Genomic DNA, 54,110 nt, shown 5'->3' on the forward strand with positions numbered 1-54,110 from the left:
TCTTCACCCACTCGTTCAGCGTATGGGCCGAACAACCGATCTTCGCCGAAATCGACACGATCGCCTGCCAGCGCGACCCATGCTGACCTTCGTTGTCGAAGACCAGCCGCACCGCCCGCTCGCGCACTTCAGGGGAAAACTTGTTCGTCGTCTTGCTCATGATGCTCCATCCTACTCAGGAGTTGGAGCCTCCGGCAAACCCGGCGCGGTTCAGGGCAGGTCAGTCGCGCGCCATTACGCGGTCTCCTTTAACGACGCGGCCCAAACGACTTCGTTTCCGCCCCGGCTGTCGCTACGACGATCATCTTCTGGCTATGACCCGAGAACGAGCAGCGACCATAGCGCTTCCGCCTCGGAGCGCGCGGCGGCGCTTGACAGGGGCGGGGGGATCGCGGATAAGCGCGCATCCCGGCGACTCCCCTGAGTCTGTCCGGGATTTTCTGTTGATCATCGTCCCGGCGACGGGGCGCGCTGTTCGAGGCGGGGCAACCCATGAACGCCGACCCGGCAACGGGAAGGGGCCGCAGGACGCGGAAAACCTGGAAGGAAAGACCCATGTTCGCGGTCCTCAAAACCGGCGGCAAGCAATACAAGGTGCAGGCAGGCGATATCCTGCGTGTCGAAAAGCTTGCGGCCAATGCTGGCGACAAAGTCCAGTTCAATGAAATCCTGATGGTGGGTGGCGACAGCGTCACCGTCGGCGCGCCCACCGTGGCCGGCGCCGCCGTGCAGGCCGAAGTGATCGCCCAGATCAAGGGCGAGAAGGTCATCCACTACGTCAAGCGCCGCCGCAAGCACAGCTCGCAGCGCACCAAGGGCCATCGCCAGCAGCTGACCCTGCTGCGCGTGACCGACGTGCTGGCCGCCGGCGCCGAGAAATCGGGTGTCATGGCTGCCACCGGCACCGCCGACGCCCGCCGCGCCGCGCATAACGCCCCGGCGAAATAAGGAGTAACACCCCATGGCACACAAGAAAGCAGGCGGTTCGTCGCGCAACGGTCGTGACTCGGCCGGTCGTCGTCTGGGCGTGAAGCTCTATGGCGGTCAGGCTGCCATCCCCGGCAATATCATCGTGCGTCAGCGCGGCACCACCTGGTTCCCGGGTGAAGGTGTCGGCATGGGCACCGATCATACGATCTTTGCCACCGTCGAAGGCAAGGTGAGCTTCCGGAAGGGCCTCAAGGGCCGGACCTTCATCTCGGTCCTGCCAGTCGCGGAAGCCGCGGAATAAGCCGAAGAACCCGCAGGGCAACCTGCCGCAGGGGGATCGGCTGAAAGGCCGGTCCCCCTCAGCGTTTCAGGGTCATCCGATGACCCGGACGCCACAAGGGGCCGGTGAAGGGGGCAAGTCCCCGGTTCATCAGGAAGACCCCATGTCCAGCCCCATCCTTACCGGAAAAGACCTGATCGCGCTTGGCTTTCCGCCCGGACCCGCCCTTGGGGCGGCGCTGAAAGAGGCGCGCGCGCGTGATCTGCAAGGCGCGGCGCTGGCCGATTTCGTGGCCGCGCGCAAACCCGCGCCGCAATTGCCGTTGCAGGCGGCGCCCGCGCCCTTTGCCCTGCATCTGGAGGCCGAAACTGCCGAGGAGGCCGCCAACCTGGCCGCCGTGACCGCCGCGATGGCGGCGCTGATGTGCACCCCTACGCTGCGGGCGGGGGCGGTGATGCCCGATGCCTGCCCCTCTGGCCCCGGTGCGACCATCCCGGTGGGCGGCGTGGCCGTGGCCGAAGGCGCGATCCATCCCGGCATGCATTCCGCCGATATCTGCTGTTCCGTCATGCTGTCGGGCTGGGACGGCGTCCCGCCCGCCTATGTGCTGGAGGCTGCGCATCGCGTCACCCATTTCGGGCCGGGCGGCCGGGCCGAGGGCGACCGTTTCGCGCTGCCCGCCGATCTGGCGGCCGCGTTCCGCGCCAACCCGTTCCTCAATGCACCCGCGATTCTGGCGGCGGCCGAGGCGCATCTGGGCACTCAGGGCGATGGCAACCACTTCGCCTTTGCCGGGCGTTCCCGTGCCACGGGGCAGGCGACGCTGGTCACGCATCACGGCTCGCGCGGGCCGGGGGCCTTGCTGTTCAAGGCCGGCATGAAGGTGGCGGAGCGGTTTCGCAAGACGCTGTCGCCGGCGACCGATCCGGTCAATGCCTGGATCCCGGCCGACTGCGACGAGGGGCGCGCCTATTGGCAGGCGCTGCTGGTGATCCGCGCCTGGACGCAACTGAACCACGAGCTGATCCATGCCGGTGTCGCGGCGCGTCTGTGCCGGCCGGTGGTGCGCCGCCTGTGGAACGAACACAACTTTGTCTTCCGCGACGGCGATCTGTTCTACCACGCCAAAGGCGCGACCCCGGTCGCCCCGGCTTTCGTGCCGGACGGGGTGCAGATCGTGCCGCTGAACATGGCCGGGCCGGTCCTCTTGATCCGCGCGCCCGAGGGTGGCCCGCCGCTGCCGCTGCCGGACGGGCGCCGCCTGGGTTTCGCGCCGCATGGCGCGGGGCGCAACCTGTCGCGCCGCGCCCATCTGCGCAAGCTGGGCGAGGTGACCGAGGCCGAGGTTCTGGCGCGCGAGGTGGCGGGGCTGGATGTGCGGTTCTTCTCGGGCCATCCCGACCTGTCGGAACTGCCCTCGGCCTATAAATCCGCGGCCACGCTGCGCGCGCAGATGCAGCGGCATGGCCTGGCCGAGGTGGTGGACGAGATCGCGCCGCATGGCTCCATCATGGCGGGCGACTGGGAGCGTGACGCCCCCTGGCGCCGACGTCTGGCGGCACGGGAAAGGCAGGCGGGCTGACCGCCCGCGTGCAATTTGGGGATGAATGTGCCATCCCTGTCATTCTTCTGCCGCAAGCGTCTGGCAGAAGGTCTGTTCAGGCCCCATCTTGGATGTTCGGGGCCAGTTGGGGGGGCAGGTGGCCTGACCGCCTGTGCCCCACGCTTCGAAGGAGGGAAGCGATGAAGTTGGATGTGATTGCGAAGGATCAGGATTTTTCCGGTGTGGCGGGCTTTGGCCAGATGGTCGATGGCGTCATCGCGGCGGGCCGTTTCGTGCTGCGCCCGGTCCGAAAATCCGATGCGGGGCTGTTTGCCATGTATGCGGGGGACCGCCGCGTGGCCGAGGCGACCCGCTCGATCCCGCATCCGCTTCCGCCCGGGGCGGCCGAGAATTTCGTGACCCGCGCCATGGCCCCCAAGGGGGCAAAGGATGTCTGGGTGCTGGATGGCAGCGCCACGGGCCTGGCCGAGGTGCTGGGCGTCATCAGTCTCAAGCGCATGGACGAGGAAAAGTTCAACCGCGACCAGAGCGAGATCGGCTATTGGGTCGCGCCGGCCTTCTGGAACACCGGCTTCGGTTCCGAGGCGGTGCGCGCGCTGGTCGCCGCCAACCCGCAGAAGAACCGCACCATCTTTGCCGAGGTGTTTCAGGACAATCCGGGTTCCGCCCGCGTCCTGACCAATGCGGGGTTTCAGTATCTGGGCGACGCCGAGACCTTTTCGGTGGCGCGCAATGCAAGGGTGCCGACCTGGACCTATATCCGCAAGCTGGACTGACCGCATGCCCTGCCGCAGGAACGGGCGGCAGGGCAGCCAATTTCGGGGCCGATGATGGTGATACGGGACGCCAGACCCGCCGATGCGGCGGGGATTGCCGCGATCTATAACGATGCCGTGCGCACCACCACCGCCATCCTGATGGAGGGCGAGGTGGATGCGGCGAACCGCGTGGCCTGGATGCAGGCGCGCGCCGCGGCGGGCTATCCGGTGCTGGTGGCCGAGGCGGCGGGCAGGGTTCTGGGCTATGCCAGTTTCGGCGACTGGCGCCCGTTCGACGGCTTTCGTGCGACGGTGGAAAACTCGGTCTATGTGGACCCGCAGGCGCGGGGGCGGGGGATCGCGGGCGCGCTGCTGGCGGCGCTGATCCCGCGCGCGCGGGCCTGCGGCAAGCATGTCATCGTCGCCGCCATCACCGCCGAAAACGACGCCTCGATCCGGCTGCATGCGAAGGCGGGCTTTGTCGAAACCGCCCGGATGCGCGAGGTCGGGCAGAAATTCGGCCGCTGGCTGGATGTCGTCTTCATGGAATTGCGGCTGGACGACCGACCGTCGCCGTAAAGTCGCGGGAAATAAGGGCCCAAAGGCCCGCCCCGCGCTTGCGCCCGGACCGTTCCGGGGCTATCGCCATGGATCAATCCGCTGCCGCCTGTCTGAAGGGATCACCCGATGAAATTCCTCGATCTTGCCAAGGTCTATATCCGCTCCGGGGGCGGCGGGTCGGGCTGCGTGTCGTTCCGGCGCGAAAAGTTCATCGAATTCGGCGGCCCCGATGGCGGCGACGGCGGCAATGGCGGTTCGGTCTATGCCGAGGCGGTGGAGGGGCTGAATACCCTGATCGACTATCGCTATCAGCAGCATTTCTTCGCCAAGTCGGGCCAGCCCGGCATGGGCAATCAACGCACCGGCCGCTCGGGCGAGGATATCGTGCTGAAAGTGCCGCTGGGCACCGAGATCATCGACGAGGATGAGGAAACCGTCATCGCCGACCTGACCGAACCGGGCCAGCGCGTGTTGCTCGCACAGGGCGGCAATGGCGGCTGGGGCAACCTGCGGTTCAAATCCTCGACCAACCGCGCGCCGGCCCGGGCCAATCCGGGACAAGAGGGGGTGGAGCGCACGATCTGGCTGCGGCTGAAGCTGATCGCGGATGCGGGGCTGCTGGGCCTGCCCAATGCCGGCAAATCCACCTTCCTGTCGGCGGTGTCGAATGCCCGGCCCAAGATTGCGGATTATCCTTTCACCACGCTGGTGCCCAATCTGGGCGTGGTCGGCATCGACGGGCATGAATTCGTCATGGCCGACATTCCCGGCCTGATCGAAGGCGCAAGCGAGGGGCGGGGCCTGGGGGACCAGTTCCTCGCCCATGTCGAACGCTGCTCGGTGCTGCTGCATCTGGTCGATGGCACTTCCAGCACCATCACCAAGGATTATCGCACCATCGTGGGCGAGCTGGAGGCCTATGCCGAGGATCTGGCGACCAAGCCGCGCATCCTGGCGCTGAACAAGATCGACGCGCTGGACAAGAAGACCCTGGGCACCCGCAAGCGGGCGCTGGAAAAGGCCAGCGGTGGCCCGGTCTATCTGATCTCCGGCGCCTCGGGCGAGGGGTTGAAGGACGTGCTGCGCGCGATCCATGCCGAGATCATGGCCGACCGCACCGCGCGCATGCCGGTAGAGGTGACGAAATGGCAACCCTGACCGCGGCGGCGACCGGCGCACCGGATGTGCGGGCGGCACGGCGGCTGGTGGTCAAGATCGGCTCGGCGCTGCTGGTGGACCGGCAAAAGGGGCTGAAACAGGGTTGGCTGTCGGCGCTGGCGATGGATGTGGCCGAGGCCAAGGTGCGCGGTTGTCAGGTGGTGCTGGTCTCCTCCGGCTCCATCGCGCTCGGGCGCATCATCCTGGGCCTGCCCGCCGGCGCGCTGACGCTGGAACAAGGCCAGGCGGCGGCGGCCGTGGGCCAGATCCGTCTGGCCCGTGCTTATGAGGAAGTGCTGGCGCCGCATGGCATCACCACCGGGCAGATCCTCGTCACGCTGGAAGATACCGAGGACCGGCGGCGTTACCTCAACAGCCGCGCCACGATGGAGACGCTGCTGGGGCTGGGCGTCGTGCCGATCGTCAATGAAAACGATACCGTCGCCACCGACGAGATCCGCTATGGCGACAATGACCGGCTGGCCGCGCAGATCGCGGTGACGGCGGGGGCGGATCAGCTGGTGCTGCTGTCGGATGTGGACGGCTTCTATACCGCCAATCCCAAGGAAGACCCGACCGCCACACGCTTCGACGTGGTGGAGACCATCACGCCCGAGATCGAGGCCATGGCCGGCGATCCGATTTCGGGCCTGTCGAAGGGCGGGATGAAGACCAAGCTGATGGCGGCCAAGACCGCCGTCGCCGGCGGCTGTGCCATGGCGATCATGGAAGGGTCGGTGCTGCGCCCGCTCAAGGCGCTGGCCGAAGGGGCGAGCCGCACCTGGTTTGTGCCCAAGGGCGACCCGCAACAGGCGCGCAAGCTGTGGATCAACGCCATGAAGGAAAAGGGCAGGATCCGGGTCGATCCGGGCGCGGTCACGGCGCTACAGTCGGGCAAGAGCCTGCTGCCCGCCGGGGTGACCGGTGTCGAGGGTCGCTTTGGCCGGGGCGAGCCGGTGGCCATTCTGGGCCCGGGCGGCGAGGTGCTGGGCAAGGGGCTGATCCGCTATACATCCGACGAGGCGCGGGCGATTGCCGGGCATCGGTCGGGCGATATCGCGGGGATCCTCGGCTATGCGGGCCGGGCGGCGCTGATCCATCGCGACGATATGTCGGTCTAGGCGGGAAGCCCCGGGGGTTTTGCACCCCCGGACCCCCGCAGAGTATTTCTGCAAGAAGCAAAGGGGCAGAGCATGGAAGACGTGGGCAAGCTGATGCAGGAGATCGGGGCCAAGGCCCGAGAGGCTGCGGCGGAGCTTGCCTTCGCGCCAGCCGAGACCAAACGCGCGGCGCTGCTGGCGGCGGCCGAGGCGGTGGAGGGCGCGGTGCCTGCTATTCTGGCCGCCAATGCGCAGGATCTGGAATTCGGTCGTGCCAAGGGGCTGTCGGCCGCGATGCTGGACCGGCTGGTGCTGGACGAAGGCCGGATCGGCGGCATCGTCGCGGGCCTGCGCGCCATTGCGGACCAGCCCGACCCGGTGGGGCGGGTGCTGGCGGAATGGGACCGGCCGACGGGGCTGCATATCCAACGGGTTGCGACGCCGCTGGGCGTGGTGGGGGTGATCTATGAAAGCCGGCCCAACGTGACCGCCGATGCCGGGGCGCTCTGTCTCAAGGCCGGGAATGCGGTGATCCTGCGCGGCGGGTCGGAGAGCTTTCATTCCTCGCAGGCCATTCACGCCTGCATGGTGGCGGGCCTGCGCGCCGCCGGCCTGCCCGAGACCGCGATCCAGCTGGTGCCGACGCGCGACCGCGCGGCGGTCAGCGCCATGTTGCAGGCGGTCGGCCTGATCGACGTGATCGTGCCGCGCGGGGGCAAGGGGCTGGTGGGCCTTGTGCAGACCGAGGCGCGGGTGCCGGTCTTTGCCCATCTGGAGGGCATCTGCCATGTCTATGCCGATGCCGATGCCGATCTGGAAAAGGCGCGCCGGGTGGTGTTGAACGCCAAGACCCGACGCACCGGCATCTGCGGTTCCGCGGAATGTCTGCTGATCGACCGGGGGTTTTACGCGCGTCATGGCGCGGTGCTGATCGAGGATCTGCTGAAGGCCGGGGTCGAGGTGCGGGCCGAGGGCGACCTTGCGCAGGTGCCGGGCACCGTGCCCGCCACGCCCGAGGATTTCGGGCGCGAATTTCTGGACATGATCATCGCGGCGAAGCTGGTCGATGGGGTGGACGGGGCGATTGCCCATATCCGCCGCTATGGCTCCAGCCATACCGAAAGCATCCTGACCGAGAATGACGCGACCGCCGCGCGGTTCTTCCAGCGGCTCGACAGTGCGATCCTGATGCGCAACGCCTCCACCCAGTTTGCCGATGGCGGCGAGTTCGGCATGGGAGCCGAGATCGGCATCGCCACCGGCAAGATGCATGCGCGCGGGCCGGTCGGGGCCGAGCAACTGACCAGTTTCAAATATCTGGTCACCGGCGACGGCACCTGCCGGGCCTGATCAGCGCGTCAGCGGCCCGAGGAGATCGCGCACCAGTCGCGGGATGTCTTCGGGCGCCGGCAGGTCGTCGGTCAGCAGGCGGAACCACAGCAGCGCGATGATGCGCTGTTCGGCATGGTGGGGCGACAGGCCGGCGGCCAGTTCGCCGCGCGCGGCGGCCCGCGCCACCATGTCGTCCAGATGATGCCAGCGGCTTTCGCGTTCCTGCCGCATCGCCCGGCGCACCGTCTCGTCCTGTTGCGCCTCGGCGATCAGCAGCCGCAGCAGCGGCCCCAGCCCGCCCCGCCATTGCACCAGCATGGCCGTCAGATAGCTTTCCAGATCGCCGCGCAGGCTGCCGGTATCGGGGGCGGGCAGACCCTGCTTGGCACGGGAATACAGTGCCAGCAGCAGATGCCCGCGCGAGGGCCACCAGCGATAGACCGTGGCCTTGCCGGCCCGCGCCCGGCGGGCCACCGCCTCCATCGTCAGGCGGGCGAAGCCGTCTTCGGCGATGATCGCGGCGGCGGCGTCCAGCACCGCGGTTTCGGTATCGGGGTTGCGCCGGGCGCCGGTCGAGGCACGCGGTTCTGAAAGCGGGTCGGCCATCACACTCCTCTTGCGATACGATACGTTCCGTTTTGCAGAAACGATACGTCTCGTTTCAACGGAGTCTGCCATGTCCGCCACGTCTGCACAAGCCACAGCGCCCGCGCGCAGCCCGTCCCGCCTGCGTTTCGCGATCTTTGTCTTTCTGGGGGTCTATCCGCTGGTCACGCTGGGCATGATGGTGGTGCAGCCGCTGACCGCGGACTGGCCGCTGCCGGCGCGCACGCTGCTGCTGGTGCCGGTGATCGTGGTCTGCATGGTCTGGGGCATCATCCCCTTCATCCAGACGCGGCTGCGGCGCTTTCTGTAAAAAGCGCCGCAGGGCAGGGGGTCAGAGCAGGAAGGCCCCGGCGCCCAGGCTTTGTGCGCTGGCCAGCATCAGCGCGAAATCCGCCGCGCCGTCGCCATCGGTATCGCCCTCGATCAGGGTGCGGCCGCCGGTCTGCACGCTGCGCAGCTGGCCGGCGATTTCGCTGAAGGCGCGGGTGCCGATGAAGGTCAAGGCCTGGTCACCGCCGACCGCCTCGCGCGCGTCGATGGCGCGCAGGTCGATCCGGTCGCCCTGGGCGCGCGAGAAATCCACGATCAGATCGGTCAGCCCGTCATCGCCGGTGCTGTGATCGACGTCCGAGAAGACGAACCTGTCAGCCGCCGCGCCGCCCACCAGCGTATCGGCGCCCGCGCGCCCCTCCAGCACGTCCCGGCCACCGCCGCCTTGCAGGCGGTTGTCCTCGCCGTCGCCGCGCAGGATGTCGCCTGCCGCGCCGCCGACCAGGTTCTCGATGTCGCGCAGGATGAAATGGCCCTGGCTGTTCTGCACGACCGTCGTCCGCTCACCAAGGTCGATGTTCAGCCGCACCGAAAAGGCGCGGAAGATCGCGGTGTCGCTGTCGCGGTCCTGATCGGTGGAGACATTGCCGCCGCCATTGATGGTGACGGGCGACTCGGCATCGGGCTGGCGTTGCAGGATCACCCGGTCGGCATCGCGGCCAAGCGCGAGGAAGCTGACGCCGCCGCGCCCGACCGTCACCAGATCCGCGCCGCGCCCGGCGTCGATCAGGCCCACCCATTCGCCCTGGGTGATGATGCGGTCATTGCCACGGCCCGAGCCGATATAGTCGATCTCACCGATGGCGGTGATCGTGTCATTGCCCTCGCCCGAGGTGACGGTGCCGGCGCTGCCCGCGCCGATGGTGACGGCATTGTTGCCATTGCCCAGTTCGATCGTGTTGACCCAGCCCCGGCCGGTCCTGACCACGTCATTGCCTTCATGGGTGCTGACCGCCTCGATCGAGATCCCGCCCAGCGTCACGCGGTCATTGCCGATGCCGGTCGAAATCAGGCTGGTGCCGGTATTGACCAGGGTCACCACGTTGTTGCCCGCGCTGTGCAGCAGGATCGCGTCGATGAAGCGGCTGCCGCCGGTCGTCGTGTCGCTCATGACGGTGGCGGTGTTGCCGGTATTGCGGATCACGCCGACGCCCCAGTTGCTGCCGGTCATGGTGATCGACACGGCGCGCATCGGATCATCTTCCGGTGCCCAGAGAAAAAGCCCCTCGATGAAGCGGACGCCGAACCAGCTTGTGTCAAAGCCGGCAAGTTTGAAATCGGTGACGCCGTTCAGGCGATAAGAAGTGTTACCCGTCAAGGTCGGCATGAAATATCTCCGGAAATCTGGTCCTGTCGCGCGCTGAATCCTTGCACTTCGGACGGGCTGGCGCAATAGCTGTGCGCCAATGCGCAGAATTTCTCAGAAGGTCAGCCGGATCTCGCCTTCCTGGATGCCCACGGCCAGCTTGCGGTTCAGTCTGGCGACCTCATCGGGGACAAGGGCGAAATGCACCTGGGCGGGGGTCAGATCAAAGGGCGCGCCGGGGTTCGACAGCACCTCCCACAGGGCAGGGTTGACGCGCAGCTTGGGGGCGCGGCCGATCAGCGTCCAGCGATTGTCGCCGCGTTCGACGGTGATCTGGCCGCCATAGGCCATTGCCGTTTCAAGACACATGAGCAGCAGGAAAGCGAGCTTCACCTCATGCCGGGGCAGGTCGGCAGGGCCTTCCCAGAGGATTTCCAGCCGCCCGCCGCGCGTCAGATCGGCCAGGATATTCGCGACCTCGGGGCGGCCGATCCGCTGATCGCCCCCCACGGCGCCAAAGGCGATGCGAAAGAACCGGATGCGCGCATTGGCGCTGGCCACACTTTCGGAAATCAGCGCCATTTCCGGGCCGCGCGCGGCGCCGTCCATGATCAGCAATTCCACCCCATTGCCGATGGCGCCGATGGGGCTGATAAGGTCATGGCAGATTCGCGAGCCCAGCAGGGCAGTGAGGTCGGGGCGGTCGGTCATGGATCTCTGCGGCAGGTTGACGGAAGGGACACAGCAATGAGCCTCGGGTTGAACGCCCTGCTGGAGCCGGGCATGATCGTGCGCCACCCGCAAGAGGCCGATTGGGGGCTGGGCCAGGTGCAGTCGAACATCGGCAATCGCATCACGGTGAATTTCGAACATCGCGGCAAGGTGGTGATCGACGGCAGCCAGATCGCCCTGCAACGGGTCTTCGATACCTGACCTAAGGTATTGTATTTTGCGGGATACGCAACCCCGGATTGCGCCCGCGCCGCGGCATGGCCGGTGAGGGCGGGCTTGTCACTGGCGGCGCGATCCGTCTATCTGCGTCAAGGCAAGGGGGCAGAGGGGATATGAGGGCCGATCCGACCGTGTTTGAAACCCGGCTGGCACGCGATGCGCGCGACCTGCGCGCGGCGCAACGTCTGCGCTATGCGGTCTTCGTGGGCGAGATGGGCTCGGACGGGCCGCTGGTCGATCACGCCGAGCGGCTGGAGCGGGACGATTTCGACGCGATCTGCGACCATCTGCTGCTGATCGACCGTCGCCGCGACCCCGACCTTCTGGAAGATGTGGTGGGCGTCTACCGCCTGTTGCCGGGCGACCGGCTGCCGCCGGGCGGGCGCTTCTATTCCGAAACCGAATTCGACCTGGCGCCGCTCCACGCCAGCGGCCGCCGTCTGCTGGAACTGGGCCGGTCCTGCGTGCATCCCGATCACCGGGGGGGCGCGGCGATGATGCTGATCTGGAACCGGCTGGCGGAATATGTGCTGGAACGCGGGATCGAACTGATGTTCGGCACCGCCTCGTTTCCCGGCACCGATCTGGCGGCGCTGGCCGGGCCGCTGGCGCATCTGTGGCAGAACCATCTGGCGCCGCCGGGCCTGTGCCCGCGCGCCATCGGGGCGGGGCGGGTCGGGCTGGCCGACCTGCCGGCGCAGCCTGCCGACCGACGCGCGGCCATGCAGGCGACGCCCGCGCTGATCAAGGCCTATCTGCGGCTGGGCGGCATGGTGGGCGAGGGCGCCTATCTTGATACCGCCTTTCGCACCACCGATGTTCTGATGCTGATGGACACGGTCGCCATGTCGCCGCGCCACCGCGATTATTACGTCCGCCGCCATGACGAGGGCACATGAGACAAGCGCCGTTCCCCCCCGTGGCCGACTGGCAGGCCGAACGCATGGCGCCCCTGCGCATCGGCCCCTTTGGCTATGCGCTGGCCGCCTTGCGCGGGGTGGCGCTGGCGGGGCTGACCTATGGCTGTCTGCTGGTCTTTCTGCTGCTGCGCCTGCCCGAACGTGCCTTCTTTGGCCTGCACCGGCCCTGGACGCCGTTTCTGACGCAATTCGTCTGCCGCAATGCGCTGCGGATCATGGGGTTCCGCTATCGCCGCAAGGGCAAGCCTATGGCGGGGCAGGGCGCCATCGTGGCCAATCATGCCGGCTGGATCGACATCTTTTCGCTCAATGCCGCGGACCGGGTCTATTTCGTGTCCAAGGATGATGTGGCGGGCTGGCCCGGCATCGGCATCCTCGCGCGGGCCACCGGCACCATGTTCATCGCCCGCAAGGGCACCGAGGCGAAACGCCAGCAAGAGATGATGGAGGAACGCCTGCGCGCCGGCCATCGTCTGCTGTTCTTTCCCGAAGGCACCTCGACTGACACGCTGCATGTGCTGCCCTTCAAGGCGCCGCTGTTTCAGGCATTCTTCACGCATGGCATGGACCGGGTCTTGCAGATCCAGCCGGTGACGGTGGTCTATCACGCGCCCCGGGGCCGCGATCCGCGCTATTACGGCTGGTGGGCCGATATGGGCTTTGCCGCGCATCTGATGCAGGTTCTGGCCACGCCGCGTCAGGGCCGGATCGAGGTGATCTTTCATCCGCCGGTGCCGGTCGATGCCTTTGAGGGGCGCAAGGCGCTGGCCGCCTATTGCGAGCGCGTGATCCGCACCGCGCATCCGCTGGCCGCCGCGCCCGAGAGCGCCGCCGCCCCGGTGCCCGAAGCCTGACTGCGGGATCTTGATCAAATCCCGCCGCTCTGCCTATTCTGCGCCAAAGGCGGAGGCAGGCATGGACGACACGGCGCAGCAGGCGGCGGAAACCCGGAAGGTTCCGACGCATGAGACTACCTATTTGCGCCTGCGCGACATGGTGCTTTTTGGCGTGCTGGCGCCGGGACAGCCCGTCACTATTCAGGGGCTGATCCGCGATCTGGATGCCGGCATGACCCCGGTGCGCGAGGCGATCCGCCGGCTGACCGCCGAAGGCGCGCTGGTGCTGCACGACAATCGCCGCGTCTCGGTGCCGAAAATGACGCCTGCCTTGCTGGATCAACTGGTTCATGTGCGCGAGGCGGTGGAGCCAAAGCTGGCCGAGCTGGCCTGCCCGCATGTCACGCCCGCGCTGATCGACCGGCTGGTCGCCATCGACGCCGGCATCGAACCCGCGATCCGCGCCGCCGATGTGACCACCTATCTGCGGCTCAACCACGCCTTTCACTTTGCGCTCTATGAGGCGGCGGGTGCGACCGTGCTGGAGGATATCGCGCGGTCGGTCTGGCTGCGCTTTGGCCCGTCATTGCGGGTGATCCTGTCGCGCTACATCGCGCTTGGCCTGCCCGACCGCCATCTAGAGGCGCTGGCGGCGCTACGCGCGGGCGATGCGGCGGCGCTGGCGACCGCGATCCGCGAGGATATCGCGCAAGGGGTCGATCAGGTCCGCGCCGCCCTGGCCGAAGAGGCGATCTGAGCGGCGCTCATCCGCCTTTCCGTAATTTGATCAAATCTTGCGCCCCGGCGCGGAACGCCGTAAGCTGGGCGGCAAGCGGGCGATTCCGATCCCGGAATCGCGCAAGGAATGTGAGGCCAGAATGAACAAGATCACCAACCACCTGCCCACGGCAGAGCTTCAGGCGCTCGATGCCGCGCATCACATGCACCCCTTCACCTCGGATGCGCAGCTGGCCAAGCGCGGCGTGCGGGTGATCACCGGCGGCGAAGGCGTCTGGCTGAAGGACAGCGAGGGCAACCGCATCATCGACGGCATGGCGGGGCTGTGGTGCGTCAATATCGGCTATGGCCGGGGCGAGCTGGCCGATGTGGCCGCGCGCCAGATCCGCGAGCTGAGCTATTACAACACCTTCTTCATGACCACCCATGTGCCTGCCATCGCGCTGGCGGCCAAGCTGGCGGAACTGGCGCCGGGCGATCTGAACCATGTGTTCTTCGCCTCCTCCGGCTCCGAGGCCAATGACACCAATATCCGCCTCGTGCGGCGCTATTGGGATATCAAGGGCCAGCCGGAACGCCGCGTGATCATCGCGCGCAAGAACGGCTATCACGGCTCCACCATGGGCGGCGGCAGCCTGGGCGGCATGCCCTATATCCATGCGGCGGGCGGCAAGATCGACGGGATCGAACATATCGGCCAGCCGAACTGGTGGGCCGAGGGCGGCGACATGACGCCCGAAGATTTCGGCCTGATGCGCGCGCGCGAACTGGAGGAAAAGATCCTCGAGATCGGCGCAGACAAGGTGGGCGCCTTCATCGGCGAGGCGGTGCAGGGCGCGGGCGGGGTGATCGTGCCCCCCAGCACCTACTGGCCGGAAATTCAGCGCATCTGCGACAAATACGGCATCCTGCTGATCGTGGACGAGGTCATCACCGGCTTTGGCCGCACCGGCAACTGGTTCGGCAGCCAGACCTTTGGCATCCGCCCGCATATCATGACCATCGCCAAGGGCCTGTCCTCGGGCTATCAGCCGATCGGCGGGTCGATCGTCTGCGACGAGATCGCGCATGTCATCGGCAGCGCGGATGATGATTTCAACCACGGCTATACCTATTCGGGCCATCCCGTCGCCTCGGCCGTGGCGTTGGAAAACCTGCGCATCCTGGAGGAGGAGGGCATCGTCGATCATGTGCGCGACGTGGCCCATCCCTATCTGGCCGAACGCTGGCACGCGCTGGCCGATCACCCGATGGTGGGCGAGACCAGCCTGGTGGGCCTGATGGGCAGCCTGCAACTGACGCCGAACAAGGCCACCCGCGCCAAATTCGCCGCCAAGCCGGGCCGCATCGGCTATATGACGCGCGAGCGCTGCTTTGCGAACAACCTGATCATGCGCCATGTCTATGAACGCATGATCATCTCGCCGCCGCTGGTCATCACGCCCGAGGAAATCGACGTGCTGATCGCCCGCGCCACGCAATCGCTGGATGAGGCCTACAAGCAGGTCAAGGCCGAGGGTCTGTGGCAGGAAGCGTGATTCGCGCTTGACCGAAGGTAAAGGAACCCAAAAACGGGCGCGCATTGTCGCGCCCGTTTTCGTTTTACGCGAAATCTCCCCGGAAACATCTGTTCTGCGGCGGTGTTCGTGAAGAAAATGTAACGGAACAGTGACAGACTCGTTGCGTGACCGATTTTTCCGCGCTTAGATCAGACCATAACGCGCATGGCACAAAACTGTCACACGACCAGCATAAGACGCGATTGTCACCAACGGGGCACAAGCCCAAGGGAGATGAGACATGATGAAGAAAACCACCGCAGCCGTCACGCTGGCGGCGCTGCTGGCCTCGACCGGCATGGTCTCGGCGCAGTCGCTGGCCGAGATCGAGGCCGCCGCCAAGGCCGAAGGCATGCTGACCACCATCGCCCTGCCGCATAGCTGGTGCGGCTATGGCGCCGTGATCGAAGGCTTCAAGGCCAAATACCCGGAAATCCAGGTGAACGAGCTGAACCCCGATGCCGGTTCCGCCGATGAGGTGGAGGCCGTGAAGGCCAACAAGGACAACAAGGGCCCGCAGGCGCCCGACGTGGTCGATGTGGGTCTGGCCTATGGCCCGTCGATGAAGGCCGAAGGCCTGCTGCAACCCTACAAGGTTTCGACCTGGGACGAGATCCCCGACAATATCAAGGATGCCGAAGGCTATTGGTATGGCGACTATTACGGCGTCATGTCCTTCATCGTGAACAAGGATCTGGTCGCCAATGCCCCGGCCGACTGGGCCGATCTGCTCAAGCCCGAATATGCGGGCCAGGTCGCGCTGGCGGGCGATCCGCGCGCCTCGAACCAGGCGATCCTGGGCGTTCTGGCGGCGGGCCTGTCGAAAGGCGCCAAGGCTGGCGAAGAGGCCGGCAAGGCCGGGCTCGACTATTTCGCCGAAATGAACAAGGCGGGCAATTTCGTGCCGGTCATCGGCAAGGCCGGCACCATCGCCCAGGGCGCGACTCCGATCGTCGTCGCCTGGGACTATAACGCGCTGGCCTGGAAGGACGAACTGGCCGGCAACCCGCCGGTGGAAATCGTCGTGCCCTCGACCGGCGTGCTGGCCGGCGTCTATGTGCAGGGCATCTCGGCCTATGCGCCGCATCCGAACGCCGCGAAACTGTGGATGGAATACATCTACAGCGACGAAGGCCAGAACCTCTGGCTCAAGGGCTACTGCCACCCGGCGCGCTTCAACGCCATGGTCAAGGCCGGCAAGGTGCCGCAAGAGCTGATCGACGCGCTGCCGCCCGCCGCCAGCTATGAGGCCGCCTATTTCCCGACGCTGGAAGAGGTGGACGGCAACAAGGCGGCCGTGACCGGCGGCTGGGATGCCGTCGTGGGCGCCAACGTCCAGTAACCCTGCGCTGAACCCGTCGGCCCCGGCCCGATCCTTCGGGCCGGGGTTCGCAATAAGACCAAGAACCGACAGGGGGCGAGCCGCGCCATGAGTTCCGTGCCGATCATCCGGCGCCTGCCGTTGACATGGGTCGGGCTGCTGCCCTTCCTGATCTTCATCACGCTGTTCCTGATCCTGCCCACGATGCATATCGTCATCGGTGCCTTTCAGGATCGCGACGGCGCCTTCACCTTCCAGAACCTTGCCAATCTCAACACTGGCACGATTCCGGCAAGCTACTGGATCTCCATCAAGATCTCGGCCGCCTCGGCGGCGCTTGGCTGCCTGATCGGCTTTGCCATGGCGGCGGCGGTTACCTTTGGCGCAGTGCCGCGCTGGATCAAGGCGCCCTTGATGACCTTTTCGGGCGTGGCGTCGAACTTTGCCGGCGTGCCGCTGGCCTTTGCCTTTCTGGCGACCTTTGGCCCGGTGGGGCTGGTCACGCTGTTCCTGCGCAACAATTTCGGCATCGTGTTGCAGCGCGATCTGGGCTTCAACATCCTCAGCTTCTGGGGGCTGACCGTCACCTATCTGTTCTTCCAGATCCCCCTGATGATCCTGATCATCGCCCCCGCGCTGGAGGGCCTGCGCCGCGAATGGCGTGAGGCGGCCGAGGTGCTGGGCGCCACGACCGCGCAATATTGGCGCATGGTCGCGCTGCCAATCCTGTTCCCCTCGCTGCTGGGCACCTTCGCGCTGCTGTTCGCCAATGCTTTCGGGGCGGTGGCTACGGCCATAGCGCTGACCGGATCGGCGCTGAACATCGTGCCGATCCAGTTGTTCGCGCAGATCCGGGGCGATGTGCTGGGCGACCCCAATCTGGGCTATGCCATGGCCTTTGGCATGATCCTGGTCACGGCGGTGGCCAATATCCTGTATATCTGGCTGCGCATCCGCGCGGAACGGTGGCTGAAATGAGCATCTGGGCACGCATCGCGGGCTGGGCCGCGCTGATCTTTGGCCTGCTCTATTTCTTCGTGCCGCTGGCCGGGCTGACCGAGTTTTCGCTCAAGGCCGAACGCGGGGTCTATGGCTTCAAGGCCTATCGCGATGTGCTGGGCGATCCGCAGTTTCAGGCGACCTTCGGCTTTTCGGTCATCATGGCGCTGGTCACCATCGTCATCGGTGTGCTGATCGTGGTGCCGACGGCCTTCTGGGTACGGCTCAAGATGCCCTGGGCACGGCCCTATGTGGAATTCATCACCCTGATGCCGCTGGTCATTCCGGCCATCGTCATCGTCTTTGGCTATATCCGGCTCTACAATACCTCAAGCTGGCTGCCGCTGACCGGCTCGATCATGGGCACCAACCTTCTGCTTGCCATGGGCTATACGGTGCTGGCGCTGCCTTACATGTATCGCGCCGTCGATACCGGGCTGCGCACCATCGACGTGGCGACCCTGACCGAGGCCGCGCAAAGCCTGGGCGCCGGCTGGGTCACCATTCTGGGCCGGGTGATCCTGCCCAATGTCATTCCGGCAGTGCTGTCGGGGGCGTTTCTCACCTTTGCCATCGTGATCGGTGAATTCACCCTGGCCGCGCTGCTCGACCGTCCGGCCTTCGGGCCCTATCTGCAACGCATCGGCGCCAACAAGGCCTATGCCCCCTTCGCCCTGTCGGTGATCGCCTTTGGCATCACCTGGGCCTGCATGGGGCTGATTCAGCTTGTGACCCGTTTCTCCAGACATACGAAGGCCGCGCAATGAGCTTCCTGAACATCACTCATCTGGAAAAGAGCTTTGGCGCGAACCGCGTGGTCAAGGATTTCTCGCTGGCGGTGGAAAAAGGCGAATTCATCTCGCTGCTTGGGCCGTCGGGCTGCGGCAAGACCACCGTGCTGCGCATGGTGGCGGGGTTTGAACAGCCCTCGTCCGGCGATATCACCATTGGCGGCACCAGCGTGGTGGGCAAGCGCCCGAACCAGCGCAATATCGGCATGGTGTTCCAGGCCTATGCGCTGTTTCCCAACCTGACGGTCGCCGGCAATGTGGGGTTCGGCCTGCGCATCAAGGGCACCCCCAAGGCCGAGATCGACGCCCGCGTGGCCGAGATGCTGGCCCTGATCGGCCTGCCCGATCTGGGCGCGCGCTATCCGTTCCAGCTTTCGGGCGGCCAGCAGCAGCGCGTGGCGCTGGCCCGCGCGCTGGCCCCCAAGCCCGAGGTTCTGTTGCTGGACGAACCGCTTTCGGCACTGGATGCCAAGGTGCGGGTCAGCTTGCGCAACGAGATCCGCGCCATTCAGCGCGAGTTGGGCATCACCACCATCTTCGTGACCCATGATCAGGAAGAGGCGTTGTCGATTTCCGACCGGATCGTCGTCATGAATGGCGGTATCGCCGATCAGGTCGGCACCCCGTTCGAGATCTATAATCGCCCCGCCACCCGCTTTGCCGCGAATTTCGTGGGGCAACTCAATGTATTCCGCGCCGATGCGGCGGGGCAGATCGGTGGTGTGCAGGTGGGGCAGGGCGATTTCGCCGCCCGCCCCGAGGCGCTGCGCCTGGGCCGGATCGAGGGGGCGGAGATCGTGATGCCCGCCACCGTGGCCGAGGTGCATTTCCTGGGCTCGGTCATCCGCCTGACGGCCGAGGTTGCGGGCAATCGCGTCTCGCTTGACACGTTCAACCGCGCCGACATGCCGCCCCCGGCCATCGGCGCGCCGATTGAACTGAGCCTCGCGCTGCGCGATCTGATCCCGCTGGCGGGCTGACCCGCCGGGTCAGTCCAGCAGCTCGACCGCCAGAGCGGTGGCCTCGCCGCCGCCCAGGCAGATGCCGGCCATGCCGCGCTTCAGCCCGTGATGGCGCAGGGCATGCAGCAGCGTGACCAGGATCCGCGCGCCCGAGGCGCCGATCGGATGGCCAAGCGCGCAGGCGCCGCCATGGATGTTCACCTTGTCGGCCGGCAGATCAAGATCGCGCATCGCGGCCATGGTCACCACGGCAAAGGCCTCGTTGATCTCGAACAGATCGACATCGGCCAGCCGCCAGCCGGTCTTGTCGGCCAGCTTGCGCAGCGCCCCCACAGGCGCGGTGGCAAAAAGCTGCGGCGCTTGGGCATGGGTCGCATGCCCCGCAATCCGCGCCAGCGGCGTCAGCCCGCGCGCCTCGGCCTCGGCCCGGGTCATCAGCGTCAGCGCCGCCGCCCCGTCGGAGATGGACGAGGAATTGGCCGGCGTCACCGTTCCCTCCTTGCGGAAGGCGGGTTTCAGGGTGGGTATTTTCGCCGGGTCGGCCTTGCCGGGCTGTTCGTCATCGCGCACCAGACGCGGCGCGCGGCCGCCGGTTTCCACCGGGGCGATTTCGGGCGCGAAACTGCCCGATTGCACCGCCTTCAGCGCCCGGCTGAGCGAGGTCAGCGCCCAGTCATCCTGCGCCGCGCGGGTGAATTGATAGGCTTCGGCGCAATCTTCGGCATAGGTGCCCATCAGGCGACCCTTTTCATAGGCGTCTTCCAGCCCGTCGAGGAACATGTGGTCCAGCACCTGCCCATGGCCCAACCGCATGCCGCCGCGCGCCTTGGGCAGCAGATAGGGGGCGTTCGACATGCTCTCCATCCCGCCCGCCACCATGACCCGGGCCGAGCCTGCGCGCAAAAGATCATGCGCCAGCATCACCGCCTTCATGCCTGAGCCGCACATCTTGTTCACCGTCACCGCGCCGGTGCTGTCGGCCAGCCCCGCGCCAAGTGCCGCCTGCCGCGCCGGGGCCTGCCCCTGGCCGGCGGGCAGCACGCAGCCCATGATGACCTCCTCTACCGCTTCGGGGGCAAGGCCCGCCCGCGCCACCGCTTCGCGAATGGCCGTGGCGCCCAGTTGCGCGGCGTTCAGCCCGGCGAAATCGCCCTGAAAGCCGCCCATCGGGCTGCGGCAGGCCGAGGTGATGACAATCTCGTCCATGATCTGCTCCTTTTCAGCGGGGGGCCATGCGCAGGGCGCCGTCGAGGCGGATCACCTCGCCGTTCAGCATCGGATTCTCCACGACATGACGCAAGAGCGCGGCATATTCGCCCGGTTGCCCCAGCCGCGAAGGGAAGGGGACGGTCGCGCCCAGGCTGTCCTGCACCGCCTGCGGCAGGCCCGCCATCATCGGCGTGGCAAAGATGCCCGGCGCGATGGTGACGCAGCGGATGCCCTGCCGCGCCATTTCGCGCGCGACCGGCAGGGTCAGCGCCGCCACCCCGCCCTTGGAGGCCGCATAGGCCGCCTGGCCGATCTGCCCGTCAAAGGCCGCGATGGAGGCGGTGTTGACGATCACGCCCCGTTCGCCGCCCGCATCGGCATCGTTCCGCGCCATGGCCTCGGCGCTCAGGCGCAGCATGTTGAAGGTGCCGATCAGGTTGATCTGGATCGCGCGCGCAAAGGTTTCAAGCGCATGGGGGCCTTCCTTGCCCAGCACCTTTTCGCCCGGCGCGATGCCGGCGCAACTGGCCAGCACATCAAGCCGGCCAAAGGCATCCACCGCCAGCGCCACCGCCGCGCGCGCCTCGGCGTCAGAGGTGACGTCGCAGCGGGCAAAGCGCGCCTGCGGGCCAAGCGCCGCGGCCGCCTCGGCGCCGGCGGGGTTCACATCGGCGATCACCACCCGCGCGCCATTGGCCACCGCCATGGCGGCCACCGCCGCCCCCAGGCCCGAGGCCCCCCCGGTCACCAGAAAAACCTTGCCCTCGATCTGCATCCGCGCGCGCCCTCCCATGCCGGTTTCGCGCGCAGTCTAGCGCGGGATACATGGCATGGAATGACCATATGGCTTGAATTTTCGGCCGGTTTTGCCATGTTTTGCGCAGGGAGGAGCCATGGACCGCCGGATGATCGCCCCCACCTTCACCGCCGAGGCGCTGGAGCCGCTGCGCGCGCGCGGCATCGACCCCGCCCCGCTGTTGCAGGCGGCAGGCATCCCGCGCCCCGAGGCGCCCGTGGGCGCCGAAGCCTTCGGTGCGCTCTGGCGGGGGGTGGCGGCGGCGATCGGCGACGAATTCTTTGGCCTGGGCGCACGGCCCATGCCGCCGGGCGGTTTCGCGCTGGTGGCCCATGCGGTGCGCGATGTGACGGTGCTGGATCAGGGGCTGCGCCGCGCGCTGCATTTTCTGGGGGTGCTGCTGGGCGCGCCGGTCGGGCATCTGGCCGTGGAGGGGGGCGTCGCCTCGATCCGGCTGAGCGGCGCGACCACGGCCTTTGCGCAGCGCAGCTACTGGATTCTGCTGCACGGTCTGGTCTGCTGGCTGGCGGGGCGGCGGCTGCCCCTGCGCGCGGTCGCCTTTGCCGGCGCCGCGCCGCACGGTCAGGCGGATTACCGACAGTTCTTTGGCACCCGCGTCGATTTCGGCGCCGAGATCGGGCGACTGGATTTGGACGCGGGCTTTCTGCGCCTGCCGGTGGCGCGCAGCCCGGCTCAGTTGCAGGCCTTTCTGCGCGGGGCGCCGGCCAATCTGCTGGTACGCTATCGCGCCGATGGCGGGATGGCGGCGGCGGTGCGGCGGCAGTTCGGCCCCGGCCATTGGCCCGATGGCCCCACGGTCGCGGCGCGGCTGGGCCTTGCGCCCTCGACCCTGCGGCACCGGCTGGGCGCCGAGGGGACGAGCCTGCATCTCTTGCGCGATGCGGTGCGGCGCGGGCTGGCGCTGGAGGCATTGGCGCGCGGGCAGGGCGTGGCCGATCTGGCCGCCGATCTGGGCTATACCGAGCCTTCGGCCTTTCACCGCGCCTTTCGCAAATGGACGGGCGAAAGCCCCGGCCAATGGGCGCGCGCCCGTCGGCTTGACCCCGGGGGCGGGTCGTCTAGTCTGGCGCGCGTCGGGCAAGGGGGGCAGGCGGGATGATGCGACAGGCGGGCATGGCGCTGGCCCTGACATTCGTTGCGGCGGCGCCCGCGCAGGCCCATCCGCATGTCTGGGTGGATACCGGGATCGAGGTCATCCTGGACGCCGAGGGACGCGCCGCGGCGCTGCGCATCCGCTGGGATTACGACGAATTCTATTCGCTGCTGATCGTGGAGGAACGCGGGCTGGATGCCGATCACGACGGCACGGCGACGCCCGCCGAAAAACGCGCGCTGAACGGCTTTGACATGAAATGGCAGGAAGGCTTCGCCGGCGATACCTATGCACTGTCGGGCGACATGCCCCTTGTGCTGTCGCCGCCGCAGGACTGGACGGCGGATTACCAGGGGGGGCGGCTGCAATCGACCCATCTGCGCCGCATCGACCCGCCCGTCGCGCTGGACAGGCCGCTGACCGTGCAGATCTACGATCCGGGCTTTTACACCGATTACGATATCAGCTTTGCGCCGGTCTTTACCCCGATTCTGCCCGAGGGCTGCCGGGCCGAGGTGCTGGCCCCCGATCCGGCAACGGTGGACCGGCAATTGCTGGACGCGCTGGCCGAATATGGCGCGGATCAGGATGTGGAGGCGGATTTCCCCGCCGTCGGCGCCCAGTTCGCCGAGGAGCTGCGCCTCACATGCGCCCGCTGATCCGCCCCCTTGTGCTGGCGGGGCTGGTGGTCGCGCTCGGGTTGGTGGTGCTCTGGGCGTCCGGCGGGCTGACGGCGCTGCGGCTTTGGGCCGAGGCGGGGGCGCGGTCGGTGCAGCGCGATCTGGCGGGCGCGGTGCGCGGCATCGCGGCGGGGCAGCCCGGGGCGGTGGCGGGCCTTCTGGGCATCGCCTTTGCCTACGGGTTTTTTCATGCGGTCGGGCCGGGCCATGGCAAGCTGCTGATCGGCGGCTACGGTCTGGCGCGGCGGGTGCCGATCCTGCGGCTGGCGGGGCTGGCACTGGCAGCAAGCCTTGCGCAGGCCACGGTCGCGGTGCTGATGGTCTATGGCCTTGTGCTGGGCCTGGGCTGGGCCCGCACGCGGGTTGAGGGGCTGGCGCAGGATCTGTTTCTGCCGCTGAGCCATGCGGCGATCCTCGCGCTGGCGCTCTGGCTGGTCTGGCGCGGGCTGCGCGGATTGCGCGCGGCAACGCTGGCGGCGCCCGCCGGGGGGCTTCTGGGCGGGCGACAGGTCGGCGGGGCGCGGCTCTTGGGCCATGGCGCGACCTGCGCCACCGATTGCGCCTGTGGCGCCGGCCATGGCGTGACGCTGGCCCAGGCCGCGACGGTGACCACCTGGCGCGAGGCGGCGGCACTGGTCGCGGGCGTGGCATTCCGGCCCTGTTCGGGCGCGCTGTTCCTGCTGATCGTCAGTTGGCAGATGGGCATTGCGGCCGCCGGTATCGCCGGGGTCTATGCCATGGGCCTGGGCACCGCGCTGGTCAGCATCGCGGTCGCCCTGCTGGCGGTCTGGTCACGCGAAGGCGCGCTGGCCGCGCTGCCCCCGGGTCTTGCCCGGGCGGTGCCGCTGCTGGAATTCACCGCCGGCCTGGTGATCGCCGCAGTGGCCGCGCCGCTGTTATGGCAAAGCCTCGGGTATTGAGCGGCCTTCGTCCGCGACATGTTCTGTCGCGGATCGACTTGCTGACCGTTTGGACAAAATATAGACAGGCGGGATGTCTGATCTCCTGTCCCGTTCCGCCCATCTGCGCGCGCTGCTCGCGCTTGGTCTGCCTTTGGTGGGCAGCCATGTGGCGCAAATGGCGCTGCATGTCGTCGATACGATCGTGCTGGGCTGGTATGGCGTGCCGGAACTGGCGGCGGTGGTGCTGGGCGGATCATGCTTTTTCGTGGTCTTCGTGCTGGGATCGGGCTTTGCCCATGCGGTGATGCCGATGGTCGCGCAGGCGCTGGGCCGGGGCGATGAAACCGAGGTGCGGCGCGCTACGCGGATGGGGATGTGGTGGTCGATCCTGTTCGGCATCCTCTGCTATCCGCTGTTCTGGTTTTCCGGGCCGCTACTGCTGGCGGCCGGGCAAAAGCCCGATGTCGCAGCGCTGGCCGCCGAGTTCCTGCGCATCGCCGGGCTGGGGGTCATTCCGGCATTGCTGGTCATGGCGCTGAAAAGCTATCTGGCGGCGCTGGAGCGCACGCAGGTCGTGCTGTGGGTCACGGTGGCGGCGGTGGGGGTGAACGCCGCGCTGTGCTATCCGCTGGTCTTTGGTCGCTGGGGCCTGCCAGAACTGGGCTTGGCCGGGTCGGCGCTGGCGACGCTGATCATCCAGATTCTCACGCTGGTGGTGATGGCACTTTATGCGGGCTATTTGCCGGCGCTGCGGCGGTTCCACCTGTTTCAGCGCTTCTGGCGGCCGGATTGGCCGGCGCTGGGCCGGGTGTTCCGGCTGGGCATGCCGATCGGGCTGACCGGGCTGGCCGAAAGCGGGCTGTTCCAGGCGGCGGCGCTGATGATGGGCTGGGTCGGCACGGTGGAACTGGCGGCGCATGGCATCGCGATGCAGGTCACCGCCATCGGCTTCATGGTGCATGTGGGCCTGTCGAATGCCGCCACCGTGCGCACCGGCCGCTTTGCCGGCCAGGGCGACTGGGCCAATCTGCGGCGCGGCGGCGTCATGGCAATCGCGGTTTCGGGCGGGGTCGGACTGATCCAGATCGCGCTCTATCTGACCTTTGCCCAACAGATCGTCGGCCTGTTCATCGACCGCAGCAGCCCGGATGCGGCGCAGATCCTGATGTTCGGCAGCCTGTTTCTGGCCTATGCGGCGGCGTTTCAGATGATGGATGCCGGGCAGGTTCTGGCGCTTGGCCTGTTGCGCGGGGTGCAGGATACGCGGGTGCCGATGATCATCGCCGCCGTGGCCTATTGGCTGATCGGCATCCCGGCCGCCTGGGCACTGGCCTTTCCGGCCGGCTGGGCGGGGGCGGGGCTCTGGATGGGGCTGGTGATCGGGCTGGCCTGCGCCGCGAGCGCGCTGATGTGGCGGTTCTGGACCCGGGTGCCGCGCGGCTGAGGCGGCGCGCGCGTTCCGGGCACAGGGGCGATTTTTCGACGAAAAATCGCGGCGCTCATTCCTCGTCTTCGTCGCCGGCGGCTTTCAGCAGCCGTTCGGCCTTTTTGCGCACCAGCACGCTGCGCAGGTCATGCATCGCCATCAGCAACGCATCCGTCACCTCTTCCAGCTGGTCGTCGCTGGCGCGGGCCTGCACCCATTGCGTCGTGGTATTGAGGTAATCGACCGCGCGGTGGATATCGTCGATATCGCGCCGCGCCAGCAAGGCGACCCGTGCCTGGGTCCAGTCGCGGATCAGCGCGATTTCCGCGCCGGTCAGCGCGCGATCGCCATGCGGCTTGATATTGCCGTTCTTCACATTGACGGTTGCGATTTCTTCCATGTCGATGCGGCGCTGCCGGTTCTCGGTATCGACCTTGAACACGACGGCGCCGTTCTCGCGGATGCGGAAATAATAATCCGGCAGATCGCCCGCCATGGTGCCCCTTACCTCAAACCGTCACAGAAGCCCTTGATCCGCGTGCAGGCGTCGCGCAGGCTTTCATCTGCGGTAGCGTAGCTGACGCGGAAGTTGGGCGAAAGCCCGAAGGCCGCGCCAAACACCACGGCCACGCCGGTTTCCTCCAGCAAAGCGGCGGCAAAAGCCTCGTCATCGGTGATTTTCGCGCCGCCCGCGCTGGTCTTGCCGATGCAGCCCGCAATGTCGGGATAGACGTAGAAGGCGCCTTCGGGCGTGGGGCAGGTGATGCCGGGACAGGTATTGAGCATCGACACGACCAGATCGCGCCGGCGCTGGAACAGCGCCTTGTTGGCGGTCAGGAATTCTTGCGGGCCGGTCAGCGCCTCCAGCGCGGCATATTGGCTGACCGAGCAGGGGTTGGAGGTCGATTGCGACTGGATGGTGCCCATGGCCTTGATCAGCGCGACCGGCCCCCCGGCATAGCCGATGCGCCAGCCGGTCATCGCATAGGATTTGCTGACGCCGTTGCTGGTCAGCGTGCGGTCGTAAAGCCGGGGCTCGACCTGGGCCGGGGTGCAGAAGGTGAAATCGTCGAAGACCAGATGTTCATACATGTCATCCGACAGGATCCAGACCTGCGGATGGCGCAGCAGCACATCGGTCAGCGCCTTCAGCTCGTCCCAGGTATAGCCCGCGCCGGTCGGGTTGGAGGGGCTATTGAAGATGAACCATTTGGTGCGCGGGGTGATCGCGGCCTCCAGCTGGTCGGCGGTGATCTTGAAGCGGTTTTCCAGCGTGCCCACCACCGGGACCGGCGTGCCGCCCGCCAGCAGGACCATATCGGGATAGCTGACCCAATAGGGCGCGGGGATGATCACCTCGTCGCCCGGATTGCAGGTGGCCATCAGCGCATTATAGAGGATCTGCTTGCCGCCGGTGCCCACCGTGATCTGGTTCGGCGCATAGGTCAGGCCGTTTTCGCGCAGGAACTTGGCGCAGATCGCCTGTTTCAGCTCGGGGATGCCATCGACCGCGGTGTATTTCGTGCGCCCCGCGTCGATCGCACGCTTGGCGGCATCCTTGATGTTCTGCGGCGTGTCGAAATCGGGTTCGCCCGCGCCCAGACCGATCACGTCACGCCCGGCGGCCTTCAGCTCCTGCGCCTTGGTGGTGACGGCGATGGTGGGCGAGGGTTTCACGCGGGCCAGCGTGTCGGAAAGGAAGGCCATGGCGGGGCTCCGGTCAGCGATTTGTCTTTTCGGCTTCGATCTCTTAGGGTGGCCCCCCCTGTCGATCAAGCGATATTCAGACAAAGGAGAGGCAAGATGACGGAGACGATGACCGAAGGCTGGTTCAGTGCCGCGACGGCGACCTTTGGCGACCGGCTGGCCGGCGCGCGCGAGGCCGCGGACTGGAGCCAGGAGGCACTGGCGCGGCGGCTGGGCGTGCGGCTGAGCACGCTGCAAGCCTGGGAGAATGACAGCGCCGAGCCGCGCGCCAACCGGTTGCAGATGCTGGCGGGCATGCTCAATGTCTCGCTCGTATGGCTGCTGACGGGCGAGGGCGAAGGCCCCGAAGGCCCGCCCCCCGAGGATGGCCGCGCCGCGGAATCGCGGCGTCTGGGCGCGGGGATGGCGCGGTTGCGCCAGCAGGCCCTTGCCATGTCGCGCGAGCTGGGCCAGATGGAGCAGCGTATGGCGGCGTTGGCGCGGGAGGGGACGGCATGACCGAAACGGCGGAGGCGCGGCTCAAACGGATGCGGATGCGCAGCTGGCGGCGTGGCACCAAGGAAATGGATCTGGTGCTGGGCCCCTATGCCGATGCCTGTCTGGCCGGGATGGATGAGGCGCGGCTGGCGCTTTACGACGCGCTCCTGAACGAGAATGACCAGGATCTGCTGCCCTGGGTGCTGGGGCAAACCCCGGCTCCCGACGCTCTGGCCGGGCTGATCGCCGAGATCGGCGCCTTTGCCCGCCGCCGGATGCAGCCCGGGGCCTGAGGCCAATTCGGGCAGCTATTTGTCTAAAGTTGCCCGAAAATTCCCCATCAGTTTACGGGATGTTTTCTATTTGTGCCGAATCTGCCGTGAACGGACCGAACGGTGGAGAAAGGTATGTCAGTTCATCAACCGCTGCTGGATGGCTCTCACAAGGCCTTCATGCTGGGCTATCTGGAAAATCTGTCGCTGATCGAACGATTGCACCGTCTGTTGCTGGATGTGGTGAAGGACGAGTTCGAGCGGCTGGCGATCCTGGAAATCAACCCGGTTCAGGCGCTCTTGCTGTTCAATATCGGCGAGAATGAGGTGACCGCGGGCGAATTGAAATCGCGCGGCTACTATCAGGGCTCGAATGTCAGCTATAACCTGAAAAAGCTGGTCGAACTGGGCTATATGCACCATCAGCGGTCCGAGATCGACCGCCGGTCGGTGCGGGTGCGGCTGACCGAAAAGGGGCGCCGCACGCGCGGCCAGATCCACGATCTGTTCTCGCGTCATGCCGAGGGGCTGGAGAAACGCGGCATCACCGGCCCGGCGGGGATGGAGGAGGTGAACCAGTTGCTCAAGCGGCTGGAGCGTTACTGGACCGAACAGATCCGCTATATCTACTGACGCCGCCAGATCCAGCTTTGGCTTGCCAGCGCGCCCTGCGCCTTGGCCAGCAGCCGGTTCGTCAGGCCGGGATGCGGTAGGCGGCCCTCGGCTAGACGCTCCACGATCACCTCGGGCGGGCAGGGGCGGCGGCTGATCGGGTCGTGATAGCGCGGATAGGCGATGAGCGCGGCATAGGCCAGCTGCGTCAGGGTGACGCGCGGCAGCGGATGGCCATCGGGCGCGCGCAGGCGGCGTTCCGGCATCGGGCCCAGATCGGTGGTCAGGCCCCAGCCGGCATAAAACGGCGCGCCGAGGCAGGTGACGGCTTTGCCTCGCAACAGCGCCTCAAAGCCCAGAAGCGAGGTCAGCGTCCAGATCTCGTCGGCCTGTTCGATCAGCGCGATCGGATCGGCATGACGGGCGACGAAATCGGCGCACCCCTCCAGATCGGTGGCGGCGACAGCACCGGGGCGGAGGCCCGCCTCGACATCGGGATGCGGCTTGTAGACGATCAGCGCGCCGGGATGGGCCGCGCGCGCCGCCTGCAACAGCGCGCGATTGCTGCGCGTGGCGCCACAGCCCAGCCGGATGGAGGCGTCATCCTCCACCTGTCCCGGCACCAGGATCACTTGGCGCCCGTCGCGGGGCAGTTCGGGCAGGGCGCCGCCCAGATTGTATTTGCTGATCCGCGCCCCGGTCAGCGAAGCGATCAGCCGTTCGGCCCTTGCGGCACCGCCGGCGGGCAGGGGCGCGCGGATCAGCCGTTCCAGCCGGCTTTCGCGGCTCGGGTCGTAATAGATGCCCAGATCGTCGGTCACCAGGCTGAGCGGCGGCACCAGTTCGGCCCCCAGCCCGCGCGACCGCAGAAAGCCATCCTCGACCCGTCTGAGCGGCACCGGGGGGGCAAATCCCTCGGGCTCTTGCCCCGCCCAGATCAGCAGCGGCCGGTCGCGCCGCGCGGCCAGCGCCGCAGCGCGGTCGGGCGGGTCGCGAAACCGCAGCGGCACGGACTGGCCAAAGAAGCCTTGCAGCGCGCCGCGCTTCCACAGCCGCATCCCGGTCGCGACATGGCCGCGCCGGTCCTCGCGCCAGGCGCGGGTCTCGGCCTCCAGCTGATCCAGCACCGTCTCGAAACGGCACAACCGGTCGCGGCAGGGGTCATACCAGACCGGCGCCAGGATCATCGCCGCGGCGAAAAGCTGCGCCGGCGTCAGCTTGCGCCGCCGCCGCACAAGCGGCTGGCGGTCGGCGGTCAGACCCCAGCCGGCATAGAAGGGCTGACCAAAGACCTGCGGCCGGTGCCCCGCCAGGATCGCCTCGAACCCGAGCTGCGAGCTGACGGTATAGACCGCGATCGCCCCATCCAGCAGATCATGCGGCGAGACCGGGTCATTGAACAGCCGCGTGCGCGCATCGCAATCCTGCGGCCCGAAATGCCCCGGCCGCAGCCCCAGCCGGGTCTCGGGATGGATCTTGATCAGGATCGGCGCCTGCGGGTGATCCAGTCGCGCGGCGGTCAGCATCTCGGCAAAGGTCGTGGCGCTGGCCCCGCCATGGCGGATCGAGGCATCGCCCTGCGTCTGGTCCACCACCAGCACATAGCCCGCCGGCGGGGGCGGCAGCTCTGGGTCGTGGATGTTGTATTTTGACAGGTGAGAGCCGCGAAGCCGGGCAATTCCATCCCGTGCGCGCATCAAAAGGTTCGAATCGTCCAGGCCATGCGTGGCCAGCAGATGCTCCAGCCGCGAGGGGGATCCGGCGTCGAAATGCACGCCCATATCGTCCAGCAGCAGCCCCAGCGGCGCATCGCCCGCCCGCCCGGGCCGCAGCGAGCGCAGAAAGGCATCCTCGACCCGCAGGATCGGCAACCCCTGCGCCGAAGCCGCCGCCTCGCCCCGCGCCGCATAGGGCGACCGGCCCCAGACCGCGACGGCGTCCGCCCCCGCCGCCCGCCCGGCCACCAGCTCATGCCCCGCCAGATGCAGGATGCGCCGCAGCCGCCGGTCGCACAGAAAGCCCGCGTTGAAATAACAAAGCCGCCGGGGAAGGCCCCCGGCGGTCTGATGGCTGTCTTGCGCCGCGTCCACTCAGTTGCTCGAGGACGATCCGCCCACGCTGGCCAGCGAATTGGCCGCGCCGGCGGTGCCGGTGATGGCGCTGATCGTCTTGCTCCACTGGGTGAAGGGCGCCTCGGTCACATAGAGCGTGTCGCCGTCGCGGATCAGGAAATCCCGCGCCTCGAACATGCCGGTGGGCTGGGTCAGGTCCAGCACATAGACCATGCGCTGATCGCCGCGCAGGTCGTTGCGGCCCAGAACGGCATTGGCAATCTCGCCCGGTTCGTTGCGGAAGACGAAGACCCCCTTGGGATCGGCGATGGAGGTGTTCAACCCGCCGACCTGGGCGATGGCCTCGATCGCCGACAGGGTCTGGCTTTCAAACGGCACGAGGTTCTGCGCCCCGGTCGCGCCAAGCGCGGTGAAGGCGCGCTGGTCGCGTTCCACCACGATGCGGTCGCCGCCGCGCAGGGCAATGTCGAGGCCCGGGTTTTCAAACAGATCCTGCATCCAGACCTGGCCGGTCTGGCTGCCGCGCGTGACGCGGATCACCGCGACGGCGGGTTCGATCGCCACGCCGCCCGCCTTGGCGATCATCGCCGAAAGGGTGCGCGTCGGCCGTTCGATCGGATAGACGCCCTGGCCGCCCACGGCGCCCGAGACCGAGACGGTCTGCCCGTCGCCGGCCACGCGCTGCACCGTCACCTGCGGGTCCGGGGTCTGGCTGTCAAGCTTGCGGGTGATGATCTGGCGCAGCCCGTCCGGCGTCTGGCCTGCGGCCTTGATCTTGCCGGCATAGGGCACGAAGATATAGCCGGAGCCATCGACCTGCACCTCGTCCAGCACCGAAACGCGCTGGCCGGTATTGCCCAGCAGCGGATCGTCCTTCACGTTCTCGAACACGGTCAGGCCCAGCACATCGCCCGGGTTGATCGTGTCGGAGCCGACCTTGCCGGCGCCGCGGAAACTGTCGGAAAAGCCGAGGGCCGGCGTGACCGAGGTCGCGCGCGTCACCCTGGGGTTCACGGTGACGATGAAGGCATCACCCTCGCGCAGCACGGAGCCGGCATAAATCTCACGCTTGTTGGGACCGGAGCGGGGCAAGCCGCAGGCGGCCACCGTGGCCGCAAGCGCCAAAAGGGCCAGAGTTCTGGCCCCGCGGGTCATGGTCATCGTCACTGCTCGGGCTCCTTTTATGGAACATGCCTCAAGTTTTTTGTGCAAGGCTACAGAATGACTGGCGAATTGGCCAGTCTGTCCTTGCATTGGGGGCAAAACACCTAGTTGACAAGCCGCAGATGTTGCCGTGGTGCCGCGTTGCCCGAGGTCAGCGCGTCATAGGGGTCTTCGGCGGCCAGCATCATGTCCACCACCTGCCGCAGCAGCGCGCGACGGCCGCGGGCGGAGTAGAACCCGCCGGGCACCTGGCTGGTTTCCAGCAGGTAATGGCGGTAATCGCGATAGGCGCGGCTGTCGGGCCGGCTGGGCTGGCGAAAGAAATCGGCCACCGACTGCATGGAGACGAATTCCGGCTTGGCATAGACCGCCGCGCCAAAGGTCTTGAGCGGCAGCCCGCGCCACAGCACCTGCTGCCCGGCGGTGGAATTCACCGTGACAGCCGAACGCGCATCGTTGAGCAGCCGCGCCAGCTTGCCGCCGCGCACGAAATGCACCCGGTCGGCCACGCCCAGATCGCGGGCAAGCCGCGCGATTTCCGGCGCCAGGGCCACGCGGCCATCCTCCAGCGGATGTGCCTTGAACACCAGATGGTGATGGGCGGGGGCGCCGCGGGCAAAGCCCTCCAGCACCACCGACAGGAATTCGGTCATCGTGGCAAAGGGCGAATGGGTGCGAAAGCTCGCGTCATGTTCCAGCTGCAACAGCGCCAGATGATAGGGAAAACCGCCATGACGGATGCGCCAGGTCGCGGCCATCCGCTCCAGCGCGTGCCAGGGCAATGCGGCGAGGCGCTTGAGATAAAGCCGGAATTCCTGCGTTACGCTGAGCGCGCGATGCGGGCGAAAGCGCGGAAAGCGCCGGCGCCCGGTCATGACGAACCAGTGATAGAGCGCGCCGTAGAACATGTGCTGGCGCATGTCCCCCCAACGGGCTGGGGCGTCGGGCAGATCCATGTCGAGATTGGCCAGCGCCGCCTGCATCTGCGCGACGCTGAGCGACATCAGCCGCGAATGCCCGTTGGCGCCGCCGCGTTCATAGGTCACCCAATGCGGCCGCAGATAACCCTCTTCGAAGACATGCACCGTCAGCCCGCGCGCCCGCGCCAGCGCCACCGCCTGCGCATGGATCGGGCGGGTATCGCCATAGAGCACGATGTCGGTGATCGCTTTTTCGTCGAAAAAGCGGGCGCAGGTCTCGGGCCATTGCTCGGGGGGGGCATCAAAGGGCAGAAAGCTGGCCCGGTCGCGCCAGAAGACTTCGTCCCCGCGATTGAACCCCACGCGCCAGACCGCGGCGCCGGTTGCGCGCAGCATCCGGCCCAGCTGATCGAACCAGGGGCCATGCGGCCCTTGCAGGAACAGGAAATTCCGCCCGCGTCCGGTGGCGCGGGGGGGGCTGGTCTCGGGGTCGCTGATACGCATCATACTGGTCTGCCGGTTTTACATCCGCTTAGCATGGAGTGGCGCGGCGTGAAGGGGGAAAAGTCAAGGCGCCCAGCCTGTCATGCGAAAGCGGCGGAACTGTGGCCGGTCCAACGGGGGGCTTGATGCGCCGGGGGGCTGGGCGTAGGTCTGGGGCAACAGCAAGGAGAAGGCGCATGTTCACCGGCATCGTGACGGATATGGGAGAGGTGCTGGCGCTGGAGCAGCGCGGCGATCTGCGGGCGCGCATCGGCACCGGCTATGACGTGGCAGGCATCGACATCGGGGCCTCCATCGCCTGTGACGGGGTGTGCCTGACCGTGATCGCCCTGGGCCGTGAGCCGCGCAACTGGTTCGATGTGGAAATCAGCGCCGAGAGCGTCGCCAAGACCAATATCGGCGCCTGGACGCCGGGCAAGCGGCTCAATCTGGAGCGCGCGCTGAAGGTCGGGGACGAGCTGGGCGGGCATATCGTTTCGGGCCATGTCGATGGCGTGGCCGAGGTGGTGGGCCTGCGCCCCGAGGGCGACAGCCTGCGCGTGACCTTCCGCGCGCCCGAGGCGCTGGCGCGTTTCATCGCGCCCAAGGGGTCGGTCGCGCTGAACGGCACCTCGCTGACCGTGAACGAGGTTGAGGGCCGCGATTTCGGCATCAACTTCATCCCGCATACCCGTCAGGTGACGACCTGGGGCGAGGTGGCCCTGGGCCAGCAGATCAATCTGGAGGTCGATACCATGGCGCGCTATGTGGCGCGGCTGCGGGAATTCGGCTGATGGCCGCGGGGATCGGCCATAATGGCGGGCCGGATCTGACCGGCACCGGCTGGCGCACCCATTGCTGGCGTGTCGCGCGCGAGGCGCTGTTGCCGCATCTGCCGATCGAGGTCTTGCGCGGCCGGGTCCGGCGGGCGCAGGAACTGGGCCTGGACTACCGGACCTATGCCGGGGTGCGGGCGGCCTCGGGGCATGATGTCGTGGCGTTTCTGTTTTCCTCCAATGCCTTGCGCGTGACTGTTCAGGCGCCGCTTGTGCCGGCCGAACGTCTGGCACGGCTGGAGGCCATGGCGCGCTGTGGCCGTCTTGCGCTGGCGGTGGCGCCGCTTCAGCCGGGGGCGGTGCTGTCGGCGGGCGTGGGCCTGATCGACGCCGCCCATGCCGCGCCGCGCCCCTATGGCAGCTTTGCCGAGGCTCGGGCCGCGATCCGGGCCGCGCATGGCGGTTTCAAGGCGGGTGGCGTGGTGCTGGTCGGCGATGCGCCCTTTGAGACGGAATGGTGCGCCGCCGGCAAGCTGGGCTATTACCTGCCGGCCGAGCGGATCTTCGGCTGAACTTGTTGCCCGGGCCTTGCGGGCCATATCTTCAGGGCAAGTGGCGGAGGGCGCGCGGATGGACTGGCATTTCGACAACAGCTATGTGCGCGATCTTCCGGGCACCTATGTGGCGCAGGCCCCGGCTCGGGTGCCGGCGCCAAAGCTCTTGATCCTGAACGAGGATCTGGCGCGCGAACTGCGGCTTGATCCGGTGGCGCTGCGCGAAAGCGCGGCCGAGGTGCTGTCGGGCAACCGCCCGCCGCCGGGTGCGGAGCCGGTGGCCCAGGCCTATGCCGGGCATCAGTTCGGCGGCTTTTCCCCGCAACTGGGCGACGGGCGCGCGCTGTTGCTGGGCGAGCTGATCGACCGCCACGGCCAGCGGCGCGACATTGCGCTGAAAGGGTCGGGCCCCACGCCGTTTTCGCGGCGGGGCGACGGGCTGGCGGCCATCGGGCCGGTCTTGCGCGAATATCTGATGGGCGAGGCGATGGCGGCGCTGCGGGTGCCGACCAGCCGCGCGCTGGCCGCCGTGGCGACGGGGCGGCAGGTCTTGCGCGATCGCGCAGTGCCCGGCGCGGTGCTGACCCGCGTCGCCGCCAGCCATCTGCGCATCGGCACCTTCGAATTCTTTGCCGCGCGCGGCCAGTCGGATCAGGTCAGGGCGCTGGCCGATTACGCCATTGCCCGCCATCACCCGCAGGCGGCAGGCGCGGAAAATCGCTATCTCGCGCTGTTTGACGCGGTGATCGCGGTGCAGGCGCGCCTGGTGGCGCAATGGATGGGGCTTGGCTTCATCCATGGCGTGATGAACACCGACAACATGACGATCTCGGGCGAGACCATCGACTATGGCCCCTGTGCTTTCATGGAAGGCTATAGCCCCGGCACGGTGTTTTCCTCGATCGACCATCAGGGCCGCTATGCCTATGGCAATCAGCCGCTGATCCTGGGCTGGAACCTTGCACGGCTGGCCGAGACGCTGGTGCCGCTGTTCGACACCTCGGAGGCGCGGGCGATCGAGCTGGCGAATGAACGGCTGGCCGGGATCGCAGGGTGCTATCGGGCGGAATGGCTGGCGGTGATGCGGGCCAAGCTCGGGCTGGCGGAGGCGGCCGAGGGGGATGCCGCGCTGGTCGAGGAGTTCCTGGCCGCGCTGACCGGCACGGACTGGACGCTGGGCTTTCGCAGGCTGGCGCGGGCCGAGGGGCCGGATAGCCTGCGCGGGCTGTGGGCCGAGCCGGAGGCGCTGGCGCGCTGGTGGCCGGGCTGGCTGGCCCGGCGCGCGCCGGATGCCGCGGCGCGGATGGAGACGGCGAACCCGATCTACATCCCGCGCAACCAGCGGGTCGAGGAGGCGCTGGCAGCGGCGGAGGCGGGCCAGATGGCGCCGTTCCTGCGGCTGCTGGAGGTGCTGGCCGACCCTTATGTGGAGCGTCCGGGGCTGGAGGCCTGGGCCCTGCCGGCGCCACAGGAATTCGCCGGCCAGTTCCGCACATTTTGCGGGACATAGGCAAATTTTCGACGAAAATTTGCAGCTTGCGGCGCGGCGGCGGGCGCGTGAGAATGGCGCATGAACCCGCGATCCGAAATCCATGACCGGCTGGCCACGCGGCTGCGCGATGCGCGGCGGGCGCGCGGGTTGAGCCTTGATGCGGTGGCCAAGCTGTCGGGCGTCTCGCGCTCGATGGTGAGCCAGATCGAGCGGGGGGAAAGTTCGCCCACCGTGGCGACGCTGTGGAACCTGACCCAGGCCTTGCAGGTGGATTTCGCGGGGCTGCTGGAGGGGCGGCCCCGGCCGGGGATCGAGGTGATCCGCGCCGAGGCGGCGCCGGTCATTGCGGGCCGCGGCGACGGCGTGCGGATCCGCATCCTCTCGGCCCCGGAAAGTGTGGGCGAGCATGAGGTCTATGAGCTGGATTTCGCGCCGGGCGGTGCCCTGGTCTCGGACCCGCATCGCCCGGGATGCCGCGAGCATCTGGCGGTGATCGAGGGGCGATTGACGGTGGAGAGCGGGGAGGAGGCGGAGCGCCTGGGCCCCGGGGATACCGCGCGCTATGCGGCGGATCGGGCACATGCGATCCGGGCGGAGGGGGCGGCGCGCGCCATTCTGATCGTGCAGGACAGCTGAGGGTGCGGGCCGGGGGTTTTGCCCGCCGGCCCCCGCAGGATATTTTTGAGAATAAAGACGGCATCCGTTTTTGCGGAGGTGATCCGCTATATTGACGGATCGGTTGGTTTCGGGCATGTATCCGTTATTGCGGAATGGAGGGTATCATGACGGAAGTCGGGCGGGCGGCGTTTCTGGCGCATCTGGGCGAGGTATTGGCGGGGATCGAGGCCGAAGGGCTGATGAAGCGCGAGCGGCTGATCCATGGGCCGCAGGGGGCGCATGTGGAGGTGGCGGGGCGGCTGCTCTTGAACCTTTGCGCCAATAATTACCTCGGGCTGGCGGATGATCCGCGCCTGGTCGCGGCGGCGGCGGCAGCGATGGAGGGGCAAGGCTATGGCATGGCCTCGGTCCGGTTCATCTGCGGCACGCAGGACATGCACCGGGCGCTTGAGACGCGGATCGCGGGTTTTCTGGGGATGGAGGACGCGATCCTCTTTGCGGCCTGTTTCGACGCCAATGGCGGCCTGTTCGAGCCGCTGCTGGGGCCGGAAGATGCGGTGATCTCGGACGCGCTGAACCATGCCAGCATCATTGACGGGATCCGTCTGTGCAAGGCCAAGCGCTATCGCTATGCCAATTCCGACATGGCGGATCTGGAGGCGCAATTGCAGGCGGCCCGGGCTGACGGCGCGCGGTTCATTCTGGTGGCCACCGATGGTGTCTTCTCGATGGATGGCTATCTGGCGAAGCTGGGCGAGATCCGCGCGCTGGCGGACCGTTACGGCGCGATGGTCATGGTGGATGACTGCCATGCCACGGGCTTCATGGGTCCGCAGGGGCGCGGCACGCCGGCGCATGCCGGGGTTGCGGCCGATATCCTGACCGGCACGCTGGGCAAGGCTTTGGGCGGCGCCCTGGGCGGCTATATCGCCGGGCCGCAGCCGGTGATTGATCTGCTGCGGCAGCGCGCGCGGCCCTATCTGTTTTCCAATGCCTTGCCGCCCGCCGTGGTGGCGGCGGGTCTTGCCGCGCTCGATATTGTCGAGGCGGCGGACGATCTGCGGGCGCAGCTTTTCGACAATGCCCGCTATTGGCGCGCGGGGCTGGAGGCGGCGGGGTTCCGGCTGTTGCCGGGCGAACATCCGATCGTGCCGGTCATGCTGGGCGAGGCGCGGCTGGCACAGGACATGGCCGCGGCGCTCTATGATCGCGGCGTCTATGTGGCGGGGTTCTTCTTTCCGGTGGTGCCGAAGGGGCAGGCGCGGATCCGCACGCAGATGAATGCGCGGCTGACGCGGGAGGATCTGGATTTCGCGCTGGAGGCCTTTCGCGCGGCGGGCAAGGCAGTGGGGGCATTGGCATGACGAACGAGATGAAAGCGCTGGTAAAGGCCAGACCCGAGGTCGGGCTTTGGGCCGAGACGCGGCCTGTGCCGGAAATCGGGCCGGATGACGTGTTGATCCGCATCCGCAAGACCGGCATTTGCGGCACTGATATCCATATCTGGAACTGGGATGAATGGGCGGCGCGCACCGTGCCGCTGGGGCTGGTCACCGGCCATGAATTCGCGGGCGAGATCGTGGAGATCGGGCGCAATGTGACCGATCTGGCGATTGGCCAGCGCTGTTCGGGCGAGGGGCATCTGATCGGCCGCCATTCGCGGCAATCGCGCGCCGGCAAGTTCCATCTCGACCCGGAGACGCGCGGCATCGGCGTGAATGAACACGGCGCCTTTGCCACCTATCTGCGCCTGCCGGCCTTTAATGTGGTGCCCCTGCCGGATGCGATTGATGACGAGATCGGCGCCATCCTCGATCCGCTGGGCAATGCGGTCCATACCGCGCTCAGCTTCGATCTGGTGGGCGAGGATGTGCTGATCACCGGCGCGGGGCCGATCGGCATCATGGCGGCGGCGGTGGCGCGGCATGTGGGCGCGCGCCATGTCGTCATTACCGATGTGAACCCCACGCGGCTGGAGCTGGCCGGGCAGGTGGCCGATGTGGTGCCGGTCAATGTGGCGACCGAGGATCTGAAATCCGTGCAGGCGCGGTTGAAGATGACCCAGGGCTTTGACGTGGGCATGGAGATGAGCGGCAATCAGGCCGCGCTGGACCAGATGGTCGAACAACTGGTCATGGGCGGGCGCATCGCCATGCTGGGCATCCCGCCGGGCAAATCGCCGGTGGACTGGTCGCGCATCGTCTTCAAGGCGATCACCATCAAGGGCGTCTACGGCCGCGAGATCTTTGAAACCTGGTACAAGATGATCGCCATGCTGGAAAACGGGCTCGATATCCGCCGGGTCATCACCCATCGTTTCAAGGTGGCGGATTTCGCCGAAGGGTTCGAGGTGATGCGGTCGGGCCTGTCGGGCAAGGTGGTGCTGGACTGGGGCTGATCGCCGCCGCACAGCGCCTGCGCGGCGGAAGGGCGCGCGGGCACTGGCCTTTGCCGCCCGCCCGCGCTATTGCACGACAAACAGCACATGAGAGACGCGCCAGATGTCGAGTGACTATTCGGACGCCATAGCCTCGGTCGAGGAGATCATCGAGGATGCCCGCGCCGGGCGGATGTTCATCCTGGTCGATCACGAGGATCGCGAGAATGAGGGGGATCTGGTGATCCCGGCCGAGAAATGCGACGCCGCCGCCGTGAATTTCATGGCGACGCATGGGCGGGGGCTGATCTGCCTCACCATGTCGGGCGCGCGGATCGACGCGCTTGGCCTGCCGCTGATGGCCTCCAAGAATTCTTCGCGCCATGAAACCGCCTTTACCGTCTCGATCGAGGCGCGCGAGGGGGTGGAGACCGGGATTTCCGCCCATGACCGCGCGCTGACCATCGCGGTGGCGATTGATGACGCCAAGGGGCCGCAGGATATCGCGACGCCGGGCCACATCTTTCCGCTGCGGGCGCGTGAGGGTGGCGTTCTGGTGCGCGCCGGCCATACCGAGGCCGCGACCGATATCGCGCGGCTGGCCGGGCTGAAACCGGCCGGCGTGATCTGCGAGATCATGAAGGATGATGGCAGCATGGCGCGCCTGCCCGATCTGGTGCAGTTCGCGCAAAAGCACGGGCTGAAGATCGGCACCATTTCCGACCTGATCGCCTATCGCCGGCGGCATGACAATCTGGTCAAGGAACGCGCGGTCAAGCGGGTCAGCTCCGCCCATGGCGGCGACTGGGTGATGCGCATCTTTTCGGATGCCGCGCAGGGCGGCGAACATGTCGTGCTGACCAAGGGCGATATCGCCACTGCCGACCCGGTTCTGGTGCGGATGCACGCGCTGGATCCGCTGGCGGATGTGCTGGGCATCGGCGATGCCGGCGCCGTGGGCGAGCTTTCGGGCGCGATGAAGCTGATCGCCGAGGCCGGGCGCGGCGTCGTCGTGCTGCTTCGCGATACCGCGACCCGTCTGGCCGATGGCAGCGAGGCCGCGCCGCAGACGCTGCGGCAATACGGGCTGGGCGCGCAGATCCTGGCGGCACTTGGCCTCAGCCAGATCACGCTGGTCACCAATCATCAGGCGCCCAAGGTCGTGGGCCTCGATGCCTATGGCCTGACCATTGCCGGCACCCGCGCGATTTCGGAGTAAGCCATGGCCGCGAATGAACAGCATTACACCCTGCCGCTGCCGGTTTTTGACAAGCCGGTGAAAATCCTGATCGTGGTGGCGCCCTATTACAAGGACATCACCGATCAGCTGGTCGCCGGGGCGCAGGCCCGCGTCGCCGCCGCGGGCGGCACGAGCGAGGTGATCGAGGTGCCCGGCGCGCTGGAAATCCCGACCGCCATCGCCATGGCCGAGCGGCTGTCGAATTATGACGGCCATGTCGCGCTTGGCTGCGTGATCCGGGGCGAGACGACGCATTACGACACGGTCTGCAACGATTCCAGCCGGGCGATCACCCTGCTGGGGCTGCAAGGCGCCTGTATCGGCAATGGCATCCTGACGGTGGAAAACCGCGCCCAGGCCGAGGTGCGTGCCGAAGTGGCGGGGCAGGACAAGGGCGGTGGCGCCGCCGCCGCCGCACTGCACCTGATCGCGCTGGCCCGTCGCTGGTCGGGCGCGCGCAAGGGCATCGGCTTTCGCGTCGAGGAAGGGGTGCGGGTATGAGCGGCGGCTCCGACAAGCGGCAGATGCGGTCCGCCGCGCGGTTCTTTGCCGTGCAGGCGCTGTTCCAGATGGAAAGCTCGGGCCAGACCGTCGAACGTATCGTGCGCGAATTTTCCGACCACCGCTTTGGCGAGGTCTTCGAGGATGGCGTGGCAATGGCCGAGGGCGATCAGCGTCATTTCCGCGCGCTGGTGGATGGCGCGGTGAACTGGCAGGCCAAGATCGACCAGATGACCGACCGCGCCCTGGTGGCGAAATGGCCGATCGACCGCATCGACCCGGTCCTGCGCGCGCTGTTCCGCGCCGCCGGGGCCGAACTGGTGACCATGGACACGCCGCCCAAGGTGGTGATCACCGAATTCGTCGATGTGGCCAAGGCGTTCTTTGAAGACGGCAAGGAGCCGAAATTCGTCAACGCCGTGCTCGATCACATGGCGCGCGAGGAAAAGCCCGCAGCCTTTGCCTGAAAAGATATCGCGGCGGGGCCAAGGAATGCACTTGCCCGCCGCGTCTTACTGCCGATGTGCCGGACCGAGGTCCGCTTGACGGAGGCGAAGATGAAAACCCTGACCATTTCCGCGCTGCTGGTGGCGGCTCTGACCGGCCTTGCGGCCTGCGATCGCGCGGCGGATGCCCCTGCCGACGCGCCTGCGGCGACCGACTGGCATCTGATCGGCGGCAGCCTGCGGCCACTGCCAGCGCCGGCGACGCTGCGCCTTGAGGGCGGCGGTCAGGTTGGCGGGCAGGGGCCCTGCAACCGCTGGTTCGCGCAACGTGAGGGACAGGGCCGCGCGTTCCGCCTGCCGCAGATCGGCGCCACCGAAATGGCCTGTCCCGCCCTGCCGCAAGAGGCCGCCTATTTCGCAGCACTTTCCGGTGTGACCGCGATCGAACAGCGGGACGACCGGCTGATCCTGACCGGGCCTGGCGGCATCGTGCTGGAATTTGCGGCAGAGACCCGCTGATCGGCCCGGCGCCGGCCCCTTGCGACGCTTTGGCACTGGCATGCAGGAAATGGAATGTTAGCATGGCCCCATGCCGTCATCCGGCCCAAGGGGGAATCGCCATGCCAAAGCTTGTCAGGCTCTATATCGTCAATGTCGCCATCGGCTATGTCCTCTCGGCGATCTTTGTCGCGGCTCTGGTCTGGCTGAATATCGGCGGGCTGGGCCATCTGGTGCTGGAAACCCGGCATGGCTGGATCGGCGGGCTGATGCTTTTCGTCTCGAACGGGGTGATCTTTGCCGGCGCGCAATTCGCCATCGCGGTGATGCGCCAGGCCGAGACCGAGGACCGGCCCGGCGGCGGCACCCGGGCGCCCGCCCTGACGCCGGCACCGGTGCGGGTGGCCGAAACCCGCCGCCCGGCGCAGTTGCGGCGCTGAGGCGCGCGACTCAGGACGCAAAGCCCGGGGTGACCCGGGCTTTTTCGTTTTTGGGCAATGTGTTGCCCGGCGCGCACGCGGTTTGCGTGACCTAGCGTAAGCCTGTGAAACGAAGGTGATTCTGGCTGTGAACCGCGGGTTCCGGTCGGGCAAATCCGCGGCCTTCCGCGGGTTTTTCGCCTGTGCAAACCGGTGGCTTGAATGGGGCCGGATCATGGTCAAGTCCTCGCCACAGCCCGGCGTCAGGACCGCCGGACGCATCCGCAACTGAAAGGATACGGGATCATGAAACAGACCCTCCGCCTTGCCGGCGCCTCGACCCTCGTGCTGCTGCTGGCCGCCCCCGCCTTCGCCCAGGGCGAACTGGTGGGCACCAATGCGCTGGATGACCGCATCGACGACGTGACCGATGCGGTCAATGACGATCTGGCCCGCGCCGAGGATGCCGCGCGCTTTGGCAACCCGGAATACCGCCAGGGCCTGTCGGGCTCGGCCTCGCTGGGCTATTCCGGCAAGACCGGCAACAATGAAAGCCAGGAATTCTCGGCCGGCGCGCGTCTGCGCTATGCCTCGGGCAACTGGGTGCAGAATGTCGGCATCGCGCTCGACTTTGCCGAGGACAACAACGCGAAGACCAAGGAAGATGTGCTGGGCGTCTATGACGCCAACTATTACTTCAACGACAATTTCTACGCCTTTGCCCTGGGCCGCGTGGAAACCGATGGCCTGGCCTCGACCGCGGCCGATACCCAGACCGACGCCTTCCTCGGCTTCGGCCCCGGCTACCGCGTGGTGAACACCCCCGACATGACCTGGCGTGTGCAGGCGGGTATCGGGGTGAGCTATCTCAAGGATGGCACCGGCGCCAGCGAGACGGAAACCGGCTACATCGCCTCGTCGCGGTTCTTCTACAAGTTCAACGACAACGTCTTTGCCACCAATGACACCGATGTCCTCTATTCCGACACGGCGCTGCGGGTGAACAACGATCTGGGCGTGAACTTCAAGATGTCCGACGCCTTTGCGACCCGGGTCAGCTATCTGACCGAATATAACGAGGCGCGCGCGATCCGCACCGACAACAAGCTGGGCGTGTCGCTGGTCATGGGGTTCTGACCCCCGGCGATCCCCGACTTTTTCATCGCACTTCGGGGCAGGGAAACCTGCCCCCTTTTTCGTCGAAAAAGGGGCATGTGGCGGGCCCGCAGCAACCGTGGGCGACGGTGTTTTCCCGAGAGCCAGAGGTCTCAGGTGGGAACCAGGTAGCAGGACCAGGATCCTGCCAGAGCCAGCCCCCGTTCGCTTGCTTATCGGCCACTGGAAAAGTGTCCCGCACGCGAGGAGCAGCACCCGCCACGCCCAGAGATAGGCGTGGCGCGGCCTCGGGGCAAGGGGGCATCGCCGCCGCGGTCAGTCGGCGGTCTTGCGCACGCGGTTGGTGACCGACCAGGTGCAGGGCCCGGCATCGTTCACCGCCTGCATGTCCCAATCCATGCGAAAGCTGCGCGGCGTCAGCAGCACCATGCGATAGCTGCTGGTCATGCCGGGCAGCCGGTCGGCCCCGGTCAGTTCCACCTCCGAGACACGGGTCCAGGTCGGGCGCGTCGCCTCCGGGTCGGGGTTGGCGGCCAGCCAGGCATCGCGCCAGCGGGCGCCGTCAAAGCGACCGCCCCAGGTCACCCGCACCGGCTTTTCGCGGTTCAGGTTGCCTTCGATCATCTGGCGCATCATCGCGGTGCCCGGCCCGCAGGACAGGGTGTTGAGCGTCGATTGCGTGGTCCAGACGCCGTCTTCGGGCACGAGGGGGCCGGCACAGCTGCCGTCGCCGCCGGCGGTGATGTCGATATCCTCTGCGCTCAGCGGCGACCAGATGCCGGTGCCATCCTGCACGACAAGGATCATCGCGGCGGCATTGGCGGGCGTGTCGATCCCCATCACGAGGCTCGCCTCCTCGGGCGAAAGCGGCGTCTCGGCGCAGGTGCAGCCCTGATGGGTGGTGCAATCGGCCACGGTCAGCGCGGCGGCGGGCAGGGCGGTCAGCACCGCAAAGGCGCAAAGCGGGGCCAGGGCGGCCCGGGTCAGGCAGGTCATGCAAATCTCTCCGTCTTGAACCGCGGCAGGGTCGTCGGCGCGGGCGGCGGCTGTCAAGGCCCGCCCCGCCGGCGGGGCTTGCCATGTGTTCATGCTTCGTTCATATTCGTGCCATGGACCAGACCGCCCCCCCGCCTGCCATGCCCATGCCCGGCCCGTCCCTGACGCCGGGCCAGCGGCTTGCGCGCGGGGTCTGCCGCCATCTGCTGCATCACGGCTTTGTCACGGTGGAGGAACTGGTGCCCGCGCCGGGGCTGCGGGTCGATGTGATGGCGCTTGGCCCCCGGGGCGAGGTCTGGGTGGTCGAATGTAAATCCGGCCGCGCCGATTTTGCCGCCGACCGCAAATGGCAGAATTATCTGGAATGGTGCGACCGCTTTTTCTGGGCGGTGGATGCCGATTTCCCGGTGGAGATCCTGCCGGCGGAAAGCGGTCTCATCATCGGCGACGATTACGATGCCGAGATCCTGCGCATGGCGCCGGAAACGCCGCTGGCGGGGGCGCGGCGCAAGGTCATGATGCAGAAATTCGCCCGCCATGCCGCGCTGCGCCTGCAAGCGCTGCGCGATCCGGCGGGGGTGGGGCGGCTCAGCGCTTTTTCCCCTTAGGGGCGGGGGCACCCATGGCGCGGGCGGCCTCGGCGGCGGCGCGCAGCTCCTCGGCGATTTCCTCGGCTTCGTCGGGATCGAAATCCAGCGGCAGGTCTACCCCGCCTTCGGCCTCGACATAGATTCGCACCATCCCCTGATCGGTCGGCCCGATTTGCAGATTGGCGGCAATCTCGCTTTGGTTGTTGATGCTCATGGTGGCCTCCGCTTGCTTCCTGCGGGGGTAGCGCCGAAAAAGCGCGAAAGCAAGCGCGAGGGGGGCTTGCAATCGCCGGCCCGGGGGGCTAAATCGCCGCCAGTGCCGACTTAGCTCAGTAGGTTAGAGCACCAGATTGTGGATCTGGGGGTCCCCCGTTCGAGCCGGGGAGTCGGTACCATCTTCCAAAGGCCCCGCGGCGACGCGGGGCCTTTTGGCTTTTGCAGCTTTCCATTGCTTTGTGACGCGCCTTGGACGACGAAGGATCAGGCGGCGCATGAGGTGTGCGGTGGCGATGATTGCGAGTCATGCAGGGTTGCGGGGGCTGGCCGCCTCGGCGGTGGCCATCGGTCATTTCACCGAGATTTTCGCCCCGGGCTGGTTTCTGCCCCATACCCATATCGCGGTGGATTTCTTCTTTCTGCTCAGCGGGTTCATCCTGACCCATGTCTATGCCGCCGATTTCGCGGGCGGTCTGAGCCTGCGCAATTGCGGCTGTTTCCTGCTGCGGCGGCTGGCGCGGATCTATCCGCTGCATCTGGCGACGCTGGTCGCGATTCTGGCGATCCTGCGGTTTCACCTGACACCGGAGGAGGCGGGCCAGCTGGGGCCGCAACTGGTGCTGGCCCATGCCTGGGGCCTGTCGGAGCGCTATGTGCTGAACGCGCCGAGCTGGTCGATCTCGGTGGAGTTCGGCGCCTATCTGGCCTTTCCGCTTCTGGTGCTGCTCCTGGGTCGGCGCGGCGGCTGGCTTGTGCTGGCGGGGCTGAGCCTGGCGGGGGTCGCGCTGCTCTGGCCGCTGGGGGCGGGCAGTCTCGATCTGCATGTGACCGGATCGCGCCATGTCTGGCTGCGCGGGCTGGTGGCCTTTCCGCTGGGCATGCTGCTGGCCGCACTGGCGGCGCGGCACCGTGCCGGTGCGGCGGCGGGCTGGTGGCAGGGTGGCGCGCTGGCGGCTTTCGTGGCGCTGATCGCGCTTTCCACCCCCGAGATGTGCTGGCTGGTGCCGATGGCGGTGATGGTCTGGGCCTGTGCCGGCGACCGCGGCCGGATCGCCCGCATCATGGCCAGCCGCCCGATGGTCTGGCTGGGTGAGGTGTCCTATGGCATCTACCTGATCCAGTGGGTCGTCATCCTGGCGCTTTACAATATCGTGCCGAAGCTGGGGTTCCTGCCGCCCGCCGCGCTGACCCTTGCGACGGGCGTGCTGTATTTCGGCGGGGTGCTGGGCCTCGCCGCCCTGTCGGCCCGCTGGTATGAGCCGACCTTTACCCGCCTGGCGCATCGCTGTCGTCTGGGGCGCGGCTAGGCCGCTTGCACCTGCCACCGGGCGGGCTATGGTCGCCCCCCGACCCGAGGAAGGACCATCATGATTCAGGACGCCGCCCGCCGCATTCCCCTTGTCATCGCCCGCGAGATCGGCGCCCAGCCCGCGCAGGTCGGGGCCGCGATCGAACTGCTGGACGGCGGCGCCACGGTGCCCTTCGTCGCGCGCTATCGCAAGGAGGTGACGGGGGGCCTGGATGACACGCAACTGCGGACCCTGGCCGACCGTCTGACCTACCTGCGCGAGATGGAGGCACGGCGCGCGGCGATCCTGGGCTCGATCACCGAACAGGGCAAGCTGACCGACGATCTGGCCGCCAGCATCGCCCGGGCCGAAACCAAGGCCGAACTGGAAGACATCTATCTGCCCTACAAGCCCAAGCGCCGCACCCGTGCCATGATCGCGCGCGAGAACGGCCTTGGCCCGCTGGCCGAGGCCATTCTGGCCGACCGCCGCGCCGATCCTGCGGCGCTGGCGGCGGGCTACATCTCCGAGGCGGTGCCCGATGTGAAGGCCGCGCTGGAAGGCGCGCGCGACATCGTGGCCGAGGGTCTGGCCGAAAACGCCGATCTGCTGGGCCGGCTGCGCGGGCATATGAAACAGGCGGCCGAGATCGCGGCCGGCGTCGTGGCGGGGAAAGAGGTCGAGGGCGCCAAATTCTCGGATTATTTCGCGCATCGCGAAAAATGGGACACCGCGCCGTCGCATCGCGTGCTGGCCATGCTGCGTGGCCGGAACGAGGGCGTGCTGTCGCTGGATCTGGAGGTGGACCCTGACGCCCCGCGCGGCCAGTCGCCCTGCGAACGCATCTGCGGCGCGGCGCTAGAGGCCGGCGGGCAGGGCGCCGGCGACCAATGGCTGCGCGAGGCGGCAAGCTGGGCCTGGCGGGTCAAGCTGAAAACCTCGCTCACGCTCGATCTGATGGGCGAATTGCGCGACCGCGCCGAGGAGGAGGCGATCCGCGTCTTTGCGCGCAATCTCAAGGATTTGCTGCTGGCGGCACCGGCGGGGGGCAAGGCGACGATGGGCCTTGATCCGGGCATCCGCACCGGGGTGAAGGTGGCGGTGGTCGATGCGACCGGCAAGCTGCTGGCGACGGATACCGTCTATCCGTTCCAGCCGAAAAACGACCTGCGCGGCGCGCAGGTGGCGATTGCGCAACTGATCGCGAAACACGGGGTCAAGCTGATTGCCATCGGCAATGGCACCGCCAGCCGCGAGACGGAAAAGATGGTGGCGGAGCTGCTGTCGCATCTGCCGGGCGAAAAGCCGGTCAAGGTGGTGGTCAGCGAGGCCGGCGCCTCGGTCTATTCCGCCTCTGAACTGGCGGCGAAGGAATTTCCGGGGCTGGACGTGTCGCTGCGCGGTGCGGTGTCCATCGCGCGGCGCCTGCAAGACCCGCTGGCCGAACTGGTGAAGATCGAGCCGAAATCCATCGGCGTCGGCCAGTATCAACATGATGTGGACCAGCACCGCCTGGCGCGGCAACTGGATGCGGTGGTGGAAGACGCGGTGAACGCGGTCGGGGTCGATCTCAACACCGCCTCCGCGCCCTTGCTGGCGCGGGTCTCCGGCGTGGGGCCGGGGCTGGCCGAAAGCATCGTGGCGCATCGCGACGCGAACGGGCCGTTTGCCACGCGGCGCGAATTGCTCAAGGTCGCGCGGCTGGGGCCGAAGGCCTTTGAACAGGCGGCGGGCTTTCTGCGCATCTCCGGCGGGAAGGAACCGCTTGACGCCTCCTCTGTCCACCCCGAGGCCTATGACGTGGCGCGCCGCATCGTCGCCGCCTGCGGGCGGGATATCCGCGCCCTGATGGGCGACAGCGCCGCCCTGAAACGCCTGAACCCGCGCGAATTCATCGACGCGAAATTCGGTCTGCCCACCGTGCAGGACATCCTGTCGGAACTGGAAAAGCCCGGCCGTGACCCGCGCCCCAGCTTCAAGACGGCGACCTTCACCGACGGGGTCGAGGATATCAAGGATCTGAAGCCCGGCATGATGCTGGAAGGCACGGTGACCAACGTGGCGGCCTTCGGGGCCTTTGTCGATATCGGCGTGCATCAGGACGGACTTGTCCATGTCAGCCAGCTGGCCGACCGTTTCGTGAAAGACCCGCATGAGGTGGTGAAGGCCGGCGATGTGGTGCAGGTCCGGGTGGTGGAGGTGGACGTGCCGCGCAAGCGTATCGGCCTGACCATGCGCAAGGACAGCGCCGATGCCCGCGAAAGCGCGCGCGACCGCGCCGCCGAACGCGGGCCACAGGGGCCGAAGGGCGGCAAGCCCGCGCCGCGCGGGCCGATGTCGTCGGGGCCGAAGGGCGGGGCGGGCAACGCCTTTGCCGACGCGCTCAAGGGCAAGTTCGGGCGCTGATCGGCGGGCGGGCGCTGATCGGGTGGCGGCGGCTGCGCCAAAGGGCGCCGACGCCGCCGGTGCCGCGCAATGGCGGCTGGCATGGGCGCGGCTTCCGCGCCACAAGGGACGATGATCCGGGGCTGCCCCCGGCGCCTGTCACGATTTTGCCGCTTTCGGCCGTTTGACTGCGCTTCACCCCTCCCGATCCCGTTTCCCGAGCAAGGGCCCGCCATGCCGCTTTCCGATATTCTCACCGCTGTCTCCAGCGATCCCGGCCTGCGCGCCGAAACCCCCGCCGGCCAGATCGACCGTGGCGTGGCCGCTGCGGGCAAGATGAACCGGATCCTGCTGTCGATGATCGAACAGACCGGCGTCAATGCCGACGGTCTGCTGACGGCGGCGGACATGCAGCGCATCTCCGACGCGCTCTGGCTGCCGCGCAACGCCGAGCCGTGGCGGCAGTTCTGGCTGGCCCATGGCAATGACAATGGTGATCTGGAAACCGGCTTTCACCTTGTGAAGGATGACGGCGGCACCCGGCAATTCCGCGGCCGCGATTTCATCGACACCGTGGCCGACGCCTTTTACCATTTCGGCTTTCGCATCGAGGACGGGCGCTATGCCAATGAGGATGGCAACCAGAACGAGCGCATCGCCGACGCGGCGGGCTGGCTCAACTATTTCCTGAACGGGCGCAGCGTGGTGCTGGGCGGGGGCGGCAATGACATGCTGGCCACCGGCACCTACAGCGCCTATTTCGCCAATGCCCGGCACGAGACCTTCTATGCCGGTGCCGGCAATGACAGCATCGCCGCAGGGTCGGGGCGCGACCGTATCCTGGGGGGCGCCGGGGCCGACGAGATCGGCGCGGGGGCGGGCAATGACCGCGCCTGGGGCCAGGCCGGGCGCGACCGCATCTGGGGCGAGACCGGCCATGACACGCTGGATGGCGGCGCGGGCAATGATGTGCTGGGCGGCGGCGCCGGGCGCGATCTGCTGCGCGGTGGCACCGGGGCCGACACGCTGTCGGGCGACGATCAGGCCGACCGGCTGGAGGGCGGGGCAGGGGCTGACCTGCTCTATGGCGGGGCGGCGAATGACCGGCTTCTGGGCGGTGCGGGCAATGACCGGCTGGTCGGCGGCGAGGGCGGCGATACCCTGCGCGGCGATGCCGGCGCCGACCTGATCCAGCTCTGGGAGGAACGCGCGGCGGCCGATGTCGTCGTGCTGCGCCCCGGCGACAGCGGACGCGACGCCAGCAGCATCGACCGCGTCGAGGGATTCGAAAGCGGATCGGACCGTATCGACCTGCGCGCCTTCGGGCCGATGCTGTTCGAGACGCTCGACTTCCGCGGCGGCGGCACGGCCTCGTGCTATTACGATGGCCATATGCTGCGGATCGACGCCGATGGCGACCGCGGCGCCGACATGCTGGTGGAATTCGCCTGGGTCGAAACCCTCGTCGCCCGCGATTTCATCTTCGCCTGAGCCGGCGGTTCATGGCAATCTGGTCCGGCCCCCAGCCGGAAAGGAAGCGCCATGACTCAGGCCAAGGCCACGATCTGCCTCTGGTATGACACCGAGGCCCAGGCCGCCGCGGAATTCTACGCGACGGTCTTTCCCGACAGCGCGGTGACCCATATCCATCGCGCGCCCGCCGATTACCCCTCGGGCAAGGCAGGGGATGTGCTGATGGTGGAATTCACCCTGTGCGGCCTGGCCTGTATCGGGCTGAACGGCGGCCCGGCCTTTCCGCAATCCGAGGCCTTCTCGATCCAGATCGCGACCGAGGATCAGGCCGAAACCGATCGTTACTGGCAGGCGATCACCGGCAATGGCGGACAGGAAAGCGCCTGCGGCTGGTGCAAGGACCGCTGGGGCGTGAACTGGCAGATCACCCCGCGCGTGTTGACCGAAGCGATGGCCGCCGGTGGCGACGAGGCTCGGCGCGCCTTCACCGCCATGCTGGAGATGCGCAAGATCGACATCGCCACGATCGAGGCCGCGCGGCGCGGCTGAGGCGGGGAAGGGGGCGCTCGCGCCCCCTCTTGAGCCTGCGGCTCAATTCACCCCCTGAGGATATTTAGAAACAGATGAAGGGCAAGGCGCGCTTCCGCCCCTTCATCTGTTCACAAATATCCTCGGGGGGAGGCCCGAAGGGCCGTGGGGGGCAGACAGCCCCCCCTGCGCCCCAGCCACGGTGACGTTTCAGGCCGCCGCGCCGCCAATGGTCAGCCCGCCGATCAGCAGGCTGGGCTGGCCCACCCCTACCGGCACCCATTGCCCGGCCTTGCCGCAATTGCCGATGCCGGGGTCCAGCGCCATGTCATTGCCGATCGCGCGGATATTACGCAGCGCCGTCGCGCCATCGCCGATCAGCGTGGCGCCCTTGACCGGGGCGATGACCTTGCCGTTCTTCACCCGATAGGCTTCGGTGCAGGAAAAGACGAATTTCCCGTTGGTGATATCGACCTGGCCCCCGCCAAAGCCCACGGCCCAGATCCCGTCCTTCAGATCCGCAAGGATCGCGGCGGGATCGGTGTCGCCGCCCAGCATGTAGGTATTGGTCATGCGCGGCATCGGGATATGGGCAAAGCTCTCGCGCCGGCCGTTGCCGGTGCTGTGCGTGCCCATCAGCCGGGCATTCTGGCGGTCCTGCATATAGCCCACCAGCACCCCGTCCTCGATCAGCGTGGTGCGGTTCGACGGCGTGCCCTCATCGTCGAAGCTGATGGAGCCGCGCCGGTCGGGCAGGGTGCCGTCATCCAGCACCGTGACCCCGGGCGCGGCGATGCGCTGGCCCATCAGCCCGGCAAAGGCCGAGGTCTTTTTCCGGTTGAAGTCGCCCTCCAGCCCGTGCCCGATCGCCTCGTGCAGCAGGATGCCGGGCCAGCCCGGCCCCAGCAGGATATCCATCACCCCCGCCGGCGCCGCTTCGGCATCGAGGTTGACCAGTGCGATGCGCAGGGCCTCGCGTGCGACGGGTTGCCAATGCGCGGGATCGAGCAGCGCCTTCAGGCCAAAGCGCCCGCCGCCGCCCATGCCGCCGCTTTCGCGCCGCCCGGACTGTTCCACGATGACCGAGATGTTCAGCCGCGCCATCGGCCGCACATCGCGCAGGCGCAGCCCCTCTGGGCGCAGGATCTCCACCTCTTGCAGGCCGGCGCTGATCGTGGCCGAGACCTGCACCACGCGGGGATCGAGGCCGCGGGTGAAGGCGTCGATTTCCTTCAGCACGTCGATCTTGCCGGCAAAGCTGGCATCCGCCATCGGATCGGCATCGCCATAAAGGTGGCGATTGGTGCCGATGGGCGCCGCGGCCAGGGTGCCGCCGCCATCGCCCACGGCCAGGCGCGCGGTCTCTACCGCGCGTTTCAGCGCGGCTTCGGAGATCTCGGTCGAATGGGCATAGCCCGCCACCTCGCCGCGCACGGCGCGCAGGCCAAAGCCCTCGGAGGCGTCGTAAGAGGCGGTGCGGATGCGGCCATCATCCAGCACCAGCGCCTCGGAGCGCTTGCGTTCGAGGAAGATCTCGCCATCTTCCGCCCCTGCGACAGCCTGTCGCAGCAGGGCCAGCGCCCGCCCCTCATCCAGCAGAGTGTCGAAGGGGCGGAAAGGGTTGTCGGTCATCGGGGCGTCCTTGATCCATGTCAAATGGCGGCGGATTGTCGCACGGTTTTGCTTGTCGTCCGTTGCCTAATATGGTTTCAAGGCAGCGAGAAACAACGGGATTCTGCCCGGCAAACGGGCATGGCCGAAAAGCGGACATAAAGCCGCACTGAACGGGATGAGACAGATGCGATTCATGAAGACCCTTTCCGGCGTCGCTCTGACCATGGCTGCGCTGCCGGCCATGGCGCAGGATTTGCCGGTGATCGGCAAGCCGGTCGATGGCCTGATGGGCTTTCAGCCCGCCGCGACCGAACTGGCACGCGACATTCACTGGCTGGACGGGGCGCTGAACTGGGTCATCGGGCTGATCGTGCTGTTCGTGCTGGCGCTGATGCTTTACAGCTTTGCCCGCTTCAATCAGCGCGCCAATCCCAAGCCCGCGACCTTTACCCATAACACGCCGCTGGAAATCACCTGGACCGCGATTCCGATCCTGATCCTGGTCGGCATCTTCACCTTCTCGCTGCCGGTGCTGTTCAAGCAGCAGGAAATCCCGGAAGGCGATATCGTGGTCAAGGTGACCGGCTACCAGTGGTATTGGGGCTATGAATACACCAAGGACGGCATCACCCCGGAAAATGACGGGTCGGAGCCGGTCGCCTTTGAAAGCTTCAAGCTGGAGCGTGATCAACTGGCGCAATATGGCTATCAGGACAGCGACTATCTGCTGGCCACCGATACCGCCATCGTGCTGCCGGTCGGCAAGACCGTCGTGATGCAGGTCACCGGCGCCGACGTGATCCACAGCTGGACCATCCCTGCCTTCGGCGTGAAGCAGGATGCGGTGCCGGGCCGTCTGGCGCAGCTCTGGTTCAAGCCCGAGATGGAAGGCATCTTCTTCGGCCAGTGTTCGGAGCTGTGCGGCAAGGACCACGCCTATATGCCGATCACCGTCAAGGTCGTGTCCGAGGCGAAATATGCCGAATGGCTGGCCAAGGCCAAGGCGGGCGACGTGCAACTGTCGTCGGTCGCGGTCGAGGCGCCGGTGCAACTGGCGGCCAGCAACTGATCAGCGGCCCTGGGGCCGGCACGGAAGGCAGGGGCGGCGCGTTCGGTTGAACGGGCCGCCTGACCCACCGGGAGGAACGGATGAGCGACATTCACGCCAATGGAAGCCTGGGCACAGGCACCGCCGCCGGAACCGGCGAGGCGGGCTTTGGCGATTACGTCGCGCTGCTCAAGCCGCGTGTCATGTCGCTGGTGGTGTTCACCGCGCTGGTGGGCCTGCTGGTCGCGCCGGTGCCGGTCCATCCCTTCATCACCTTCACCTGCATCCTGTTCATCGCCCTGGGCGGCGGCGCCTCGGGCGCGCTGAACATGTGGTGGGATGCCGATATCGACCAGGTGATGCGCCGCACCAAGGGCCGCCCCATCCCGGCGGGCCGCGTGCAGGCCGGCGAGGCGCTTGGCCTCGGCCTCGCGCTCTCGGGGCTGAGCGTGATGATGCTGGCGCTGGCGGCGAATGTCGCGGCGGGGCTGCTGCTGGGCTTTACCATCTTCTTCTACGTCGTGATCTATTCGATGTGGCTCAAGCGGTCCACGCCGCAGAACATCGTGATCGGCGGCGCGGCGGGGGCCTTTCCGCCCATGATCGGCTGGGTCTGCGCCACCGGGTCGGTCTCGGTCGAGGCGGTGCTGATGTTCCTCTTGATCTTCATGTGGACGCCGCCGCATTTCTGGGCGCTGGCGCTGTTCATGAACAGCGATTATGAGGCCGCGGGCGTGCCGATGCTGACCGTGACCCATGGCAAGCGCAGCACCCGCAATCACATTCTGGTCTACACGATCCTGCTGGCGCCGGTCGCGCTGGCGGCGGGGTTCACCTCGATCGGCGGGCCGGTCTATCTGGCGATTTCGGTCCTGCTGAATGCGGGCTTCCTCTGGGGCGCCTGGCGCATCTGGCGCCGCGATGAGGCGCAGGCCGAGGCGGACAAATACGCCACCGAGAAATCGGTGTTCAAATTCTCGCTGCTCTACCTGTTCCTGCATTTCAGCGCCTTCCTGCTGGAGGCGGTGCTGAAATCCTTTGGCATGGGGGGCTGGTAAGATGGCGCTGCGGACGGAACACGAAATCCATCAGCGCCGT

General features: G+C 67.3%; 59 protein-coding genes and 1 tRNA gene (1 of these 60 running past the window's edge). 46 read left to right on the forward strand and 14 right to left on the reverse strand.

All coding sequences use genetic code 11. The annotated features are described in order from the left end of the window. A partial coding sequence (locus FOA17_RS16830) for a transposase (RefSeq protein ID WP_238991876.1) occupies positions 1–160 on the reverse strand: 160 nt, incomplete at its 3' end. A gap of 395 nt (positions 161–555) precedes the next feature. Here FOA17_RS16830 and rplU point away from each other — a divergent pair. From rplU to FOA17_RS16870, 8 genes are all read left to right on the forward strand, one after another. Beyond that, the gene (gene rplU, locus FOA17_RS16835) at positions 556–948 is read left to right on the forward strand and encodes a 50S ribosomal protein L21 (protein ID WP_149142892.1); all 393 of its coding nucleotides are present in this window, start codon (positions 556–558) and stop codon (positions 946–948) included. A 13-nt stretch (positions 949–961) separates the two neighbouring features. Further along, on the forward strand, positions 962–1,231 hold the full coding sequence (gene rpmA, locus FOA17_RS16840) for a 50S ribosomal protein L27 (protein WP_149142676.1): 270 nt from the start codon (positions 962–964) through the stop codon (positions 1,229–1,231). Positions 1,232–1,373: 142 nt separating this feature from the next. Then, positions 1,374–2,792 (forward strand): RtcB family protein, encoded by a 1,419-nt coding sequence (locus FOA17_RS16845; protein ID WP_149142677.1) that lies wholly within the window; start codon positions 1,374–1,376, stop codon positions 2,790–2,792. A gap of 221 nt (positions 2,793–3,013) precedes the next feature. Continuing rightward, the gene (locus FOA17_RS16850; RefSeq protein ID WP_149142893.1) at positions 3,014–3,550 is read left to right on the forward strand and encodes a GNAT family N-acetyltransferase; all 537 of its coding nucleotides are present in this window, start codon (positions 3,014–3,016) and stop codon (positions 3,548–3,550) included. Between the two features lie 54 nt (positions 3,551–3,604). After that, positions 3,605–4,111, forward strand: a complete 507-nt coding sequence (locus tag FOA17_RS16855) for a GNAT family N-acetyltransferase (RefSeq protein WP_149142678.1) — start codon at positions 3,605–3,607, stop codon at positions 4,109–4,111. A 108-nt stretch (positions 4,112–4,219) separates the two neighbouring features. After that, positions 4,220–5,251: a GTPase ObgE gene (obgE, locus tag FOA17_RS16860; protein WP_149142679.1), complete on the forward strand. Its 1,032-nt coding sequence runs from the start codon at positions 4,220–4,222 to the stop codon at positions 5,249–5,251. Further along, a complete protein-coding gene (gene proB, locus FOA17_RS16865; protein WP_149142680.1) occupies positions 5,239–6,372 on the forward strand; it encodes a glutamate 5-kinase in 1,134 nt (377 codons plus the stop codon). The genes obgE and proB overlap by 13 nt, the downstream gene beginning before the upstream one ends. A gap of 72 nt (positions 6,373–6,444) precedes the next feature. Continuing rightward, the gene (locus FOA17_RS16870; protein WP_149142681.1) at positions 6,445–7,701 is read left to right on the forward strand and encodes a glutamate-5-semialdehyde dehydrogenase; all 1,257 of its coding nucleotides are present in this window, start codon (positions 6,445–6,447) and stop codon (positions 7,699–7,701) included. On the opposite strand, the gene FOA17_RS16875 is transcribed toward FOA17_RS16870, so the two are convergent. Further along, the gene (locus FOA17_RS16875; protein WP_162528295.1) at positions 7,702–8,289 is read right to left on the reverse strand and encodes a TetR/AcrR family transcriptional regulator; all 588 of its coding nucleotides are present in this window, start codon (positions 8,287–8,289) and stop codon (positions 7,702–7,704) included. A 70-nt stretch (positions 8,290–8,359) separates the two neighbouring features. Here FOA17_RS16875 and FOA17_RS16880 point away from each other — a divergent pair, with 70 nt between their 5' ends. Continuing rightward, entirely contained in the window at positions 8,360–8,599 is a 240-nt protein-coding gene (locus tag FOA17_RS16880; protein ID WP_149142683.1) for a putative antibiotic biosynthesis monooxygenase, read from the forward strand. A 21-nt stretch (positions 8,600–8,620) separates the two neighbouring features. Here FOA17_RS16880 and FOA17_RS16885 read toward each other — a convergent pair whose 3' ends face one another. Both FOA17_RS16885 and FOA17_RS16890 read right to left on the reverse strand, forming a co-directional pair. Continuing rightward, on the reverse strand, positions 8,621–9,946 hold the full coding sequence (locus tag FOA17_RS16885; RefSeq protein WP_149142684.1) for a calcium-binding protein: 1,326 nt from the start codon (positions 9,944–9,946) through the stop codon (positions 8,621–8,623). 93 nt (positions 9,947–10,039) lie between these two features. Then, complete coding sequence (locus FOA17_RS16890; RefSeq protein ID WP_149142685.1) at positions 10,040–10,636, reverse strand: histidine phosphotransferase family protein; 597 nt, start codon at positions 10,634–10,636, stop codon at positions 10,040–10,042. Positions 10,637–10,672: 36 nt separating this feature from the next. On the opposite strand from FOA17_RS16890, the gene FOA17_RS16895 reads away from it, so the two are divergent. From FOA17_RS16895 to FOA17_RS16935, 9 genes are all read left to right on the forward strand, one after another. Beyond that, on the forward strand, positions 10,673–10,858 hold the full coding sequence (locus FOA17_RS16895) for a DUF3553 domain-containing protein (protein WP_149142686.1): 186 nt from the start codon (positions 10,673–10,675) through the stop codon (positions 10,856–10,858). A gap of 131 nt (positions 10,859–10,989) precedes the next feature. Continuing rightward, positions 10,990–11,775 carry an L-ornithine N(alpha)-acyltransferase gene (gene olsB / locus FOA17_RS16900; RefSeq protein ID WP_149142687.1) on the forward strand — a complete coding sequence of 262 codons (786 nt, stop codon included), beginning with the start codon at positions 10,990–10,992 and terminating at the stop codon, positions 11,773–11,775. Between the two features lie 20 nt (positions 11,776–11,795). Beyond that, positions 11,796–12,650: a lyso-ornithine lipid O-acyltransferase gene (olsA, locus tag FOA17_RS16905; protein WP_149142894.1), complete on the forward strand. Its 855-nt coding sequence runs from the start codon at positions 11,796–11,798 to the stop codon at positions 12,648–12,650. 61 nt (positions 12,651–12,711) lie between these two features. After that, positions 12,712–13,389 (forward strand): GntR family transcriptional regulator, encoded by a 678-nt coding sequence (locus FOA17_RS16910; protein WP_149142688.1) that lies wholly within the window; start codon positions 12,712–12,714, stop codon positions 13,387–13,389. Between the two features lie 121 nt (positions 13,390–13,510). Continuing rightward, positions 13,511–14,908 (forward strand): aspartate aminotransferase family protein, encoded by a 1,398-nt coding sequence (locus FOA17_RS16915; protein WP_149142689.1) that lies wholly within the window; start codon positions 13,511–13,513, stop codon positions 14,906–14,908. Between the two features lie 262 nt (positions 14,909–15,170). Next, entirely contained in the window at positions 15,171–16,271 is a 1,101-nt protein-coding gene (locus tag FOA17_RS16920; protein WP_149142690.1) for an ABC transporter substrate-binding protein, read from the forward strand. 87 nt (positions 16,272–16,358) lie between these two features. Continuing rightward, entirely contained in the window at positions 16,359–17,228 is an 870-nt protein-coding gene (locus tag FOA17_RS16925; protein WP_149142691.1) for an ABC transporter permease, read from the forward strand. Beyond that, entirely contained in the window at positions 17,225–18,016 is a 792-nt protein-coding gene (locus FOA17_RS16930; protein WP_149142692.1) for an ABC transporter permease, read from the forward strand. The genes FOA17_RS16925 and FOA17_RS16930 overlap by 4 nt, the downstream gene beginning before the upstream one ends. Further along, positions 18,013–19,020 (forward strand): ABC transporter ATP-binding protein, encoded by a 1,008-nt coding sequence (locus tag FOA17_RS16935; RefSeq protein ID WP_149142693.1) that lies wholly within the window; start codon positions 18,013–18,015, stop codon positions 19,018–19,020. Before FOA17_RS16930 ends, FOA17_RS16935 begins: the two co-directional genes overlap by 4 nt. 9 nt (positions 19,021–19,029) lie before the next feature. On the opposite strand, the gene FOA17_RS16940 is transcribed toward FOA17_RS16935, so the two are convergent. Further along, positions 19,030–20,208, reverse strand: a complete 1,179-nt coding sequence (locus FOA17_RS16940) for an acetyl-CoA C-acyltransferase (RefSeq protein ID WP_149142694.1) — start codon at positions 20,206–20,208, stop codon at positions 19,030–19,032. Between the two features lie 13 nt (positions 20,209–20,221). Continuing rightward, complete coding sequence (locus FOA17_RS16945; RefSeq protein WP_149142895.1) at positions 20,222–20,986, reverse strand: SDR family NAD(P)-dependent oxidoreductase; 765 nt, start codon at positions 20,984–20,986, stop codon at positions 20,222–20,224. 118 nt (positions 20,987–21,104) lie between these two features. Here FOA17_RS16945 and FOA17_RS16950 point away from each other — a divergent pair, with 118 nt between their 5' ends. The 4 genes from FOA17_RS16950 to FOA17_RS16965 all read left to right on the forward strand — a co-directional run bounded on the left by FOA17_RS16950 (position 21,105) and on the right by FOA17_RS16965 (position 25,147). Beyond that, on the forward strand, positions 21,105–22,127 hold the full coding sequence (locus FOA17_RS16950) for an AraC family transcriptional regulator (RefSeq protein WP_149142695.1): 1,023 nt from the start codon (positions 21,105–21,107) through the stop codon (positions 22,125–22,127). After that, a complete protein-coding gene (locus FOA17_RS16955) occupies positions 22,124–22,780 on the forward strand; it encodes a DUF1007 family protein (protein ID WP_149142696.1) in 657 nt (218 codons plus the stop codon). Before FOA17_RS16950 ends, FOA17_RS16955 begins: the two co-directional genes overlap by 4 nt. Continuing rightward, the gene (locus FOA17_RS16960) at positions 22,768–23,721 is read left to right on the forward strand and encodes a nickel/cobalt transporter (RefSeq protein ID WP_149142697.1); all 954 of its coding nucleotides are present in this window, start codon (positions 22,768–22,770) and stop codon (positions 23,719–23,721) included. The genes FOA17_RS16955 and FOA17_RS16960 overlap by 13 nt, the downstream gene beginning before the upstream one ends. Before the next feature lie 73 nt (positions 23,722–23,794). Beyond that, a complete protein-coding gene (locus FOA17_RS16965) occupies positions 23,795–25,147 on the forward strand; it encodes an MATE family efflux transporter (protein ID WP_149142698.1) in 1,353 nt (450 codons plus the stop codon). Positions 25,148–25,202: 55 nt separating this feature from the next. Here FOA17_RS16965 and FOA17_RS16970 read toward each other — a convergent pair whose 3' ends face one another. After that, positions 25,203–25,625 (reverse strand): hypothetical protein, encoded by a 423-nt coding sequence (locus tag FOA17_RS16970; protein WP_149142699.1) that lies wholly within the window; start codon positions 25,623–25,625, stop codon positions 25,203–25,205. Positions 25,626–25,633: 8 nt separating this feature from the next. Continuing rightward, positions 25,634–26,836, reverse strand: a complete 1,203-nt coding sequence (locus tag FOA17_RS16975; protein ID WP_149142700.1) for a pyridoxal phosphate-dependent aminotransferase — start codon at positions 26,834–26,836, stop codon at positions 25,634–25,636. Between the two features lie 96 nt (positions 26,837–26,932). Here FOA17_RS16975 and FOA17_RS16980 point away from each other — a divergent pair, with 96 nt between their 5' ends. The 3 genes from FOA17_RS16980 to FOA17_RS16990 all read left to right on the forward strand — a co-directional run bounded on the left by FOA17_RS16980 (position 26,933) and on the right by FOA17_RS16990 (position 28,218). Further along, a complete protein-coding gene (locus tag FOA17_RS16980; protein ID WP_149142701.1) occupies positions 26,933–27,334 on the forward strand; it encodes a helix-turn-helix domain-containing protein in 402 nt (133 codons plus the stop codon). After that, a complete protein-coding gene (locus FOA17_RS16985) occupies positions 27,331–27,606 on the forward strand; it encodes an FAD assembly factor SdhE (protein WP_149142702.1) in 276 nt (91 codons plus the stop codon). The genes FOA17_RS16980 and FOA17_RS16985 overlap by 4 nt, the downstream gene beginning before the upstream one ends. A gap of 114 nt (positions 27,607–27,720) precedes the next feature. Further along, entirely contained in the window at positions 27,721–28,218 is a 498-nt protein-coding gene (locus FOA17_RS16990; RefSeq protein ID WP_149142703.1) for a MarR family winged helix-turn-helix transcriptional regulator, read from the forward strand. Here FOA17_RS16990 and FOA17_RS16995 read toward each other — a convergent pair. From FOA17_RS16995 to FOA17_RS17005, 3 genes are all read right to left on the reverse strand, one after another. Then, positions 28,212–30,287, reverse strand: a complete 2,076-nt coding sequence (locus tag FOA17_RS16995; RefSeq protein ID WP_149142704.1) for a capsular polysaccharide biosynthesis protein — start codon at positions 30,285–30,287, stop codon at positions 28,212–28,214. The two genes, FOA17_RS16990 and FOA17_RS16995, sit on opposite strands and share 7 nt — an antisense overlap. After that, positions 30,288–31,430 carry a polysaccharide biosynthesis/export family protein gene (locus tag FOA17_RS17000; RefSeq protein ID WP_420841722.1) on the reverse strand — a complete coding sequence of 381 codons (1,143 nt, stop codon included), beginning with the start codon at positions 31,428–31,430 and terminating at the stop codon, positions 30,288–30,290. A 107-nt stretch (positions 31,431–31,537) separates the two neighbouring features. After that, positions 31,538–32,860: a capsule biosynthesis protein gene (locus tag FOA17_RS17005; RefSeq protein ID WP_149142705.1), complete on the reverse strand. Its 1,323-nt coding sequence runs from the start codon at positions 32,858–32,860 to the stop codon at positions 31,538–31,540. 173 nt (positions 32,861–33,033) lie between these two features. On the opposite strand from FOA17_RS17005, the gene FOA17_RS17010 reads away from it, so the two are divergent. The 12 genes from FOA17_RS17010 (at position 33,034) to FOA17_RS17065 (ending at position 42,894) form a co-directional block, all read left to right on the forward strand. Further along, positions 33,034–33,630 carry a riboflavin synthase gene (locus FOA17_RS17010; RefSeq protein ID WP_149142706.1) on the forward strand — a complete coding sequence of 199 codons (597 nt, stop codon included), beginning with the start codon at positions 33,034–33,036 and terminating at the stop codon, positions 33,628–33,630. Next, the gene (locus FOA17_RS17015) at positions 33,630–34,184 is read left to right on the forward strand and encodes a hypothetical protein (protein WP_149142707.1); all 555 of its coding nucleotides are present in this window, start codon (positions 33,630–33,632) and stop codon (positions 34,182–34,184) included. The genes FOA17_RS17010 and FOA17_RS17015 overlap by 1 nt, the downstream gene beginning before the upstream one ends. Before the next feature lie 58 nt (positions 34,185–34,242). After that, a complete protein-coding gene (locus FOA17_RS17020; RefSeq protein WP_149142708.1) occupies positions 34,243–35,676 on the forward strand; it encodes a protein adenylyltransferase SelO in 1,434 nt (477 codons plus the stop codon). Between the two features lie 60 nt (positions 35,677–35,736). Further along, the gene (locus tag FOA17_RS17025; protein WP_149142709.1) at positions 35,737–36,294 is read left to right on the forward strand and encodes a helix-turn-helix domain-containing protein; all 558 of its coding nucleotides are present in this window, start codon (positions 35,737–35,739) and stop codon (positions 36,292–36,294) included. Positions 36,295–36,440: 146 nt separating this feature from the next. Beyond that, positions 36,441–37,640, forward strand: coding sequence for a glycine C-acetyltransferase (locus tag FOA17_RS17030; RefSeq protein WP_149142710.1), 1,200 nt, complete (start codon positions 36,441–36,443; stop codon positions 37,638–37,640). Between the two features lie 8 nt (positions 37,641–37,648). After that, positions 37,649–38,674: an L-threonine 3-dehydrogenase gene (gene tdh, locus FOA17_RS17035; protein WP_149142897.1), complete on the forward strand. Its 1,026-nt coding sequence runs from the start codon at positions 37,649–37,651 to the stop codon at positions 38,672–38,674. 103 nt (positions 38,675–38,777) lie between these two features. Further along, positions 38,778–39,872, forward strand: coding sequence for a 3,4-dihydroxy-2-butanone-4-phosphate synthase (gene ribB, locus FOA17_RS17040; protein ID WP_149142711.1), 1,095 nt, complete (start codon positions 38,778–38,780; stop codon positions 39,870–39,872). A gap of 3 nt (positions 39,873–39,875) precedes the next feature. Further along, entirely contained in the window at positions 39,876–40,394 is a 519-nt protein-coding gene (locus tag FOA17_RS17045; protein ID WP_149142712.1) for a 6,7-dimethyl-8-ribityllumazine synthase, read from the forward strand. Continuing rightward, positions 40,391–40,861, forward strand: coding sequence for a transcription antitermination factor NusB (gene nusB / locus FOA17_RS17050; RefSeq protein WP_162528297.1), 471 nt, complete (start codon positions 40,391–40,393; stop codon positions 40,859–40,861). Before FOA17_RS17045 ends, nusB begins: the two co-directional genes overlap by 4 nt. A 90-nt stretch (positions 40,862–40,951) precedes the next feature. Continuing rightward, positions 40,952–41,359, forward strand: a complete 408-nt coding sequence (locus FOA17_RS17055; protein ID WP_162528298.1) for an META domain-containing protein — start codon at positions 40,952–40,954, stop codon at positions 41,357–41,359. A 101-nt stretch (positions 41,360–41,460) separates the two neighbouring features. Beyond that, on the forward strand, positions 41,461–41,778 hold the full coding sequence (locus FOA17_RS17060) for a hypothetical protein (RefSeq protein ID WP_149142714.1): 318 nt from the start codon (positions 41,461–41,463) through the stop codon (positions 41,776–41,778). Between the two features lie 285 nt (positions 41,779–42,063). Beyond that, entirely contained in the window at positions 42,064–42,894 is an 831-nt protein-coding gene (locus FOA17_RS17065; RefSeq protein WP_149142715.1) for a DUF481 domain-containing protein, read from the forward strand. Positions 42,895–43,188: 294 nt separating this feature from the next. Here FOA17_RS17065 and FOA17_RS17070 read toward each other — a convergent pair whose 3' ends face one another. After that, positions 43,189–43,869 carry a hypothetical protein gene (locus tag FOA17_RS17070; protein WP_149142716.1) on the reverse strand — a complete coding sequence of 227 codons (681 nt, stop codon included), beginning with the start codon at positions 43,867–43,869 and terminating at the stop codon, positions 43,189–43,191. A 113-nt stretch (positions 43,870–43,982) separates the two neighbouring features. Between FOA17_RS17070 and FOA17_RS17075 the strand changes: the two genes are divergently transcribed. After that, positions 43,983–44,477: an MmcB family DNA repair protein gene (locus FOA17_RS17075; RefSeq protein ID WP_238991866.1), complete on the forward strand. Its 495-nt coding sequence runs from the start codon at positions 43,983–43,985 to the stop codon at positions 44,475–44,477. On the opposite strand, the gene FOA17_RS17080 is transcribed toward FOA17_RS17075, so the two are convergent. After that, positions 44,458–44,673 (reverse strand): DUF6324 family protein, encoded by a 216-nt coding sequence (locus FOA17_RS17080; RefSeq protein WP_149142717.1) that lies wholly within the window; start codon positions 44,671–44,673, stop codon positions 44,458–44,460. The two genes, FOA17_RS17075 and FOA17_RS17080, sit on opposite strands and share 20 nt — an antisense overlap. A gap of 104 nt (positions 44,674–44,777) precedes the next feature. Between FOA17_RS17080 and FOA17_RS17085 the strand changes: the two genes are divergently transcribed. The 5 genes from FOA17_RS17085 (at position 44,778) to FOA17_RS17105 (ending at position 50,371) form a co-directional block, all read left to right on the forward strand. Further along, positions 44,778–44,854 (forward strand) — tRNA-His (locus FOA17_RS17085). A 114-nt stretch (positions 44,855–44,968) separates the two neighbouring features. After that, on the forward strand, positions 44,969–45,982 hold the full coding sequence (locus FOA17_RS17090; RefSeq protein WP_238991878.1) for an acyltransferase family protein: 1,014 nt from the start codon (positions 44,969–44,971) through the stop codon (positions 45,980–45,982). 60 nt (positions 45,983–46,042) lie between these two features. Then, complete coding sequence (locus FOA17_RS17095; protein WP_149142719.1) at positions 46,043–48,370, forward strand: Tex family protein; 2,328 nt, start codon at positions 46,043–46,045, stop codon at positions 48,368–48,370. Between the two features lie 213 nt (positions 48,371–48,583). Next, complete coding sequence (locus FOA17_RS17100; RefSeq protein WP_162528300.1) at positions 48,584–49,840, forward strand: calcium-binding protein; 1,257 nt, start codon at positions 48,584–48,586, stop codon at positions 49,838–49,840. A gap of 51 nt (positions 49,841–49,891) precedes the next feature. Further along, positions 49,892–50,371, forward strand: coding sequence for a VOC family protein (locus FOA17_RS17105; RefSeq protein WP_149142721.1), 480 nt, complete (start codon positions 49,892–49,894; stop codon positions 50,369–50,371). Between the two features lie 189 nt (positions 50,372–50,560). On the opposite strand, the gene FOA17_RS17110 is transcribed toward FOA17_RS17105, so the two are convergent. After that, entirely contained in the window at positions 50,561–51,982 is a 1,422-nt protein-coding gene (locus FOA17_RS17110; protein ID WP_149142722.1) for a TldD/PmbA family protein, read from the reverse strand. Between the two features lie 166 nt (positions 51,983–52,148). Between FOA17_RS17110 and coxB the strand changes: the two genes are divergently transcribed. The 3 genes from coxB to FOA17_RS17125 form a co-directional block, all read left to right on the forward strand. Then, positions 52,149–53,033, forward strand: a complete 885-nt coding sequence (gene coxB / locus FOA17_RS17115) for a cytochrome c oxidase subunit II (protein ID WP_149142723.1) — start codon at positions 52,149–52,151, stop codon at positions 53,031–53,033. Positions 53,034–53,113: 80 nt separating this feature from the next. After that, positions 53,114–54,070, forward strand: coding sequence for a heme o synthase (gene cyoE / locus FOA17_RS17120; RefSeq protein WP_149142724.1), 957 nt, complete (start codon positions 53,114–53,116; stop codon positions 54,068–54,070). Position 54,071: 1 nt separating this feature from the next. Then, a protein-coding gene (locus FOA17_RS17125) for a hypothetical protein (RefSeq protein ID WP_149142725.1) crosses the window boundary here: on the forward strand, positions 54,072–54,110 show its 5' portion. 165 nt of this gene lie beyond the right edge of the window; only the first 39 of its 204 coding nucleotides appear in the window; its start codon is at positions 54,072–54,074; the stop codon falls past the right edge of the window.

This window comes from Gemmobacter caeruleus, from assembly GCF_008271655.1.
GTDB lineage: Bacteria > Pseudomonadota > Alphaproteobacteria > Rhodobacterales > Rhodobacteraceae > Gemmobacter > Gemmobacter caeruleus.

Bases quoted from the DNA above. Each gene is read 5' to 3' on its own strand.
- rplU (WP_149142892.1), top strand. From the start codon at position 556: ATGTTCGCGGTCCTCAAAACCGGCGGCAAGCAATACAAGGTGCAGGCA.
- rpmA (WP_149142676.1), top strand. From the start codon at position 962: ATGGCACACAAGAAAGCAGGCGGTTCGTCGCGCAACGGTCGTGACTCG.
- FOA17_RS16845 (WP_149142677.1), top strand. From the start codon at position 1,374: ATGTCCAGCCCCATCCTTACCGGAAAAGACCTGATCGCGCTTGGCTTT.
- FOA17_RS16850 (WP_149142893.1), top strand. From the start codon at position 3,014: ATGGTCGATGGCGTCATCGCGGCGGGCCGTTTCGTGCTGCGCCCGGTC.
- FOA17_RS16855 (WP_149142678.1), top strand. From the start codon at position 3,605: ATGGTGATACGGGACGCCAGACCCGCCGATGCGGCGGGGATTGCCGCG.
- obgE (WP_149142679.1), top strand. From the start codon at position 4,220: ATGAAATTCCTCGATCTTGCCAAGGTCTATATCCGCTCCGGGGGCGGC.
- proB (WP_149142680.1), top strand. From the start codon at position 5,239: ATGGCAACCCTGACCGCGGCGGCGACCGGCGCACCGGATGTGCGGGCG.
- FOA17_RS16870 (WP_149142681.1), top strand. From the start codon at position 6,445: ATGGAAGACGTGGGCAAGCTGATGCAGGAGATCGGGGCCAAGGCCCGA.
- FOA17_RS16875 (WP_162528295.1), bottom strand. From the start codon at position 8,289: ATGGCCGACCCGCTTTCAGAACCGCGTGCCTCGACCGGCGCCCGGCGC.
- FOA17_RS16880 (WP_149142683.1), top strand. From the start codon at position 8,360: ATGTCCGCCACGTCTGCACAAGCCACAGCGCCCGCGCGCAGCCCGTCC.
- FOA17_RS16885 (WP_149142684.1), bottom strand. From the start codon at position 9,946: ATGCCGACCTTGACGGGTAACACTTCTTATCGCCTGAACGGCGTCACC.
- FOA17_RS16890 (WP_149142685.1), bottom strand. From the start codon at position 10,636: ATGACCGACCGCCCCGACCTCACTGCCCTGCTGGGCTCGCGAATCTGC.
- FOA17_RS16895 (WP_149142686.1), top strand. From the start codon at position 10,673: ATGAGCCTCGGGTTGAACGCCCTGCTGGAGCCGGGCATGATCGTGCGC.
- olsB (WP_149142687.1), top strand. From the start codon at position 10,990: ATGAGGGCCGATCCGACCGTGTTTGAAACCCGGCTGGCACGCGATGCG.
- FOA17_RS16910 (WP_149142688.1), top strand. From the start codon at position 12,712: ATGGACGACACGGCGCAGCAGGCGGCGGAAACCCGGAAGGTTCCGACG.
- FOA17_RS16915 (WP_149142689.1), top strand. From the start codon at position 13,511: ATGAACAAGATCACCAACCACCTGCCCACGGCAGAGCTTCAGGCGCTC.
- FOA17_RS16920 (WP_149142690.1), top strand. From the start codon at position 15,171: ATGATGAAGAAAACCACCGCAGCCGTCACGCTGGCGGCGCTGCTGGCC.
- FOA17_RS16925 (WP_149142691.1), top strand. From the start codon at position 16,359: ATGAGTTCCGTGCCGATCATCCGGCGCCTGCCGTTGACATGGGTCGGG.
- FOA17_RS16930 (WP_149142692.1), top strand. From the start codon at position 17,225: ATGAGCATCTGGGCACGCATCGCGGGCTGGGCCGCGCTGATCTTTGGC.
- FOA17_RS16935 (WP_149142693.1), top strand. From the start codon at position 18,013: ATGAGCTTCCTGAACATCACTCATCTGGAAAAGAGCTTTGGCGCGAAC.
- FOA17_RS16940 (WP_149142694.1), bottom strand. From the start codon at position 20,208: ATGGACGAGATTGTCATCACCTCGGCCTGCCGCAGCCCGATGGGCGGC.
- FOA17_RS16945 (WP_149142895.1), bottom strand. From the start codon at position 20,986: ATGCAGATCGAGGGCAAGGTTTTTCTGGTGACCGGGGGGGCCTCGGGC.
- FOA17_RS16950 (WP_149142695.1), top strand. From the start codon at position 21,105: ATGGACCGCCGGATGATCGCCCCCACCTTCACCGCCGAGGCGCTGGAG.
- FOA17_RS16955 (WP_149142696.1), top strand. From the start codon at position 22,124: ATGATGCGACAGGCGGGCATGGCGCTGGCCCTGACATTCGTTGCGGCG.
- FOA17_RS16960 (WP_149142697.1), top strand. From the start codon at position 22,768: ATGCGCCCGCTGATCCGCCCCCTTGTGCTGGCGGGGCTGGTGGTCGCG.
- FOA17_RS16965 (WP_149142698.1), top strand. From the start codon at position 23,795: ATGTCTGATCTCCTGTCCCGTTCCGCCCATCTGCGCGCGCTGCTCGCG.
- FOA17_RS16970 (WP_149142699.1), bottom strand. From the start codon at position 25,625: ATGGCGGGCGATCTGCCGGATTATTATTTCCGCATCCGCGAGAACGGC.
- FOA17_RS16975 (WP_149142700.1), bottom strand. From the start codon at position 26,836: ATGGCCTTCCTTTCCGACACGCTGGCCCGCGTGAAACCCTCGCCCACC.
- FOA17_RS16980 (WP_149142701.1), top strand. From the start codon at position 26,933: ATGACGGAGACGATGACCGAAGGCTGGTTCAGTGCCGCGACGGCGACC.
- FOA17_RS16985 (WP_149142702.1), top strand. From the start codon at position 27,331: ATGACCGAAACGGCGGAGGCGCGGCTCAAACGGATGCGGATGCGCAGC.
- FOA17_RS16990 (WP_149142703.1), top strand. From the start codon at position 27,721: ATGTCAGTTCATCAACCGCTGCTGGATGGCTCTCACAAGGCCTTCATG.
- FOA17_RS17000 (WP_420841722.1), bottom strand. From the start codon at position 31,430: ATGACCATGACCCGCGGGGCCAGAACTCTGGCCCTTTTGGCGCTTGCG.
- FOA17_RS17005 (WP_149142705.1), bottom strand. From the start codon at position 32,860: ATGATGCGTATCAGCGACCCCGAGACCAGCCCCCCCCGCGCCACCGGA.
- FOA17_RS17010 (WP_149142706.1), top strand. From the start codon at position 33,034: ATGTTCACCGGCATCGTGACGGATATGGGAGAGGTGCTGGCGCTGGAG.
- FOA17_RS17015 (WP_149142707.1), top strand. From the start codon at position 33,630: ATGGCCGCGGGGATCGGCCATAATGGCGGGCCGGATCTGACCGGCACC.
- FOA17_RS17020 (WP_149142708.1), top strand. From the start codon at position 34,243: ATGGACTGGCATTTCGACAACAGCTATGTGCGCGATCTTCCGGGCACC.
- FOA17_RS17025 (WP_149142709.1), top strand. From the start codon at position 35,737: ATGAACCCGCGATCCGAAATCCATGACCGGCTGGCCACGCGGCTGCGC.
- FOA17_RS17030 (WP_149142710.1), top strand. From the start codon at position 36,441: ATGACGGAAGTCGGGCGGGCGGCGTTTCTGGCGCATCTGGGCGAGGTA.
- tdh (WP_149142897.1), top strand. From the start codon at position 37,649: ATGAAAGCGCTGGTAAAGGCCAGACCCGAGGTCGGGCTTTGGGCCGAG.
- ribB (WP_149142711.1), top strand. From the start codon at position 38,778: ATGTCGAGTGACTATTCGGACGCCATAGCCTCGGTCGAGGAGATCATC.
- FOA17_RS17045 (WP_149142712.1), top strand. From the start codon at position 39,876: ATGGCCGCGAATGAACAGCATTACACCCTGCCGCTGCCGGTTTTTGAC.
- nusB (WP_162528297.1), top strand. From the start codon at position 40,391: ATGAGCGGCGGCTCCGACAAGCGGCAGATGCGGTCCGCCGCGCGGTTC.
- FOA17_RS17055 (WP_162528298.1), top strand. From the start codon at position 40,952: ATGAAAACCCTGACCATTTCCGCGCTGCTGGTGGCGGCTCTGACCGGC.
- FOA17_RS17060 (WP_149142714.1), top strand. From the start codon at position 41,461: ATGCCAAAGCTTGTCAGGCTCTATATCGTCAATGTCGCCATCGGCTAT.
- FOA17_RS17065 (WP_149142715.1), top strand. From the start codon at position 42,064: ATGAAACAGACCCTCCGCCTTGCCGGCGCCTCGACCCTCGTGCTGCTG.
- FOA17_RS17070 (WP_149142716.1), bottom strand. From the start codon at position 43,869: ATGACCTGCCTGACCCGGGCCGCCCTGGCCCCGCTTTGCGCCTTTGCG.
- FOA17_RS17075 (WP_238991866.1), top strand. From the start codon at position 43,983: ATGGACCAGACCGCCCCCCCGCCTGCCATGCCCATGCCCGGCCCGTCC.
- FOA17_RS17080 (WP_149142717.1), bottom strand. From the start codon at position 44,673: ATGAGCATCAACAACCAAAGCGAGATTGCCGCCAATCTGCAAATCGGG.
- FOA17_RS17090 (WP_238991878.1), top strand. From the start codon at position 44,969: ATGATTGCGAGTCATGCAGGGTTGCGGGGGCTGGCCGCCTCGGCGGTG.
- FOA17_RS17095 (WP_149142719.1), top strand. From the start codon at position 46,043: ATGATTCAGGACGCCGCCCGCCGCATTCCCCTTGTCATCGCCCGCGAG.
- FOA17_RS17100 (WP_162528300.1), top strand. From the start codon at position 48,584: ATGCCGCTTTCCGATATTCTCACCGCTGTCTCCAGCGATCCCGGCCTG.
- FOA17_RS17105 (WP_149142721.1), top strand. From the start codon at position 49,892: ATGACTCAGGCCAAGGCCACGATCTGCCTCTGGTATGACACCGAGGCC.
- FOA17_RS17110 (WP_149142722.1), bottom strand. From the start codon at position 51,982: ATGACCGACAACCCTTTCCGCCCCTTCGACACTCTGCTGGATGAGGGG.
- coxB (WP_149142723.1), top strand. From the start codon at position 52,149: ATGCGATTCATGAAGACCCTTTCCGGCGTCGCTCTGACCATGGCTGCG.
- cyoE (WP_149142724.1), top strand. From the start codon at position 53,114: ATGAGCGACATTCACGCCAATGGAAGCCTGGGCACAGGCACCGCCGCC.